This window comes from Pseudomonas nitroreducens NBRC 12694 (assembly GCF_002091755.1).
GTDB classification, from domain to species: domain Bacteria; phylum Pseudomonadota; class Gammaproteobacteria; order Pseudomonadales; family Pseudomonadaceae; genus Pseudomonas; species Pseudomonas nitroreducens.
Window position 1 is genome coordinate 1 of the sequence record NZ_BDAI01000013.1, and the last position, 57671, is coordinate 57671.

The 57671-nt window shown below is 66.1% G+C and carries 40 protein-coding genes (1 of these 40 running past the window's edge); 18 read left to right on the top strand and 22 right to left on the bottom strand.

Features of this window, described 5'->3' with window-relative positions; all coding sequences use genetic code 11:
- Positions 1 to 275: 275 nt before the first annotated feature.
- The 9 genes from PNI01S_RS23820 to PNI01S_RS23860 form a co-directional block, all read right to left on the bottom strand.
- Positions 276 to 899 carry a helix-turn-helix transcriptional regulator gene (locus PNI01S_RS23820; protein ID WP_065086693.1) on the bottom strand — a complete coding sequence of 208 codons (624 nt, stop codon included), beginning with the start codon at positions 897 to 899 and terminating at the stop codon, positions 276 to 278.
- A gap of 78 nt (positions 900 to 977) precedes the next feature.
- A complete protein-coding gene (locus PNI01S_RS23825) occupies positions 978 to 2108 on the bottom strand; it encodes an NAD(P)/FAD-dependent oxidoreductase (RefSeq protein WP_084359439.1) in 1131 nt (376 codons plus the stop codon).
- A 13-nt stretch (positions 2109 to 2121) separates the two neighbouring features.
- Positions 2122 to 3069: an ornithine cyclodeaminase family protein gene (locus PNI01S_RS23830; RefSeq protein WP_084359441.1), complete on the bottom strand. Its 948-nt coding sequence runs from the start codon at positions 3067 to 3069 to the stop codon at positions 2122 to 2124.
- Between the two features lie 129 nt (positions 3070 to 3198).
- Positions 3199 to 5157 carry a methyl-accepting chemotaxis protein gene (locus PNI01S_RS23835; RefSeq protein ID WP_038803579.1) on the bottom strand — a complete coding sequence of 653 codons (1959 nt, stop codon included), beginning with the start codon at positions 5155 to 5157 and terminating at the stop codon, positions 3199 to 3201.
- A 332-nt stretch (positions 5158 to 5489) separates the two neighbouring features.
- Positions 5490 to 7049 (bottom strand): ATP-dependent RNA helicase RhlB, encoded by a 1560-nt coding sequence (gene rhlB / locus PNI01S_RS23840; RefSeq protein ID WP_037007867.1) that lies wholly within the window; start codon positions 7047 to 7049, stop codon positions 5490 to 5492.
- Positions 7050 to 7145: 96 nt separating this feature from the next.
- The gene (locus PNI01S_RS23845; protein WP_084359443.1) at positions 7146 to 8303 is read right to left on the bottom strand and encodes a dipeptidase; all 1158 of its coding nucleotides are present in this window, start codon (positions 8301 to 8303) and stop codon (positions 7146 to 7148) included.
- A gap of 74 nt (positions 8304 to 8377) precedes the next feature.
- Complete coding sequence (locus PNI01S_RS23850) at positions 8378 to 9316, bottom strand: GGDEF domain-containing protein (protein WP_024767150.1); 939 nt, start codon at positions 9314 to 9316, stop codon at positions 8378 to 8380.
- Between the two features lie 151 nt (positions 9317 to 9467).
- A complete protein-coding gene (locus tag PNI01S_RS23855; protein WP_084359445.1) occupies positions 9468 to 11360 on the bottom strand; it encodes an acyl-CoA synthetase in 1893 nt (630 codons plus the stop codon).
- 31 nt (positions 11361 to 11391) lie between these two features.
- Entirely contained in the window at positions 11392 to 12045 is a 654-nt protein-coding gene (locus tag PNI01S_RS23860; protein WP_065084189.1) for an alpha/beta hydrolase, read from the bottom strand.
- 513 nt (positions 12046 to 12558) lie between these two features.
- Between PNI01S_RS23860 and PNI01S_RS23865 the strand changes: the two genes are divergently transcribed.
- The 5 genes from PNI01S_RS23865 to pcsA all read left to right on the top strand — a co-directional run bounded on the left by PNI01S_RS23865 (position 12559) and on the right by pcsA (position 17832).
- Positions 12559 to 13587 (top strand): amino acid ABC transporter substrate-binding protein, encoded by a 1029-nt coding sequence (locus PNI01S_RS23865; RefSeq protein WP_024767153.1) that lies wholly within the window; start codon positions 12559 to 12561, stop codon positions 13585 to 13587.
- A gap of 118 nt (positions 13588 to 13705) precedes the next feature.
- Positions 13706 to 14890: an amino acid ABC transporter permease gene (locus PNI01S_RS23870; protein ID WP_024767154.1), complete on the top strand. Its 1185-nt coding sequence runs from the start codon at positions 13706 to 13708 to the stop codon at positions 14888 to 14890.
- Positions 14891 to 14902: 12 nt separating this feature from the next.
- Positions 14903 to 16000, top strand: coding sequence for an amino acid ABC transporter permease (locus tag PNI01S_RS23875; protein WP_024767155.1), 1098 nt, complete (start codon positions 14903 to 14905; stop codon positions 15998 to 16000).
- 9 nt (positions 16001 to 16009) lie between these two features.
- Positions 16010 to 16786, top strand: coding sequence for an amino acid ABC transporter ATP-binding protein (locus tag PNI01S_RS23880; RefSeq protein ID WP_024767156.1), 777 nt, complete (start codon positions 16010 to 16012; stop codon positions 16784 to 16786).
- 350 nt (positions 16787 to 17136) lie between these two features.
- Positions 17137 to 17832 (top strand): phosphatidylcholine synthase, encoded by a 696-nt coding sequence (gene pcsA, locus PNI01S_RS23885; protein ID WP_089285729.1) that lies wholly within the window; start codon positions 17137 to 17139, stop codon positions 17830 to 17832.
- A 37-nt stretch (positions 17833 to 17869) separates the two neighbouring features.
- Here pcsA and PNI01S_RS23890 read toward each other — a convergent pair whose 3' ends face one another.
- A complete protein-coding gene (locus PNI01S_RS23890) occupies positions 17870 to 18826 on the bottom strand; it encodes a GlxA family transcriptional regulator (RefSeq protein WP_084359447.1) in 957 nt (318 codons plus the stop codon).
- A gap of 124 nt (positions 18827 to 18950) precedes the next feature.
- Here PNI01S_RS23890 and PNI01S_RS23895 point away from each other — a divergent pair, with 124 nt between their 5' ends.
- The 4 genes from PNI01S_RS23895 (at position 18951) to PNI01S_RS23910 (ending at position 21509) form a co-directional block, all read left to right on the top strand.
- Entirely contained in the window at positions 18951 to 19436 is a 486-nt protein-coding gene (locus tag PNI01S_RS23895; RefSeq protein WP_037013044.1) for a nuclear transport factor 2 family protein, read from the top strand.
- A gap of 70 nt (positions 19437 to 19506) precedes the next feature.
- The gene (locus tag PNI01S_RS23900) at positions 19507 to 20208 is read left to right on the top strand and encodes a glutathione S-transferase C-terminal domain-containing protein (protein ID WP_024762862.1); all 702 of its coding nucleotides are present in this window, start codon (positions 19507 to 19509) and stop codon (positions 20206 to 20208) included.
- The gene (locus PNI01S_RS23905; RefSeq protein WP_024762863.1) at positions 20205 to 20510 is read left to right on the top strand and encodes a GIY-YIG nuclease family protein; all 306 of its coding nucleotides are present in this window, start codon (positions 20205 to 20207) and stop codon (positions 20508 to 20510) included. The genes PNI01S_RS23900 and PNI01S_RS23905 overlap by 4 nt, the downstream gene beginning before the upstream one ends.
- Positions 20511 to 20573: 63 nt before the next feature.
- Positions 20574 to 21509, top strand: a complete 936-nt coding sequence (locus PNI01S_RS23910) for a glutathione S-transferase family protein (protein WP_084359449.1) — start codon at positions 20574 to 20576, stop codon at positions 21507 to 21509.
- On the opposite strand, the gene PNI01S_RS23915 is transcribed toward PNI01S_RS23910, so the two are convergent.
- The 3 genes from PNI01S_RS23915 to PNI01S_RS23925 all read right to left on the bottom strand — a co-directional run bounded on the left by PNI01S_RS23915 (position 21490) and on the right by PNI01S_RS23925 (position 25180).
- Positions 21490 to 22416, bottom strand: coding sequence for a DUF4344 domain-containing metallopeptidase (locus PNI01S_RS23915; protein WP_256576711.1), 927 nt, complete (start codon positions 22414 to 22416; stop codon positions 21490 to 21492). The two genes, PNI01S_RS23910 and PNI01S_RS23915, sit on opposite strands and share 20 nt — an antisense overlap.
- A gap of 276 nt (positions 22417 to 22692) precedes the next feature.
- Positions 22693 to 23700, bottom strand: a complete 1008-nt coding sequence (gene yejK / locus PNI01S_RS23920; protein ID WP_084359451.1) for a nucleoid-associated protein YejK — start codon at positions 23698 to 23700, stop codon at positions 22693 to 22695.
- Between the two features lie 115 nt (positions 23701 to 23815).
- Positions 23816 to 25180, bottom strand: a complete 1365-nt coding sequence (locus tag PNI01S_RS23925; RefSeq protein WP_084359453.1) for a TAXI family TRAP transporter solute-binding subunit — start codon at positions 25178 to 25180, stop codon at positions 23816 to 23818.
- Positions 25181 to 25313: 133 nt separating this feature from the next.
- Between PNI01S_RS23925 and sbcD the strand changes: the two genes are divergently transcribed.
- The 4 genes from sbcD to PNI01S_RS23945 all read left to right on the top strand — a co-directional run bounded on the left by sbcD (position 25314) and on the right by PNI01S_RS23945 (position 31291).
- Positions 25314 to 26534, top strand: a complete 1221-nt coding sequence (sbcD, locus tag PNI01S_RS23930; RefSeq protein WP_084359455.1) for an exonuclease subunit SbcD — start codon at positions 25314 to 25316, stop codon at positions 26532 to 26534.
- Complete coding sequence (locus PNI01S_RS23935) at positions 26531 to 29980, top strand: AAA family ATPase (RefSeq protein ID WP_084359457.1); 3450 nt, start codon at positions 26531 to 26533, stop codon at positions 29978 to 29980. Before sbcD ends, PNI01S_RS23935 begins: the two co-directional genes overlap by 4 nt.
- Positions 29980 to 30435, top strand: coding sequence for an aminoglycoside 6'-N-acetyltransferase (aac(6'), locus tag PNI01S_RS23940; RefSeq protein WP_084359459.1), 456 nt, complete (start codon positions 29980 to 29982; stop codon positions 30433 to 30435). Before PNI01S_RS23935 ends, aac(6') begins: the two co-directional genes overlap by 1 nt.
- Before the next feature lie 145 nt (positions 30436 to 30580).
- Positions 30581 to 31291: a Dps family protein gene (locus tag PNI01S_RS23945; RefSeq protein WP_084359461.1), complete on the top strand. Its 711-nt coding sequence runs from the start codon at positions 30581 to 30583 to the stop codon at positions 31289 to 31291.
- 67 nt (positions 31292 to 31358) lie between these two features.
- Here the strand turns inward: PNI01S_RS23945 and PNI01S_RS23950 are convergent, their stop codons facing one another.
- On the bottom strand, positions 31359 to 32165 hold the full coding sequence (locus PNI01S_RS23950) for a PA3715 family protein (RefSeq protein WP_084359463.1): 807 nt from the start codon (positions 32163 to 32165) through the stop codon (positions 31359 to 31361).
- Positions 32166 to 32191: 26 nt separating this feature from the next.
- Positions 32192 to 33427, bottom strand: a complete 1236-nt coding sequence (locus PNI01S_RS23955) for a dienelactone hydrolase family protein (RefSeq protein ID WP_084359466.1) — start codon at positions 33425 to 33427, stop codon at positions 32192 to 32194.
- A gap of 372 nt (positions 33428 to 33799) precedes the next feature.
- On the opposite strand from PNI01S_RS23955, the gene PNI01S_RS23960 reads away from it, so the two are divergent.
- Genes PNI01S_RS23960 through PNI01S_RS23970 form a run of 3 tightly spaced genes read left to right on the top strand, consistent with a single transcriptional unit; the run spans position 33800 to position 45210 of the window.
- On the top strand, positions 33800 to 35557 hold the full coding sequence (locus PNI01S_RS23960; RefSeq protein ID WP_084359468.1) for a ShlB/FhaC/HecB family hemolysin secretion/activation protein: 1758 nt from the start codon (positions 33800 to 33802) through the stop codon (positions 35555 to 35557).
- A gap of 13 nt (positions 35558 to 35570) precedes the next feature.
- Entirely contained in the window at positions 35571 to 44615 is a 9045-nt protein-coding gene (locus PNI01S_RS23965) for a hemagglutinin repeat-containing protein (protein ID WP_084359470.1), read from the top strand.
- 52 nt (positions 44616 to 44667) lie between these two features.
- Positions 44668 to 45210, top strand: a complete 543-nt coding sequence (locus tag PNI01S_RS23970) for a hydrolase (protein WP_024762876.1) — start codon at positions 44668 to 44670, stop codon at positions 45208 to 45210.
- Between the two features lie 6 nt (positions 45211 to 45216).
- Here PNI01S_RS23970 and PNI01S_RS23975 read toward each other — a convergent pair whose 3' ends face one another.
- A complete protein-coding gene (locus PNI01S_RS23975; protein ID WP_024762877.1) occupies positions 45217 to 46107 on the bottom strand; it encodes a LysR family transcriptional regulator in 891 nt (296 codons plus the stop codon).
- Positions 46108 to 46265: 158 nt separating this feature from the next.
- Here PNI01S_RS23975 and PNI01S_RS23980 point away from each other — a divergent pair, with 158 nt between their 5' ends.
- Positions 46266 to 47789: an MFS transporter gene (locus tag PNI01S_RS23980; RefSeq protein WP_084359472.1), complete on the top strand. Its 1524-nt coding sequence runs from the start codon at positions 46266 to 46268 to the stop codon at positions 47787 to 47789.
- A gap of 54 nt (positions 47790 to 47843) precedes the next feature.
- Here PNI01S_RS23980 and rlmF read toward each other — a convergent pair whose 3' ends face one another.
- From rlmF to PNI01S_RS24005, 5 genes are all read right to left on the bottom strand, one after another.
- Positions 47844 to 48833, bottom strand: a complete 990-nt coding sequence (gene rlmF, locus PNI01S_RS23985; protein ID WP_037013071.1) for a 23S rRNA (adenine(1618)-N(6))-methyltransferase RlmF — start codon at positions 48831 to 48833, stop codon at positions 47844 to 47846.
- A gap of 58 nt (positions 48834 to 48891) precedes the next feature.
- Entirely contained in the window at positions 48892 to 49470 is a 579-nt protein-coding gene (locus PNI01S_RS23990; protein WP_024762880.1) for a VTT domain-containing protein, read from the bottom strand.
- A 9-nt stretch (positions 49471 to 49479) separates the two neighbouring features.
- On the bottom strand, positions 49480 to 49776 hold the full coding sequence (locus PNI01S_RS23995; protein WP_024762881.1) for a winged helix-turn-helix domain-containing protein: 297 nt from the start codon (positions 49774 to 49776) through the stop codon (positions 49480 to 49482).
- Positions 49777 to 49821: 45 nt separating this feature from the next.
- Positions 49822 to 51651: an SLC13 family permease gene (locus tag PNI01S_RS24000; RefSeq protein WP_037013073.1), complete on the bottom strand. Its 1830-nt coding sequence runs from the start codon at positions 51649 to 51651 to the stop codon at positions 49822 to 49824.
- 114 nt (positions 51652 to 51765) lie between these two features.
- Entirely contained in the window at positions 51766 to 53421 is a 1656-nt protein-coding gene (locus PNI01S_RS24005) for a thiamine pyrophosphate-binding protein (protein ID WP_084359474.1), read from the bottom strand.
- A gap of 223 nt (positions 53422 to 53644) precedes the next feature.
- Between PNI01S_RS24005 and PNI01S_RS24010 the strand changes: the two genes are divergently transcribed.
- Positions 53645 to 55549, top strand: coding sequence for a M14 family metallopeptidase (locus tag PNI01S_RS24010; RefSeq protein ID WP_024762883.1), 1905 nt, complete (start codon positions 53645 to 53647; stop codon positions 55547 to 55549).
- Positions 55550 to 55611: 62 nt separating this feature from the next.
- Here the strand turns inward: PNI01S_RS24010 and PNI01S_RS24015 are convergent, their stop codons facing one another.
- Positions 55612 to 57671: the 3' portion of a valine--tRNA ligase gene (locus PNI01S_RS24015; RefSeq protein WP_024762884.1), read on the bottom strand. Its footprint extends 790 nt past the window's final position; the window shows 2060 of its 2850 coding nt (coding positions 791–2850); its start codon lies beyond the right edge, outside the window — the gene reads right to left on this strand; it ends in the stop codon at positions 55612 to 55614.

Below are 57671 nucleotides of genomic sequence, written 5' to 3' on the forward strand. Positions count from 1 at the left end.
TTTTCGCTTAGGCGAAAAATTCCCTCGTTGAACCGAAGTTTCAGGGGCACGCCACGACGGGCCATCCCTGGCCCATCGTGGCTCTCGCGACATCCATGTCGCTCAACCCCTGAAACTCCGCTTCAACGAGGCCTTCTGAACGGGGCAGTCCGGAGTGCGCGGATATTTCTCTGGAAGATTTTTAAAAGTCAAAGCCAAAGCTGGATCGGGACGGACTCTCGTTAGGAGCGAGCTTGCTCGCGAACCGGAGCGAAAAACGCGGGTAAGGAGTCGGCTCAAACCTCCTCCTTCAACTCCTTCAGGTGCTTGTACACCGTCGCCCGCCCCATGTTCAGCACATTGGCCACGTAGTTCGCCGCGCTCTTGCCCTTGAACGCGCCCTCCGCGTGAAGGGCCAGGACCAGCTCGCGCTTGTGATCACGGCTGAGGGTGGAGAGGCTCAGCTGGCGCTGCCGTAACCAGGCATGGAGGAAGGTGTTGATGCGCTCCTGCCAGTCATCGCGGAATAGAGCGTCCGGCTGCGGGACAATCTTGTTCGAGGAGAGGAACAGGTCGAGCGCCGCCTTGGCGGTCTCGAACAGGGTGATGTTGAGGTTGATGCACAGCACTGCCAGTGGTTCGCCCCTGGCGTCGCGCAGCACGGTGCTGATGGAGCGGATCTTCTGGCCGTCCCAGTTGAGCTTCTCGTAGGGGCCGATGTTGCGTTCGTCGTGGCCGCCTTCGAGCATGTCTTCCAGCGCCGAATCGTCGCCGATCTCGCGCTTGGAGATGTTGTTCGCCAGGTACGCCACGCGCTGGTTGCGCAGGTCGTGGATGACCACTTCGGCGTGGGGGAAGAACAGCGCGGCGATGGCGTCGGCGATGGCCTTGTAGTTGTCCAGCGGATCAGCGGCGGTCATGGGCAAGGCTCTCGAAGGCGATGAAGCGGGCGCTGGCGAGTGTGCCGCAAGCGCCCGCGGGCTGTCACGGGCGACGGCTCACTTGGCCAGCAGGCGCGCCGGGGAAAGCATCTCGGCATTCAGGCCGTGACGGGTCAGGTGCTCGGGCAGGGCCTCGCAGCGGATCAGTGCGGCGCTGGCTTCGCCCATGGCGGCCGAAGTCTGGATGCCATAGCCACCCTGGCCGGCGACCCAGTACAGGCCGGGCGTGGCCGGGTCGTAGCCGGACACCAGGTCGCCGTCGGCGAAGAACGAGCGCAGACCGGCCCAGGTGTGGCTCGGGCGGCGGATGCTGAGCGTGGTGTGTTCTTCGATCTGGTAGATGCCCATGGCGATGTCCAGCTCTTCGGGCTGCACGTCGTGGGGTTCCACCGGGTCGGCGTTGGCCGGCGAGCCGAGCAGCATGCCGGCGTCGGGCTTGAAGTAGAAGGATTCGTCCAGGCTGACCAGCACCGGCCAGGCGTGGCTGTCCACACCCTCCGGCGGGCTGAACAGGAAGGCGGCGCGGCGCTTGGGCGTCAGGCCCAGAGGGGCGGCGCCGGCCAACTCGGCGATCCTGTCGCACCAGCCGCCGGCGGCGTTGACCAGCACCGGCGCGCGGTAGGTCTGCTGCGCGCAGCGTACTTCCCAGGCGTTGCCAATACGGTTGATTTCCAGGGCTTCGCTGTCCAGTTGCACGCTGCCGCCGTTGCGCCGGATGCCGCGCAGGTAGCCCTGCAGCAGGCCATCGGTGTCGATGTCGGCGGCGCTGGGGTCGAGCATCGCGCCGTGGACTTTTTCCCGGCGCAGCACGGGGACGATGGCGCAGGCTTCATCGGCACTGAGCAGGCGCATCTGCGGCACGCTCGCCTTTGCACTCTCATATTGGCGCTGGAGTTCCTCCGGGTTGCCTTCGAAGTCCACGGTCATCTCGCCGCGCGGGGTGAGGATCGGGTGTTCGACGAAGCCTTCCGGCGGATTGTCGAAGAAGGCACGGCTGGCGGCGGTCAGCGCACGTACCTGCGGCGTGCCGTAGGCGACGGTGTAGAGCGCTGCCGAGCGGCCGGTGGAGTGGTAGCCGGCGTGGGACTCGCGCTCCAGCACGGCGACCTTGCCGTGGCGGGAGAGGAAGTAGCCGGTGGAGGCGCCGGCAATGCCGCCGCCGATGATGAGGAAGTCGACTTCGATCATGTTCGTCTCCGGCTCAGGCGTTCTTCAGTTGCAGATGGTAGAGCGCATTGGCCAGGGCGACGTCTTCCAGACCCAGGCCGATGGAGCGGAAGAAGGCGTGGCGCTGGTAGTCCGGCTTGGCGGCGCGAGCGCTGACCAGCTCCGGCAGGTCGCCGAGGATGTTGCCATCCCAGCCGTGCTCCTCGCGGGCCAGACGCATTTCGCCGGCGGAGGCCGGGGTGGTGGCGCGGTAGTCGCAGTACACGTCCATCTGCGACAGCGACTGCGGCGGGACTTCGTGAGCGCGAGCGACGTTGGTGCTGATGGAGGTGATCAGCGCCGGCTTGGACAGGATCGACGGATCGAGCACCGGGGTGCCGGACGAGGTGCACAGCAGCACCACATCGGCGTCGGCCACGGCGGCTTCGACACTGGTGGCGGGTTCTGCGCGGGAATCGATGGCGCCGAACTGGGCCAGCACGCCGGCGTTCAGGTTCGGCGAGTAGACGCGGATGCTCTGCCAGTCCCGCAGGCCGGCGACGTAGCGCAGGTGTGCACGGGCGACCGGGCCGCTGCCGACGATGGCCAGCCGCTTGGCGTCCGGACGGGCCAGTTCCTGTACCGCCAGGGCAGTGGTGGCGGCGGTGCGCGCGGTGGTCAGGCTGCCGGCGTCGCACAGCAGCAGCGGCTGGCCGCTCTCCATGGACATCAGCAGGCTCCACGCGGTCACCAGCGACTTGGGCTGGCGCACGATGTACGGCGAGGTCTTCACGCCGTAGACCTTCTGCGAGGCCAGCACGCCGAGGTAGTTGATGAAGTCGCCGCCGCCGTTGGGGAACTCCACCAACTGTTGCGCGGGTTGCACGGCGCTGCCGGCGGCCAGTTCGACGAACATGTCGCGCATTGCCTGGAGCACGTCGACCTGTTCCAGCAGGCGTTCGGCGTCGGCCTGGTTGAGGGTGAAAGGCGTGGCGGCGGACATGGCGGGACTCCAGAAGTGGATTTATTTTTCCATTCTGGACTCTATTGTCTTTATCGACAAGCGCGCCTGGTCGGATGGGCACCTTTTAGGAGCGAGCTTGCTCGCTCCTAAAAGGTGAGACGCTCGGGTTTACAGCTTGAACTGCGCCACCAGCTCTTCCTGGCTGCCTGCCACGCGGCGCAGGTGTTCGCCACAGTCGCGGGTATGCGCGGCGGTCTTGCGGTTTTCCACGGTCATGTCGCTCAGCCGGTGCATGTGCTGGTTCACTTCCTGGGTCGTCGCGGCCTGCTGTTCGGCGGCGGCGGCGATCTGGAAGGCCATGGCGTGCACGCCCTGTAGGGACTCGTCCAGTGCGCCGAGGGCTTCGATCACCGCCTGGGTGTCCTGCTCCAGGGTATGGGCCTGCTCGCTGGCGCCGCTCATGCTCGACTGCGCCTGGACGGAGGAGTCGCCGAGGCTGCCGACGATGGCGACGATCTCGTCGGTGGCGCTGCGGGTGCGCTGGGCGAGGCTGCGCACCTCGTCGGCGACCACGGCGAAACCACGGCCCGCCTCGCCGGCGCGGGCGGCTTCGATGGCGGCGTTGAGGGCGAGCAGGTTGGTCTGCTCGGCGATGGAGCGGATCACATCGAGCACCGAGCCGATCTGCTGGCTTTCGCCAGCCAGGGTCTGCACGACGCCGTCGGCCTGGCGCAGGCCGACCAGCAACTGGTCCTGGCGGCCGATCATGTGCTGCAGGGTACCCTGCATGGCGACGAAGGCCTGGCGCGCGGCGGCGCTGCCGTCGGCACTGCGGCTGGCGCTGCCGGCGATTTCCTGCACGGTGGCGGCCATCTGGTCGACGGCGCTGACCACCATTTCCAGCGCTTCCTGCTGCTGGTCGAGGTGGTTGCTGGTGCGTCCGGCGGCGTCGAGGATGTCGCCGCTGGCATCGCCCACGGCCTCGCTGGCCTGGCGCAGGCGCTCGACCACCTGGCGCCAGGCCGTGGTCATTTCGCGCAGGGCCTGCATCAGGCCGCTGCTGGCGCTGGCATCGTCGCTCAGGCGCAACTCGCCGTTGGCCAGGCGCTGGGCCAGCGCCGCCATGCTCGCTGGTTCGCCGCCCAGCGGGCGCATCACGCTGCGGCTGACCAGCCAGGTGCCGGCTGCGACGCCGAGCAGGGTCAGGACGCCGAGCACGAGGATTTGCCACATCAGCTTGCGCACCGGGGCGAAGGCCTGGGCCTGGTCCATTTCCGCCACCAGTGCCCAGTGCACACCGTCGAGGTTCAGCGGGACGAAGGACTTCAGTGCCGGTTCGTTGCTCAGGCCAACCTCGGCGAGCCGGCCCTGTTCGCCGGCCAGGGCTTTGGCGATGGCCTCGCCGGGCAGGCTGGTGGGTGTCTCCTTGTCGCGGCGTACGTGGTGGTCGGCAAAGCGCACCGAGTCCGAGCGCAGGCTGCCGTCGCCGCCTACCAGATAGGTTTCCCCGGCTTCACCCAGGCCCTGGCGGTTCTGCATCACCTCGTTGATCGCCGCCAGCGGCAGCTCGAGCACCAGCAGCAGTTGCAGCTTGCCGTTGTCCTTGATCGGCGCGGCCAGCCATTGCACCGGCTGCTGGTCGTTGGGCGCCTGCTCCAGGTCGCTGATGCTGGCCTTGCCGCTGTCCAGCGCGGTGCGGATGAACGTGCCGAAAGCGGTGTCGCGCCATTGCGGATCACCGATGTTCTGCTGGTAGTCGACGCCGCGGCCGAGGCTGAACACCACCTTGCCGTCACCGGCCACCAGGCGCAGTTCGCGGTAACCGAAGGTCTTGATGAAGTTCTCGAACACCGGGCGGTCGTAGTTGGCTGTGGTGACCAGGGACTCGCTGTCCAGCCCGGCGTAGTTGCTGCCCAGGTTGGTGGCGAGGCTGCTGAGCTGGTCGTTGCGGGCCTTCCAGGCGTCCATCAGCTGTCGCTGCTTGATGCTGGCGACCGCCTCCAGGGCGTTGAGGCTTTGTTCTTCGAGGGCCCGGCTGGCCTGGAGATAGACCACGATGGCCATCACCAGGACGGGGATCAGGCCGACCGAGAGGAAACTCAGAGCAAGTTTGGCGCGCAAGGGCATGGGAGGATTCCGACGAGTTCTTGGAATTGTTCTCGCGTGCTTTGCAAGAAGCGTGCGAATTTTTTTACGTCTGTAAATAAAACTGAGCGGAAATGGCCGGGGCGGGGCTGATTTCGTGACAGGGATGGCGCGGTGCCATTGTTTGCGGGGAATCCCGCACGGTCGTCCCAGCGGGTCCGGCGGGAAAAACCCGAGGCTCTGGCGCGGGGACCGGCATGTGTTTCAGCGGAGGAGAGGGGTGACGTCACCGGACGTAACGTCGATGGAAACAAAAAAGGCGAAGCCAGGTGGCTTCGCCTTGTTTTGGAGCAGAAAGCTGGTGCAGCGGCGGATCAGTGCTTGCGCGGAACCGGCTTGAGCAACTCGGTGGGGGGCATCTCGCAGTTGATCTTGCGGCCCAGCAGTTCCTCGATCGGCGGCAGGGCGAAGGCATCGTCCTCGCCGGCGAAGCTGATGGACGTACCAGTGCTGCCGGCGCGGCCGGTACGGCCGATGCGGTGCACGTAGTCGTCCGGATCCTCGGGCAGGGTGAAGTTGATCACGTGGCTGATGCCGTCGACATGGATGCCGCGGCCGGCGACGTCGGTGGCGACCAGCACGCGGATCTTGCCCTCGCGGAAGCCTTCCAGGACCTTGATGCGCTTGTGCTGCGGCACGTCGCCGGACATCTGGGCGGCGCTGATGCCGTCCTTGGTCAGGCGTTCCTCGATGCGCCGCACTTCGTCCTTGCGGTTGGCGAAGACCATTACGCGGGTCCAGTCGTTCTGCGCGATCAGGTTGTACAGCAGCTTGTACTTGTCGCTGCCGGCAACGGCGTAGACGTGCTGCTCGACGGTATCGCTGGCGACGTTCTCCGGCTCGATCTCGACGATGGCCGGGTCGACGGTCCACTGCTTGGCCAGGTTCATCACGTCGTCGGTGAAGGTGGCGGAGAACAGCAGGGTCTGGCGTTCGCCCTTGTAAGGGGTCTGGCGGATGATCTGGCGGACCTGCGGGATGAAGCCCATGTCGAGCATGCGGTCGGCTTCGTCCAGTACCATCACCTCGACCATGTCCAGGTGCACCTCGCCGCGCTGGTTGAAGTCCAGCAGGCGGCCTGGGGTTGCCACGAGGATGTCGCAGAAGCGCGATTCCAGGGTCTTGAGCTGTTTGTCGAAGTCCATGCCGCCGACGAAACTCATGACGTTCAGGCCGGTGTACTTGGCCAGACCGACGGCATCCTTGGCGATCTGCACCACCAGTTCGCGGGTCGGCGCGATGATCAGCGCACGCGGCTCGCCCATGTAGCGCTCTTTGGGCGGCGGGGTCTGCAACAGCTGGGTGATGATCGAGATGAGGAACGCGGCGGTCTTGCCGGTGCCGGTCTGGGCACGGCCGATGGCGTCCTGGCCGCGCAGGGTGAAGCCCAGTACCTGCGCCTGGATCGGCGTGCAGTAGGGGAAGCCCAGGTCATGGATGGCATGCATCAGACGCGGGTCGAGGTTGAAGTCGTGGAAACGGGTCTTGCCTTCGGCCGGCTCGACGACGAAGTCTTCCAGCTTCCAGTTATCGACCACCGGCGGGCGCGGCTTGCGTTCGCGGCGCGGCTTGTCGGCCCTGGGCTCGCGGGGCTTGTCGGCGCCTTCGGTCTTTGCGGGCTCGGCCTTGGCTGCCTGGTCGCGTTTTTCGCCACGTTCACCTTTGTCGGAACGCTCGGCGCGGGGTTTGTCGCTCTTCGGGCCGCGGGCCGGTTTCTCCGCGGATTCGCCTTCCGGGCGCGGGTTGCGCGGTTTGCGCGGACGTCTTTCACCGCTCTGGGCGGGCTTTTCTGCGGCGGGAGCGGGGGCCGCTGGCGTGGCCACGGGTTGCTCGCCGTCGCCCTTGCTGAAGATTTTCTTGAGTGCTTTAAGCACGGCTGTCTCGTGTTGGTTAAGGAATGAACGGCCGCCAGTGTAATGCAAGATGCCCGCAGGGCGAAGTGCCACGGGCATCCTGCCTATTGACTTGGCCTACGGAAGGCTCTCCAGCAGCAGCCGGCGCACGTTGCCGCCCATGATCGCGGCGATGTCCTGGTTGCTGAAACCGGCCTTCGCCAGACCCTGGGTCAGCTGTGCCAGGCCGGTGGTGTCGAAGGGCGCGTTCACCGCACCGTCGAAATCGGAGCCCAGCGCGATGTGCTCGACGCCCACTTTATCGGCCGCGTAGCGCATCGCCTTGACGATGGCGTCCACGGATGTCTCGCAGACCGCGCCGTCCCAGTAGCCGATGCCGATCACCCCGCCGGTGTTGGCGATGCCGCGCAGGTGCGCGTCGGTCAGGTTGCGCGGGCCGGGGCAGGTGCCCGCGACACCTGTGTGGGAGACGATCACCGGACGCTTGGCGATGGCCAGCACGTCGTCGATCAGCGGACGCGAGGCGTGGGCCAGGTCAATCAGCATTTTCTCTTCTTCCAGGCGCGGGACGACCTGGCGGCCGAACTCGGTCAGCCCGCCTTTCTTCAGGCCATGGGCGGAGCCGCCGACCTCGTTATCGAAGAAGTGAGTCAGGCCCATGATGCGGAAACCCGCGTCGTACATGCGGTCGATGTTCTCCAGCTTGCCTTCCAGCGGGTGCAGTCCTTCGGTGGCGAGCACGCCGGCGAGGCGCTTCGGGTCCTTCTGCCAGGCAGCGAGGTAGCGGGTCAGGTCGTCGCGGCTGCGGATCAGGGTGAGCTTGCCCTGGCTGTCGGCGGCGGCCTTGTCGAGGAGTTCGCCCTGATACAGGGCGCGTTCGAGCAGGCTGTTCCAGGTGCGCGCCGGCCAGCGCTGGGCGATGACCAGCGGGGTGATGTTGTCGCTGTCGGCGCTGTTGCTCTCGTAGTTCAGGCCGCGCGGGGTCTTGGTGACGGTGGAGAACACCTGCAGGCCGACATGGCCTTCGAGCAGGCGCGGTACGTCGGTGTGGCCGTGGTCGTGGCGGTCGAGCAGGTTGCGGTCCCAGAGCAGGGCATCGTCGTGCAGGTCGGCGACGAACAGCGTCTGGTGCAGCGCCTGGGCCTCGGACGAGGCGGGGTAGGGCGGCGGGCTGGCCACGGTGTTCATCTTCCGGTCCATATAGCCCGGCAGGTTGAAGAAGATCCCCAGGCCAACGGCCAGCAGGATGAGCAGGACGATCAGCAGTTTGCGCATGTCAGCTTCCCAGCTTTGTTGTTATTGGTGTTTTCGCTGGGGGAATCTAACAGACGGGCCAGTGCGGTGGGAGATCAGCCGCAGAGGCAGTTGCGGCCCTTCTGCTTGGCCTGGTAGAGGGCGCCGTCGGCGCGCAGGATCAGGCTCGGCAGGTTTTCCTGGATGTCCATCTCGGCCAGACCCAGGGACACGGTGACGCCGGGCAGCACGCCCACCGGCGAATAGAAGGAAGTGACCTGTTCGAGGCTTTGGCGCAGGCGGTTGCCAATGCGCCGGGCTTCGTCGATGGCGATTTCCGGCAGCAGGATGACGAACTCCTCGCCGCCATAGCGGGCCATGCTGTCCTTGGGCCGCAACTGGCTGCGCAGGGTGTGGGCGACCAGGCAGAGGGCATAGTCGCCGGCCAGGTGGCCGTGCTCGTCGTTGTAGTTCTTGAAGTGGTCGACATCGAGCATGAGCATGCACATGGGCTGTTCGTTGAACGCGCAGCGCGTGCTCTCGCGGTCGTAGATGTGCTCCAGCCAGCGGCGGTTGAACAGCCCGGTGAGAGTGTCGATGTTGGCGTTTTGCTCGGTGTCGAGAATGATCCGGTTGCCCTCGCGGACCCGTTCGCAGAGTACCGAGAGCAGGTTCTGCATCACCTGCGGGGAGTGCTCGAACAGGCCGATCAGCGCCTCGCGGTGCAGGCGCAGCACGGTGGTCGGTTCGCTGGCGACGACGTAGGCGGAGGGATGGTCGCTGTCGATGAAGCTGATCTCGCCGGCGCAGTCGCCCGGATGCAGGGTGCTGACCGGCTGGTTGTCGAGCGAACCCAGATACACCGTCAGGTGCCCGGTGAGGACCATATAAAGGAAGTGGTTGCGATTGAAAGGCGACAGCAGAATTTCCCCGCGCTCCAGTTCACAGGCGCGGAAATCCTTGAGCAACTGCTCCAGATTGGCCGCCGCCACGTTCTGGAACAGGCGCAGGTGCTGGAGTTGGCGAATGTCCTCTTTCCACTGCGCGGCTTTCATGACGCAGCGGAAGTCGGATGGCGACTGATGATGTGCACGACTGACTCTCCCTGTAGTCCTCTTCGCACATTGAGCCATCAGTATTAGTCAGATTCGACTACTGGCAATTCGCAGGCAGCCCCGGCCGACCGGCGGTCGGCCGGGTGTTTCATCAGCTTTCCAGCCACTCCACATGCACTGCGTATCCTCCCAGTCGCTCGGCCAGTGCCGCGCGCGAGTCTAGGTCGAGGGCGCCGACGAACAAGCGAGCCTTATGACCCAGGCGGTCATCGGCGACCACCTCGATGCGTGGTGCCGGTGCGAGGTGGCGGGTTTCGTCCTCGAACACGCGACGAATGGCGTCCAGGCGCAGGGCGGGCTTGAAGGTCTTGCCGACCGCAGTGACGGGAATGACGTCCAGCAGCCAGACGTCCTTGGGCACCGCTGCGCGCTCGGGCACGTGCTGGGCGGCGTGTTCCAGCAGTTCCGCCTCGCTCACCTGCGCACCGGGCTTGAGCTGGATGTACACCACCGGCAGCTCGCCTGCCTTCAGGCAGGGTTTGCCGACGGCGGCGGCCATGGCCACGGCGGGATGGCGGTGCAGGGCTTCCTCGATCATCTGCGGGTCGATGTTGTGCCCGCCGCGGATGATCAGGTCCTTGCTGCGGCCGGTGAGCCAGATGTAGCCGTCGGCGTCGATGCGGCCCAGGTCGCCGGTGTTGAACCAGTCGCCGTCGACCCAGATGTCCTTGTTCTTGCTGGCCTGCAGGTAGCCCTTGAAGACGGTCGGCCCACGCAGGCAGATGTTGCCGATCTCGTCCACTTCGGCATCGCGCAGATAGTGGCCGTCGCCGTCGAGGATCACCGACTTCAGTTCGCAGTAGGGCAGGCGCAGGCCGATGGAACCGGGGCGTCGCTCGCCGCCGCGCGGGTTGCAGCTGGTGCCGCAGGTGCCCTCGGTCATGCCGTAGCCTTCGATGATCGCCAGGCCCGTCTTCGCCTCGAACTGACGGATCAGCTCCACCGGCATGGGCGCCGCGCCACAGAGGGCGAAGCGCAGGCTGGAGAGGTCGTGCCCTTCACTGGGCACTTGCAGCAGGGCCGCGTAGATGGTCGGTACGCCGCTGAAGCTGGTGACCTTGTAGCGTTCCACCAGCTTCCAGAAGTCCTGAATCAGCGTCGGGTTGCGGTAGCCCTGCGGGCCGGCCAGCAGGACGTGGCCGCCGCGCATGAAGGGCGCGAGACCGCTGACCATCACGCCATTGACGTGGAACAGCGGCAGGCCGCAGAGCAGTACGTCGTTGCCGTCGTAATCGGAGTTCAGGCCCATGATCTCGGCCATCGCCACTTCGTTGAAGTGGCTGTGCGGCGCGAGCTTGGGGGTACCAGTGGTGCCACCGGTGTGGAAGTAGGAGGCGACCTCGTCGGGGCCGATCACCCGGCCGCTTTCCAGGTGGTCGTCGGGGCACTGAGCGAGCAGCTCGTCGAAGTCCAGCACGCCCTCGGGCAGCTTACCGCGCTGGGCCTTGATCGCCGAGCGCTGCGGCTCCGGCAGCAGGTTGGCGAGGTCGACGGTGACGATGGCGCTGAGTTCGGGCAGGTGGTCGCGCAGCGCTGCCACCTTGTCCCAGAGCTCGGTGCCGGGGAAGGGAGCCAGGGTGACCAGTACACGGGAATCGGCGGCACGCACGAGCTCGGCGATGTGCCCCGGATCGAGCAGCGGGTTGATCGCGTTGACGATACCAGCCGCTTCGCCGCCCCAGATCACGTAATGGGTCTGCGGCAGGTTGGGCAGCAGGAACGACACCGAGGTGCCCGGCCGCACGCCCAGGCGATGGAAGGCGTTGGCCGCCTGGGTGACGCGGGAGAACAGTTCGGCGTAGCTGACCTGGATCGGCTCCTCGGCCGCCGAACCCTGCAGCAGGAAGCTCAGGGCGGTGGACGGGCCGAACTGCTGCGCCGAGCGGCGCAGCAGTTCGTAGGTGTTCGGCGGCAGGTCGCGGTCCTGCAGCGGGACCTGTTCCAGGGCTTGGACATCACGCAGGCTGCTGATCGGGGCGTTCATGCTTCTTCTTGTTCTCCGCAGGGTCAGGGGATCACAGGCGCTCCCGCAGCCAGGCGCCGATATCGCCGAGTTCCTCGTTGCTCACTTCGTGGCTCATCGGGTAGGTGCGCCACTGGGCGGGCACCTCGTTGGCCTGCAGGAAGTCGTAGGCGGCGCGGCCCATGGCCGGCAGCACCACGTCATCGAAAGTGCCATGCAGGCAGAGCGCCGACAGTTGTCTTTTTGTAGCCGGCAGGCTTATGCCTTCGCTGAATGTCGGGCCATAGGTGGAGAGCGCCATGACCCCGCCCAGTTCGCCGTTCCAGCGCAGGTAGCCGGTGTGCAGCACCACGGCCCCGCCCTGGGAAAAGCCGGCGAGGATGATGCGCTTGGCCGCGATGCCCTGCTCGATCTGCCCCTGGATCAGCGCGATCACGCTGTCGGCCGAGGCCTCCAGCTGCGCTTCGTCGATGGCGCGCGCCGGGGCCATGGCGAGGATGTCGTACCAGCTCGGCGCGGGCATGCCGTTGAACACGGTGACCGGGCGGGTCGGCGCCTGGGGCAGGATGACGCGCGTCGAGGTGAAGCTGCGCTGCAGCATCCGTGCTACCGGTTCGAAGTCGTAACGATCGGCGCCCAGGCCGTGCAACCAAATGACGCAGGAGTCGGCGCTTTGGGCGGGTTCGAGGATCAGTGGCTGGGTCATGGAGGCTCCAGGATGGGGCAGGCGCTCTAGGATGGGGCGCCGCGTTCGGAATAGGGTGGAGAGGCGATGCAAGAAGATGTCGCATGGCCATAACTTGTGGGACTTGACTGCACGAAATCGAAGGAAGGTTCCTGGGCTGGTACGCCACTTGCTATCACTGCTTCCAGGCTGTGCGGCCCCACTTCCGGTAACACTCTACCGACCCCATCCGGAAAGCTGTACCGGAAGTGGCGCCGCGAATGCCTTGGGCTGCTTCAGGGCCCGTCGCACCGGCCGCGGTCAACGGCCGGTGCGACGGGCCTTCGCCTTCACACGCAATGATCCCTTGATAACCCGTTCCAGTGCGCACCACCTGCGCGCTCGAAGGTGTGTTCGCGGCTTCCGATAGGTTTTTAGGAGCCGTCTAGACTCACTTTCAGGTCTCCATCCCGTTAGATGTCTTGCTGGTGCCTCACGAGGGTACGGCGGTGGAACCGGGACTCCAAAACACTAAAAAAGCAACGGAGAAGATCGATGAAGATGGTGAAATCCACCCTGGCAGTGCTGACCACCGCCGCCGTATTCGGTGTCAGCGGGCTCGCCCACGCCGGCGCCACCCTGGATGCTGTGAAGAAGAAAGGCTACGTGCAGTGCGGTATCAGTGACGGTCTTCCGGGCTTCTCGTACGCCGACGCCAAGGGCCAGTACAAGGGTATCGACGTCGACGTCTGCCGCGCCGTGGCGGCTGCCGTGTTCGGCGATGCGACCAAGGTCAAGTACAGCCCGCTGACCGCCAAGGAGCGCTTCACTGCGCTGCAGTCCGGCGAGATCGACATCCTCTCGCGCAACACCACCTGGACCAGCTCGCGCGACAGCGCCATGGGCCTGAACTTCGTCGGTGTGACCTACTACGACGGCCAGGGCTTCCTGGTGAACAAGAAGCTGGGCGTGTCCAGCGCCAAGGAGCTCGACGGCGCCACCGTGTGCATTCAGGCAGGTACCACCACCGAGCTGAACCTGTCCGACTACTTCCGCTCCAACAACCTCAAGTACACCCCCATCACCTACGACACTTCCGACGAGAGCGCCAAGTCGCTGGAGTCCGGCCGTTGCGACGTGCTGACCTCCGACCAGTCGCAGCTCTATGCCCAGCGCATCAAGCTGGCCGCGCCGGATGACTATGTGGTGCTGCCCGAAGTGATCTCCAAGGAGCCCCTCGGCCCGGCCGTGCGCCAGGGTGACGAGGAGTGGTTCGACATCGCCCGCTGGACGCTCTTCGCGATGCTCAACGCCGAGGAGCTGGGCATCAACTCGAAGAACGTTGAGGAGCAGGCCAAGAGCACCAAGAACCCGGACGTCGCGCGCCTGCTCGGCGGCGAGGGTGACTATGGCAAGGACCTCAAGCTGCCCAAGGACTGGGCGGTGCAGATCGTCAAGCAAGTGGGTAACTACGGCGAGATCTTCGACCGCAACGTCGGCGACGGCAGCGAGCTGAAGATCAAGCGTGGCCTCAACGCCCAGTGGAACAAGGGTGGTCTGCAGTACGCACCGCCGGTGCGCTGACCTGACCCGTTCCGGCGCCCGGAGTGTGGGCGCCGGACTGTTTCGAACGACGTGAAGCCTTCCGGGCGGCCACGGGCGTAGCCCCGTGGTCGCCCGGCGGCCTTCCGAGAGGGCTTACATGCAGAATTCCGTCAAGGCCCAGCGCCCGCGGGGGGTATCGATCAACGATCCCGTCGTGCGCGGCTGGGCATTCCAGATCATCGCCGTCATCTTCGTCGTGGCGGTCGGCTGGTTTCTCTTCGACAACACCCAGACCAACCTGGCCCATCGCGGCATTCAGTCCGGCTTCGGCTTCCTCGACCACAGCGCCGGCTTCGGCATCTCCCAGCACCTGATCGACTACAGCGAAAGTGACACCTACGGACGGGTGTTCATGGTCGGCCTGCTGAACACCCTGCTGGTCACGGTGGTGGGCATCTTCTTTGCCACCGTCCTGGGCTTCATCCTCGGTGTGGCGCGGCTGTCGCCGAACTGGCTGATCCGCAAGCTGGCGACCCTGTACATCGAGACGTTCCGCAATATCCCGCCGTTGCTGCAGATCTTCTTCTGGTACTTCGCCGTGCTCGGCCCGCTGCCTGGCCCGCGGCAGAGCATCAGCTTCGGCGACCTGTTCTTCGTCAACAACCGCGGCCTGCAGATGCCCGCGCCGATCGCTGCCGACGGCCTCGGCCCGTTCATCGTCGCGGTGATCCTGGCGCTGGTTGGCTGGGTGGTGATCTGGAAGTGGGCCAAGGCCCGTCGCCATGCCACCGGCAAGGCCTTCCCGGTGTTCCTCAGCGGCCTGGCGCTGCTGGTGGTGCTGCCGGGCCTGGTGTCGCTGGTCGCCGGAGCGCCGTTCCACTGGGACGTGCCAGTGCTGCAGGGCTTCAACTTCCGCGGCGGCTGGGTGGTGATCCCGGAGTTGGTGTCCATTGTCCTCGCGCTGTCGGTCTACACCGCCGCCTTCATCGGCGAGACGGTGCGCGCCGGCATCCAGGCGGTCAGCCATGGGCAGACCGAAGCTGCCGGCTCCCTGGGCCTGCGTCCGGGGCAGACCCTGCGCCTGGTGATCATCCCGCAGGCGCTGCGGGTGATCATCCCGCCGCTGACCAGCCAGTACCTGAACCTGGCGAAGAACTCCTCGCTGGCCGCCGCCATCGGCTATCCGGACATGGTTTCGCTGTTCGCCGGCACGGTGCTCAACCAGACCGGCCAGGCCATCGAAACCATGGCCATCACCATGAGCGTATACCTGGCCATCAGCATCAGCATTTCGCTGCTGATGAACTGGTACAACAAGCGCATCGCGCTGGTCGAGCGGTAGAGGGAGCAGACCATGACAACTCATACCTTCAAGCCCGACCTGCCGCCACCGGCGATGAGCGTGGGCGTGCTCGCCTGGCTGCGCGCCAACCTGTTCTCCAGCTGGTTCAACACCCTGCTGACGCTGGTCGGCATTTACTTGGTCTACCTGATCCTGCCGCCGCTGCTGGAGTGGGCGATCATCAAGGCCGACTGGACCGGCAGCACTCGCGCCGACTGCTCCCGCGAGGGCGCCTGCTGGGTGTTCATCGGTTCGCGCTTCGGCCAGTTCATGTACGGCTTCTACCCCGAGGAACTGCGCTGGCGCGTGGACCTCACCGTGCTGTTCGTGGTGTTCGGCGCGGCGCCGCTGTTCCTCAAGCGCTTCGCGTACAAGGTGAAGTACGGCCTGTGTTTCCTGGTGGCGCTGCCGATCGTGGCCTACTGGCTACTGCACGGCGGCTTCCTGGGGCTTGAAACCGTGCCGACCAGCGCCTGGGGCGGGCTGATGCTCACTGTGGTGATCGCCGCGGTCGGTATCTGCGGGGCGATGCCGCTGGGCATCCTGCTGGCGCTGGGGCGGCGTTCGAAGATGCCGGCGATCAAGGTCATCTGCGTCACCACCATCGAGTTCTGGCGTGGTGTGCCGCTGATCACCGTGCTGTTCATGTCCTCGGTGATGCTGCCGCTGTTCCTGCCCGAAGGCATGAACCTCGACAAGTTGCTGCGCGCCATGGTGATGGTGGTGCTGTTCGAGGCTGCCTACATCGCCGAGGTGGTGCGCGGCGGCATGCAGGCCATCCCCAAGGGGCAGTACGAAGCCGCGGCCGCCATGGGCCTGGGCTACTGGCGGACCATGGGCCTGGTGATTCTGCCGCAGGCGCTCAAGCTGGTGATCCCCGGCATCGTCAACACCTTCATCGCGCTGTTCAAGGACACCAGCCTGGTGATCATCATCGGCCTGTTCGACTTCCTCAATAGCATCAAGCGCGCCACCGCGGACCCGGCCTGGCTGGGCATGGCCACCGAAGGCTATGTCTTCGCGGCAGTCGTCTACTGGATTTTCTGTTTCGGCATGTCCCGCTACTCCATGCACCTGGAGCACAAGCTGGACACCGGCCACAAGCGTTAGGAGTTCATCATGTCTGAAGCCACCAACAAGACCGCACAGCCGGCCATCGGCGATCACGTGATGATCACCATGAAGGGCGTGAACAAGTGGTACGGCCAGTTCCACGTGCTCAAGGACATCAACCTGGAGGTCAAGCAGGGCGAGCGCATCGTGCTCTGCGGGCCGTCCGGTTCGGGCAAGTCCACCACCATCCGCTGCATCAACCGCCTGGAGGAACACCAGCAGGGCAGCATCGTGGTCGACGGCACCGAGCTGACCAACGACCTCAAGCAGATCGAGGCGATCCGCAGCGAAGTGGGCATGGTGTTCCAGCACTTCAACCTGTTCCCGCACCTGACCGTGCTGCAGAACTGCATCCTGGCACCCATGTGGGTGCGCAAGATGCCCAAGCGCCAGGCCGAGGAAGTCGCCATGCATTACCTGGAGCGCGTGCGCATCCCGGAGCAGGCGAACAAGTTCCCCGGCCAGCTCTCCGGCGGCCAGCAGCAGCGCGTGGCGATCGCCCGCGCGCTGTGCATGAAGCCGAAGATCATGCTGTTCGACGAACCGACCTCGGCGCTTGACCCGGAAATGGTCAAGGAAGTGCTCGATACCATGATCGGCCTGGCGCAGAGCGGCATGACTATGCTCTGCGTGACCCACGAGATGGGCTTCGCCCGCACCGTGGCGAACCGGGTGATCTTCATGGACAAGGGCGAGATCGTCGAGCAGGCGCCGCCGGATCAGTTCTTCGACAACCCGCAGTCGGATCGGACCAAGCTGTTCCTCAGTCAGATCCTGCACTGATACGGCGTTTTCTGTAGGAGCGAGCTTGCTCGCGAACGAGTTTCCCGGCCGCGACAGTGCTGGGCGGTTCGCGAGCAAGCTCGCTCCTACAACGAATTCGCGCCTTTCCTCGCGTTATCAGGTTAGCCCCGTCACGCTCGTCTCCCACGATGGCAAGCGCACGCCGCAACGGCGTATGCTGCCCACTCCACCGCGCAAACCGGCGGCATCGCGAAAAGCCGGCTGAACTCGGCTCCCCATCGGTGTTCCCATGTGCAGTGGTTTGTCAGGGATGGGCTACCGTTTGAGGTAGCTCCCCTGCATCCGCCGTCCAAAGGAAGAGAGCCGACGTGAACCTGATCCTATCGCCAATGAACCTCAGCAAAGCCAAGGCCTGGAGCGCCCACGCGGTGACCTCCAGCGGTGTCATCCTAGCGCTGCTCGCGCTTCTGGCGCTGGTCGACAACAGGCCGCAAGCCTGCCTGCTGTGGCTGGGCGTGGCGCTGCTGGTGGATGGCCTGGACGGCACCCTGGCGCGCAAGTTCGACGTCAAGGCGGTGCTGCCACACTTCGATGGCTCGACCCTGGACCTGGTGATCGACTACCTCACCTACGTCTTCATCCCCGCGATCTTCATCTACCGCTACGTGCCGCTGCCGGTGCACACCGAGCTGCTGGCGGTGGGGGTGATCCTGGTGTCCTCGCTGTTCTGCTTCTGCAACGTCAACATGAAGAGCAAGGACAACTACTTCGTCGGCTTCCCGGCCGCGTGGAACGTGGTGGCGGTGTACTTCTTCGTGCTCGACCTGCACCCCTGGGTAAGCTTCGTCACCGTGCTGGTGCTGGCTGCGCTGACCCTGACCCGCATGAAGTTCCTGCACCCCTTCCGCGTGCGCCAGTTCATGCCATTGAACATCGCCGTGACCTTCGTCTGGATGCTCAGCAGCGCACTGCTGATCCTCCAGCAGCCGGTCGACCAACCCTGGTTGCTGGGCCTTTGGTTCGCGGCTTCGGCTTACTTCGTTGGTGTCTGCGTCTGGCGTACGGCGGTGGAGTGGTTCCACTGATCGCGGAATCACAATTGCCTTCCACGGCAAACGCCGCTTATGCCTGCCTCCCCAGCAGCCTCTGCCGGAAAGCTCCCGGCGTTTCCCCGCACACCTGCTTGAACAGACGCGCGAAGCTCGCTCGGTCGGCGTAGCCGACATCACTGGCGATGCGTTCCAGCGAGCGCCCCGGATCGCCCAGCGCTTCCTGTGCCGAAGCGATACGCAGGCGCTGCACGTAGTCGTTCGGCGACATCCCTACCTGCTCGCGAAAGCGCCGCAACAGCGTGCGCGTGGAGCAGTGCACGCGCTGCGCCAGGCCGGAGAGGTCGAAGGGTTGCGCGTAGTTGTCCTCCAGCCAGGCCAGCAGCGGCTCCAGCGGTGAGCCGGCCGGCAAGGGATCGGGCAGCAGCGGCGTGAAGCGTCGTTGGCGGCCTCGCCCGTGCTCGAACACCAGGGTCGCCGCCGCGCGCCGCGCCAGGGCGGCGCCGGCTTGGCACTCGATCAGGTACAGGCACAGGTCCAGCCCGGCCTGGGCGCCGCCGGAACAGAACCGACCGTTGTCCTCGGTACACAGGGCGTCGATGTCCAGCCGCACCTGTGGATAACGCTCCCGGAAAGCCGTCTCCAGCGCCCAATGCGTGGTAGCGCGACGACCATCCAGCACGCCGGATTCGGCCAGCAGGAAAGCGCTGCTGCACAGGCTGCCAAGTTGCACGCTGGCAGGGGCGTGACGCAGCCAGGCAAGCAGTGGCTGATTGGCGGCGAAGGTGGCGTCGATATCCGCGCCGGTGGCGGGAATCAGCAGCAGGTCGCAGCCGGCGGCGAGATCGAGCCCGCCCTCCACCGCCACGCGGCCGAAGGACAGGTCCACCGGCTCACCCTCGGCACTGACCCGCAGTACCTCGAAGTGGCGTTCGCCCGCCAGGCGGTTGGCGAGGTGGAAGCTGTCCATGGCCAGGCCAAGGCTGGAACACAGGGTTTGCGGGCAGACGAACAGGGCTATCCTGAACATGGCGTCTCACTGTGCTCGTGTAAGAAACTTGGCGCTATTGATCATAATGTTGTCCATAACGCCAATCGTGTCCAGTCGAGCCCTTGGGGATACTGCGCCCATTGCCCACCGACACGAGCACACCATGGCCCATCCCAATGCCCAGCTGATCGAACGTTTCTACCAGGCCTTCCAGCGCCGCGACGGAGAGGCCATGGCCGCCTGCTACAGCGCCGATGTGCAATTCAGCGACCCGGTCTTCACCGACTTGCACGGCGCCGAGGCCGGGGACATGTGGCGCATGCTCACCGCTCGCGCCCAGGACTTCTCGCTGACCTATGAAGGCGTCGAGGCGGATGGGCAGCGGGGGTCGGCTCGCTGGGTGGCGTCCTACACCTTCACCCAGACCGGTCGGAAAGTGACTAATCACATCCGGGCACATTTCCACTTTCGCGACGGATTGATCTGTCAGCATGTGGACAGCTTCGATCTGTGGAAGTGGTCGCGCCAGGCCCTCGGCGCCAAGGGAGTCTTGCTGGGCTGGGCGCCGCCGGTGCAGGCGGCGATCCGCGCGCAAGCCGCCAAAGGCCTCTCGGCCTACCGCGCACAACGAGCAGCGAAGGCCGGATAGAGGGCTTTCGGGCTCGCCCCTGGCGGCGGGATAGGCTTAAATGACAGGCGACTGAGAACCGGACACCGCCATGATCACTCTTTTCCAGTTCCCGCCCGCCTTCAACGTACCCAACGTCAGCCCCTTCTGTCTGAAGCTGGAGACCTTCCTGCGCCTTGCCGGGCTGGAGTATCAGGTCAAGCCCGTGATGGACCCGCGCAAGGGGCCCAAGGGCAAGCTGCCGTTCATAACGCTGGACGGCAAGGCCATCGCCGATACGGCGATCATCATGCGTACGCTGCAGCAGTACTACGAATTCGACCTGGACGCGGGGCTCGACGCCCGTGGCCGCGGTTGGGCGGTATCGATCACCCGTCTGTGCGACGAGCACCTGGTGCCGCTGCTGGTGTACTTCCGCTGGCTCGACGAACAGGGCTTCCGTCAGGTGAAGGATGTGATGCTGCGCGGCATTCCCGCGCCGCTGCGGCCGGTAGTGGGCACAATGCTGCAGCGCAAGATCCGCGGCGACCTGAAGGGGCGCGGCCTGCTGCGCCATAGCCGCGACGAGCTGCTGGGCTTCGCCCGCGACGACCTCGAAGCCCTCGACGGCATGCTCGGCGACCTGCCGTACTTCGGCGGCGCCCAGCCTTGCAGCGCCGATGCGGCCACCTACGGGGTGCTGGCCAACCTGATCCTCAGCACCCTGGAAACGCCGCTCAACGACATGGCGCGCAGCTATGAACGCCTGGTCGGCTACTGCGACCGCATGCAGGCGCGGGTCTGGGCGTCGTGACCGCGGCCGAACCCAAACCCTGGTTCGTCTACCTGGTGCGCGCCGAGAATGGCGCGCTTTACTGTGGCATCAGCGACGACGCCCAGCGCCGATTCGAGACCCATCGCACCGGCAAGGGCGCGCGCTTTTTCCACTCCAGCCCGGCCCAGGCGCTGGTCTACGTCGAGGCCTGCCCCGGCAAGGGGGACGCCCTGCGCCGTGAGCGCGCGATCAAGGCGCTGACCAAGAAAGCCAAGGAGCGCCTGGTACTGGCCAATCCGTTCGTCATCAACGCCGTGGATGTCGTCCCATCCGAGGGATGAGGTAGGACTCGCGCGAAGCACGGGTTAAGCTGCCGGACCACTTTCCGGCCGCTGGAGCCCACCATGTCCGAGCTGATCCTGCACCACTACCCGACTTCGCCGTTCGCCGAAAAGGCGCGCCTGATGCTGGGCTTCAAGCAGCTGCCCTGGCGCTCGGTAACCATCCCGCCGCTGATGCCCAAGCCGGACCTGATGCCGCTCACCGGCGGCTACCGCAAGACGCCCGTGTTGCAGGTCGGCGCCGATATCTACTGCGACACTGCGCTGATCGCCCGCCGCCTGGACCAGGAAAAGGCCGTGCCCGCCCTGTTCCCGGAAGGCCACGAATTCACCGTTGCAAGCTTCTCGCTGTGGGTCGACTCGGTGGTGTTCCAGCATGCGGTCAGCCTGGTGTTCCAACCCGAATCCATTGCCATGCGCTTCGGCAAGCTGCCGCCGGAGTTCCTCAAGGCCTTCGTCGCCGATCGCAGCCAGCTGTTCAGTGGCGGCACGGCCAGCAAACTGTCGGCCGAGCAAGCCAAGCACCAGTGGCCGACCTTCATGGCGCGAGTCGAGCAGCAACTGGCCCGCGAAGACGGCGATTTCCTGTTCGGCGAACCTTCGGTAGCCGACCTGTCCCTCGCCCATTGCCTGTGGTTCGTCAAGGCCACGCCGGTCACCTCACCGCTGGTGGACGCCTATCCGGCGGTCAGTGCCTGGCTCGCTCGTGTGCTGGGCTTTGGCCATGGTGCGCCGAGTGAAATGAGCAGCGAAGAAGCCATCGCCGTGGCGCGCGACAGCCAGCCAGTTGCACTGCCCCAGGAGGACTTCGTCGATCCCAACGGCTTCACACCCGGCCAGCGCGTGGTGATCGCCGCCACCGACTACGGCTGCGATCCGGTGGAAGGCGAGTTGGTGCACGCCGGGCTGGAAAGCCTGATCCTGCGCCGCGAGGACCCGCGCGCCGGTACGGTGCATGTGCACTTCCCTCGCGTCGGCTTCAGCATCCGCCCGGCCTGAGCCCGGCCGGGCCGGGGCACTGCCGCGTCACCGGGGTGCGCAGGCGTGGCAGGTTCTCGGCCATTTCGCGGAAGTGCTGCAGGCGCTCGTAGCAGAGCGCCATTTCCCCGCTGTTGCTGTTGTACCAGGCATCCGGCGCGCCGCAGCTGACCAGCTGGATCGTCAGCGGACGCGGCGGGCGGAACAGCCGGAACACCTCGTCCACCATGCGTTGCAGATGATCGCCGTCACGTAGCAGGGCGATCAGCGGCAGCGTGCTATCGCGGTCCACCGCCGGCGTGTCGTAGTTCAGACGCAGCGCCGCGCGGTGCTGGATCGACGGATGCCGCCGCGCGTGGCGAATCCAGTCGAACGCCTTGCTGGCCTGCAGGAACTCCTGGTCGCAGTAGACGGCACGTTCGTAGGGCAGCCCGGTCAGGGGCGGCAGCCAGTCCAGGCGCGCCATGTCGCTGCCGTAGAGCAGGCAGGCGATGTTGTAGTAGCGCTGTTCGTCCAGCGGATGGCTGTCCCAGGCCAGCACCTGGTCCGGCGGCGGCTTGGGTGTCTGCCATTCCAGGCGCCAGTAATCGGCGATGTCCAGCAGGCGCGCGTCCACCTCGTCGCGCGGCAGCTTCGCGTAGAGGCGGAACAGCAGGATGAAGCCGAGCTGGTCCGCCGCGTCCTCCTCGCGTCCGAGCACCGGAAGGTCGTACTCGGCGATCAGCATGTGCCCCATCTCGTGCATCACGCTGAATTCGGCGTTGGCCAGCACGAAGCGCGCGACGTTGGGTGTGAGCGGCTGCGGCGTCGGGGCAGCGAAAAGGAGGTTGGCGCAGAGCAGCAACAGCAACGCGAGGTACGAGCAGTGCATCCGGGGATGCCCGGAGAGCGGGGACGCTACGACAGTGAAGGCGTGCAAGGCGGGCATGGCGGCCACCGCGAGCGAGAGGCGCCTGATTTGACTCTAGCAGCCGCACCGCGCGGGCTGCGGGGCGTTTTGTCGGAAGTCCGTGCCGCGCTCGCTTAAGTCCTCTGTCCTGCAGGCTCATGAGCAAGAACTGGGCGCCCCCTCGCTCCTGCAGTTCGCCGGAATACCCGGTGGGCTTTTTTAGAGGAGCGAGCTTGCTCGCGAACCGCCCTGCGCCCAATCGTCACGCACAAAAAAGCCCATCGCGAGATGGGCTTTCTCATGGGGGAAAAACCGTCAGTCCTTGCGGCGCTTGAGCTGGTCCTGCAACTGCGTCGGCAGACCGCGGATGATCAGCATGTCGCGCTCCTCGTCGTACTCCACCTTGCTGCCCAGCAGATGCGCTTCGAAGCTGATCGACAGCCCTTCGGCGCGACCGGTGAAGCGGCGGAACTGGTTGAGGGTGCGCTTGTCCGCCGGAATTTCCGGCGACAGGCCGTAATCCTTGTTGCGGATGTAGTCGTAGAAGGCGCGCGGTGCCTGGTCGTCCATCAGCTCGGAGAGCGCGTCGAGGGCCATCGGCTCGCCGATCTTCGCCTGGCTGGTGGCGTAGTCCACCAGCACGTCGGTCTTCTCGCGGGCCTGCTCTTCGGGCAGGTCTTCGCTTTCCACGAAGTCGCTGAAGGCCTTGAGCAGGGTGCGGGTCTCGCTCGGCCCGTCGACGCCCTCGGTGCAGCCGATGAAGTCGCGGAAGTAGTCCGAGACCTTCTTGCCGCCCTTGCCCTTGATGAACGAGATGTACTGCTTGGACGTCTTGTTGTTGCGCCACTCGGAGATATTGATCCGCGCAGCCATGTGCAACTGGCCCAGGTCCAGATGGCGCGACGGGGTGACTTCCAGCGCCTCGGTGACCGCCACGCCTTCGCTGTGGTGCAGCAGGGCGATGGACAGGTAATCGGTCATGCCCTGCTGGTAATGGCAGAACAGCACGTGGCCGCCGGTGGAGAGGTTGGACTCTTCCATCAGCGTCTTCAGGTGTTCCACCGCCTGCTTGGAGAAGGCGACGAAGTCCTTGCCGTTGTCCAGGTACTCGCCCAGCCAACCACTGAACGGGTAGGCGCCGGACTCGCCCTGGAACAGGCCCCAGGCCTTGTTCGGCTTGGCGTTGTAGCTCTCGTTGAGGTCGGCCATCAGGTTCTCGATGGCCTGGGAGTCGCCCAGCTCGGCATCGCGCGCATGCAGCGTCGCGGGGTTGCCGTCGGGCTTCTTGTCGATCAGGTGGACGATGGCGTGGCGAATCGGCATGGCGGACCCGGATGTTCAGTGCCGGCGGCGCCGCGCGCATCGAAGCGGCGGCGGGGCGGGCGGATTGGAAAACGCCAGAGTTTACCCGACAAGGCGCCGGGATGCGCGACGCCGATCAGTCCGCCGCCGGTGCCAGCCCCTCGTCGCGCTCGCGCCGATTGCGGCGCAGCTGGCGCAGGCGGCGAATCACGTAGTTCAGGTGCAGGTGCAGTTCGTACAGCTCGTTGTAGTAGGACAGCGGCACCTCGACCTTGGCCAGCTCGGCTTCCAGTTGTTCCAGGCGTTCGATTTCGGTGCTCAGCTCGGCGCTGCCGGTACGTTCGTCCAGGCGCCGGTCGATTTCGCGCAGGTAGCGGTACCAACGGTAGATGCGCGCGCGGATGCGCCAGCGGTACAGCGGGCCGATGGACTTGAGCAGCGGAATGAGGATGGCGATGAAGGGGATCAGCAGGATGATGTAGCGATCCGCCAGCGAGGCGATGCGGAATGGCAGGAAGCGCTGCAGCAGCGGCGGGCCACTCTTGTAGTAGCGCTCGGCATCTTCCTGCACGGCCAGGGTGCGCGGCTCGGCGCTGGGGAAGGCGCCGGCCGGGTCCAGCAGGGTGCCGCTCTTCATCACGGCTCGCGCGGCCTCCAGGATCAGCGGAGTGAGCGCCGGGTGGAAGTCGCCATTGACCACCAGGGTGGCAACCGGCGAAAGGGTAGCGAGGTCCTGGTCGGGCACGTTCTGCGCGAGGTTCAGCAGGCCCTCGCTGACATCGACGCGCTTGAGAAAGGGAATCCGCGCCTCGTACGCGTGGGCGCGGCGAAAGCCGGTGAGCGTGAGCTCGGGGCTGGCCGCCAGGCGCTGCACCAGCGGGTTCTCCGCCGGGCCGACGAAGAAGGCCGCGTCCAGCTGGCCGGCCAGCAGTTCGTTGGCCACCGCGTTGCCGCCGCGCGCCTGCCAGCCTGCCGGCAGGGGCTCGGTGGGAATCTCGTTGGCCTTGAGGATGGCCTGGGTCACCGCATCGGTGCCGCTGCCTTCGCCACCGATTGCGACGCGCAGGGCGAGCAGGTCGGCCAGGCGGTCGATCTTCGCCTCGCGGCGCTGGAACAGCCACAGCGGCTCCTGGAACATCGCGCCGAGGGTTTGCAGGTGCTCGCGCTGCTTGGGTTCAAGCTGCTGCTCCTGGCCGCTCTGCACCAGTGCCAGGTCCACACCGCTCTTGCCGTCCAGCAGCTTGCCCAGGTTTTCCCGCGAGCCGGCGGTGCGTACCAGTTGCAGATCGAAGCCCTGCTTGGCCAGCTCCTCCTTCAGTCGCTGGCCGAACACCGCGTAACCGCCGCCCGGCGCACCGGTGGCCAGGGTCGCGCTCATCGGCGGCGGCGGGGCGACGAAGTAGAAGACGGCGGCGACCAGTGCAGCCAGCACCGGCACCAGCCAGAGGTTGGCGCGGACCAGGATGGCGAGGTCCTTGAGCATGTTCAGAAGGCGTTGCATGGGAAGTCCTTGTGACGACGTGCTGTCCTGAAAAGATAGCCAGCCTGTGCGGCGGCGGCCGGCGAATCCGCCCCCGATGGAGCCTTAACCGCTATCATCCCCAGCTTCGAAATACGGCTGCGGACTTCACGGCATGCGCATTCTCCACACCTCCGACTGGCACCTGGGCCAGCATTTCATGGGCAAGAGCCGCGAGGCCGAGCACCAGGCGTTCTGCGCCTGGCTGATCGAACAGGTGCGCGAGCAGGCCGTGGATGCGGTGATCATCGCCGGTGACATATTCGACACCGGCGCGCCGCCCAGTTACGCCCGCGAACAGTACAACCGCTTCATCGTCGAGCTGCGGGATACCGGCGCTCGCCTGGTGGTATTGGGTGGAAACCACGACTCGGTGGCGATGCTGGAGGAGTCCCGCGACCTGCTCGCCTGCCTCGATACGCAGGTGATCGCCGCGGTCGGCACCGACCTCGAGCGCCAGTTGCTGGTGCTGCCGCAACGTGACGGCCAGCCCGGCGCGATTCTCTGCGCTATCCCCTTCATTCGCCCACGCGACGTGCTCACCAGCCAGGCCGGACAGAGTGCGCAGGACAAGCAACTGGCGCTGCAGCAGGCGATCCAGGCGCACTACCGCGAGTTGTTCGAGCGCGCCGAGGCGCAGCGCGACGCCCTCGGCCGGCACCTGCCGATCATCGCCACCGGCCATCTCACCACCGTGGGCGCGAGTGCCAGCGAGTCGGTGCGGGAAATCTACGTCGGTACCCTGGAAGCCTTTCCCACCAGCGCCTTCCCGGCGGCGGACTACATCGCCCTGGGCCACATCCACCGGCCGCAGAAGGTCGGCGGCCTGGAACACATCCGCTACTGCGGCTCGCCCATTGCGCTGAGCTTCGACGAGGCGACACAGGGCAAGGAAGTACTGCTGGTGGACCTGGATGACAGTGGCCTGCGCAGCGTCACCGCGCTGCCGGTGCCGCGCTTCCAGCCGCTGAAATCGGTGTCCGGCAGCCTCGCCGAACTGCCCGCCGAACTGGCCCGCGTCGCCCGCGAAGGCAGTGCGGAGCAACCCGTCTGGCTGGAAGTCATGGTGCACACCGATGACTACCTGACCGACATCCAGCTGCGCGTCGAGAAGCTTTGCGAAGAACTGCCGGTGATCGTCCTGCGCACCCGCCGCGAGCGCGGCACCGCGCAGGCGGCGCTGTTCAGCGAAGCGAAGGAAACCCTCGACGAGCTGAGCCCCGAGGATGTGTTTCGCCAGCGGCTGGACGCCGAGGAACTAGACGCAGCGCTGCGCGAACGACTGACCGGGCTATACCGACAGGTCGTCGCCGACCTGCAGGAGGAACGCTCGTGAGAATCCTCAGCCTGCGCCTGAAGAACCTCAATTCGCTGAAGGGCGAATGGAAGATCGATTTCACTGCCGAACCTTTCGCCGGCAACGGCCTGTTCGCCATCACCGGGCCGACCGGAGCGGGCAAGACCACCTTGCTCGATGCCATCTGCCTGGCGCTGTACCACCGTACGCCACGCATGAGCGTGCTGTCGCAGAGCGGCAATGAGCTGATGACCCGGCATACTGCCGACTGTCTCGCCGAAGTCGAGTTCGAGGTGAAGGGGCAGCCCTATCGCGCCTTCTGGAGCCAGCGTCGCGCCCGCGACAAGGCCGAAGGCGCGTTGCAGGCGCCAAAGGTGGAGCTGGTGCGTATCGACCGCGCCTCCGGCGAAGGGCAGATCCTCACCGACAAGATCAACGACAAGCTCAAGCAGACCGAGACCCTCACCGGCCTTGATTTCGAGCGTTTCACCAAATCCATGCTACTGGCCCAGGGCGGGTTCGCCGCCTTCCTCGAGGCCAACGCCAACCAGCGCGCGGAACTGCTGGAGGAGCTCACCGGCACGGAGATCTACGGCCTGATTTCCCAGCGCGTCTTCGAGCGCACCCGTGAAGTTCGCGGCGCGCTGGACCAACTGCGCGCCCGCGCCGACGGCGTTGAACTGCTCAGCGCCGAGCAGCGCGGCGAGCTGGAGCAGCAAGGGCGCGATGCTGCGGTGCAGGAAGCGGCTTTGCAGGCGCAGCAGTCGGCCCTCCAGGCGCAGCGTCGCTGGTGCGAAGACCTCAGCCGTGCTCAGCAGCAGGTCGAGCAGGCCGGCGCGAAGGAATCCGCTGCCCGCGAGGCGCTGGAGCAGGCACGACCCGATCTGCAGCGCCTGGCGGACAGCGAGCCCGCTGCTCGTCTGCAGCCCTTGCACCAGGCCTGGCGAAGCACCCGGGAGAATGTCGAACAGGGCCGCACGGCGCTGGAGGACAATCTCGCTCAGCAGACGCTCCGGCGAGAAGAGATCGCCCAGGCGCTGTGGGCGGCGAACCAATATGCTCAGCAATCGCAGGATGCATGCGAGGGCGAGCGCAAGGCCCTTGGCGAGCAGCGCCAGGAGCTGCAGGCGCGCCTGGCGCAGTACCCGCAGCGAGCGAAGCTGGGTGAGCTGCTCGGCGGCTGGCGGGCACAGTTCGCCCAGCGTTCGCGTCTGGCCCAGGCCATCGCCGACGTGCAGCGGCAGGCGCAGACGGCCGACCAGGCATTGCAGAGCGCGACGACACAACGGCAGACCCTGCAAGGCAACGTCGCCTTCATGCGGCAGCAGTTCGAGTCGGCGGGCGCGCAGGAGAGCCAGCATCAGCAGCAGCTCTCGGCGTTGCTGGGTGGCGCTACCGAAGGTGAGCTGCGTGAGCGGCAGCAGCAGGGGCAATTGCACAGCCGCGGGCTGGACCGCCTGGAGCAACTGGCCCGGGCCCGCGCCGAGGCCGCCGCGCAACTGGCGCGCTGCCAGCCGGAGCTGGACGCGCTGCACCAGCGCAAGGCCGAGCGCGAAACGGTTATCGTCGAGTTGCGCGAGCGTTATCAGACGACCAAGCAGCAGGTTGCCGACAAGGAAAAGCTCCTGCAGCAGGAACAGCGCATTCACCAGTTGGAGCACCTGCGTGCGCAGTTGCAGCCCGGCGAGGCGTGCCCATTGTGCGGCTCACAGGAGCACCCGGCGGTGGCGGCCTACCAGGCGCTGGATGTGTCCTCGACACAGGCGGCGCTGGAGCAGGCGCGCCAGCAATTGGCCGAGCTGGAAAGCGAGGGCATTGCCCTGCGTGGCGAGCTGGCCGGGCTGGAGGCGCAATTGCAGCAGGGGCAGCGCCAGCTGGACGAAGCGCGGGCCGCGTTGGTGCAGCATCAGCAAGCTTGGCAGCAACTCTGCGCGGAACAAGGGGTAGCGCTGGACGACGACCAGCAGCTCCACGCCGAACGCGAGCGCCACGAGGCTTCGCTGACGGCATTGTTGCAGCAGCTGAAAACCCTGGAAGAGCACCGGCACCAGCTCCAGCAGGCACAACAGCAACGCCAGCGCGCCGAGCGCGATCACGCCGAGGCCGTACAGCAACTGGCGCTGTTCGACCAGCAGCAAACCCATGAACGCCAGCGCCAGGAAGAGCGCGCGCAGCAGCTCGCGGCCCAGCGCGCGGACCTGTTACAGCAGGACCAGGCGTTGGCCGCCGCACTCGGCGAGCTGGGCTACAGCGTGCCGGAAGACGGCGAGCATTGGCTGGCCGAGCGCTCGGCAGAATGGCAGCAATGGCAGCAGGATCAGCAGCGCAGCCAGGAGCTGGCAGCCGCTGAGCGGGATGCCGAACAGGCTGCCCGCACGGCGCAACAGCTCGCCGCGCAATGGCAGCAGCGCTGGCAGGCCGCCGGCTTCGATGCGCGCCTGCCTCTGGTGATTCACGCGGCGCCGCAACAGGCACTGGTGCAGGCCGAGGAGCAACTGGCGGCCGCCCAGCGCCAGGCCGATGCCTTGCGAGGCCGTGAGCAGTCGCTGAGCGAGCGGCAGGAGCAGGAGCAGGCACGTCTCGCCGAACACCTGGCGAGCTGGCAGCAGGCGCTGGCGGCGAGCCCCTTTGCCGACGAGTCGACCTATCTTGCCGCGCTGCTGGACGATGCCCAGCGCAGCGAACTCAGCCAACTGCGCCAGCGCCTGGAAACGGCAATTACCGAAGCCGTCACCCTGCGTGCCGCTGCTGCGCAGGATGTCGAGCGCTTGCAGGCAGAACCCCACGGCGAACTGCCGCTGGAGGAACTCGACCTGCAATTGCAGGCGCTCGCTGCACAGTTGCGCGAGCTGGGTCAGCGCCAGGGCGAAATCCGCGCCCAGTTGCAGGGCGACGACAACCGTCGCGCCAGCCAGCAGAGCCTGTTCGCGGATATCGCCAAGCAGGAGCAAGAGCACGATCTCTGGCAGCGCCTCAACAGCCTGATCGGCGCCTCCGACGGCGCGCGTTACCGGCGCTTCGCCCAGGGCCTGACCCTCGATCACCTGGTGCACCTTGCCAACCGCCAGTTGCAGCGCCTGCATGGACGCTACCAGCTGGCGCGGTGCAGCGATGGCGAGCTGGAGCTGGAGGTGGTGGATACCTGGCAGGGCGACACGGCGCGCGACTGCAAGACGCTGTCCGGGGGCGAGAGCTTCCTGGTCAGCCTCGCGCTGGCGCTGGCGCTGTCCGACCTGGTCAGCCACAAGACCAGCATCGACTCGCTGTTCCTCGACGAAGGTTTCGGCACCCTCGATGGCGAGACCCTGGAAGTCGCGCTGGATGCCCTCGACAGCCTCAACGCCACGGGCAAGACGATTGGCGTGATCAGCCACGTCGAGGCACTGAAGGAGCGCATTCCGGTGCAGCTCAAGGTGCACAAGGGCGTTGGCATGGGCTACAGCCAGCTCGACCAGCAGTTCCGATTCGACCCGGAGAAAGCCTGATGGGCCTCTCCGTGCACCGCTGCGAAGAACGGGATCTGCCCGACTGGATCGAGCTGCGTCTGCAACTCTGGCCGGGCGATCATGCAGACGCGTTCGTTGCGGAGGCGCGGGACATCCTCGCGCAGCCGCAACGCCACGGCGCCTGGCTGGCCCGCGACGAAAAGGGCAGGGCGCTGGGGCTGGCGGAGGCCTCTGTGCGCAGCGATTACGTGAACGGCACGGAAGGCTCGCCGGTGTTGTTTCTGGAGGGCATCTACGTCCGCGAAGACGCCCGTCGGCAAGGCGTGGCGCGGGCTCTGGTGGGCGTGGTGCAGGCTTGGGGCGGCGCGCTCGGCTGCCTGGATTTCGCTTCCGATGCGGCGCTCGACAATACCGACAGCCATGCTCTTCATCGTGCCCTGGGCTTCATCGAAACCGAGCGTGTCGTGTACTTCAGAAAGCCGCTGCGGGGTTGATCCACATCAGGAGGAACGCGAGCGCGGCACTGCGGTCAACTTGCAATCGACGTCAGGCGAGATAGGCTCAAGACCGCGTAAGTCAGCCGCTCCCGCCTGGGTCGGCATCCACAGGTATCGTGATCTTTCGTAGAGGTGATTGGTGATGAAGAAATCCGCATCGGCTCCGAAGAAACCCGCAGCGGCCAAACCCGCCGCGAAGCCGGCTGCGAAAGCGGCCAGCAAACCTGCCGCAAAACCGGCCGCTGCCAAGCCGGCCGCCAAGGCCGCTGCCAGCAAACCCGCTGCTGCGAAGACGGCCGCTGCCAAGCCTGCCGCCGCAAAACCGGCTGCTGCCAAGGCCGTCCCGCGCCGTGCGCCCGCGCTGGCCACGCCGTCTGACCTGAGCAAGAACGCCACCCGCGATCTGTCTGCGGCGCTCAATCGCCTGCTGGCGGATGTCTTCGCGCTCTACCTGAAGACCAAGAACTTCCACTGGCACGTGAGCGGTCCACACTTCCGCGACTACCACCTGCTGCTGGATGACCACGCCACCGAGATCTTCGCGATGACCGACGCGATTGCCGAGCGCAACCGCAAGATCGGCGGCAACACCATCCGCTCCATCGGCCATATCGCGCGCCTCAAGCGCATCCTCGACAACGATGCCGAGTTCGTGCAGCCGCTGGACATGCTGGCCGAGTTGCAGGAGGACAACAAATCGCTGACCTCCTACATGCGCGAGGTCCATGGCCTGTGCGACGAGTACCACGACATCGCCACTGCCAGCCTGATCGAGAACTGGATCGACGAGACCGAGCAGCGCACCTGGTTCCTCTTCGAGACCAGCCGCCGTGGTGATAACACCGGGCACTGATCGGTACGACAAGAAATACCAAGGCCGCCTTCGGGCGGCCTTGGTATTTGTAGGAGCGCGCTTGCTCCTACAGTGCCGGCTGGCTCTGCCAGAAGGTGGAAAATTCCTCGAACGGATAGCGCTCGCCGTCGAAGCTGACGGTCTTGCGCACAACTCTTGGGGCGCCGACATTCTCACCCGCCGACTCGCGCTGCACCTTTGAGGTGACGATCAGGTCGGCATAGCCGTGATGGACTTCCTGGCCCATCGACAGGGTGAGTTGCGAGCGTTCGATGACCGTGCGCCGATCACTGCAAGTCTGGCCCTCCAACGTCGTCCACTGCCGCAGGTAGGTGCGGAAGACTTCCTTGAGCTTGGCGCCCTGCGGCGCGTAGAGGCTGAAGTCGTCGTAGGACCAGGCGTCCGGGCAGCTCGCGCCGCGCGCCACGCTGCCAATGACCAGGCCGAAACCGCGCACATCCGGCGCCAGGCGATAGCGGGCGGTGTCGAGCCACAGGCTGGAGCTGTCGATCTCCACCATGGCGTCCTCGCCGATGCTGTCGTCGACGCGCGTCACCAGCTTGCCGCTGGCCGTGTCGAACTGGCCGACCAGCAGGTTCAGGTTGCGCTCGCCGGGCTCGGTCTTGTCGTCCGCCGTGCTGTAGGCGACTGCGACCACTTCGAGCTTCGGATCATCCGGCCAGGCCTTGCAGGCAGCAGCGACCACCGGCGTTGCCGCAGCGGACTCCGGTGCCTGCCAGCCCTGCTGGCCGAGCAGCCCGGCCAGGGTCTGCAGGGTGGCGTCGTCGCAGGGCTGTGCGGTGCGCTCAGCTGCGCCAACGCTACCGGCAAGTACCAGCAGCGCGGCGCAGGTCCATTTCCCTATGGGGTACATCAGTGGCTCCTTGTGCGGGCGGAGGATCAGCGACCGTCGCTGTCCTTCCACTTGTTCATCAGGGTGTTGGAAACCAGGCTCTCGTCGAGCAGCTTCTTCGCCGTCTCCACGCCGGCCACCGGCAGGCCGGCAGGGTCGAGCAGGCCGATCTGCACCAGCACGCTGGCCTGGTCCCAGTAGATGTGTTCGTGGCACAGCTTGTCGCCGCGGAAGCGGATCACGCCGAGCATGGGGATCTCCACGTACTTGCCGGTGGGCGGCACGCCGGGCAGCATCCAGTCGATCTCGGTGGAGTGGGTGAAGCACATGACGAATTCGTCCACCACCTGCAGCGCGCCGACGGTGCGGGAGATCGGCACCAGTTTCATGTCCGGCGGATTGCCGTGGACGAAGTGGTTGCGGTAGAAGCGCGCCAGTTCGTCCTGGCCGACGCCGCCGGTCATGGTGGGGATATGGTTGACGTAAGGCTGGGCGACCATGGTTGCCATGGTCGCGGGCACGTCGCGGGCCGCGAATTCGTGGTGGATGTGGTCTTCCCAGAGTTTCGACAGGTCGAAGTCCGGGCCGATCTCGCGCTTGAGCGCGCCGATGCTGCGCTCGTGGGCCATCAGCGCGGCGGGCTTGTCGAAGTGCATGCCGTTGGGGCGGGCGAAGGCGTGGTCGACGCCGGGGTAGCTGTAGATCTCCGCCTTCGGCAGTTTGCCCAGCACCTCGCCGATGGCCGCGCGGGCGTTGGCGTCGCAATACACGTCCTGCTCGGCGAAGTGCAGCACCAGGCGACCCCGGATGTTCTGCGCCTCGTCCAGCAGGTGCTCGATGCCCATGCCGTAGTAGCCCACCGAGCAGGCCGCGTCGGTGCGCGCGGCGGTGAGGTAGGCGAGCTTGCCGCCCAGGCAGAAGCCGACGTAGCCGATGCCGCGATCTTCTACTTCCGGCAGCGCGCGCAGGGCGTCCATGGCGGCGGCGATGTCGTCCACGCCCTTGTCCACGTCGAAGCGCTGGAACAGGCCGATGGCCTGGCCGAACTCGGCCTCGCTGTAGCCCAGTTCGAGGTTGGGCTGCAGGCGCCAGAACAGGTCGGGTACCAGGGCGACGTAGCCTTCCTCGGCGTAGCTGTCGGCGATGCTGCGCATGTTGGCGTTGACGCCGAAGATCTCCTGGCCGATCACCACGCCGGGGCCACGCCCGCTGGCCGGTACCGCGAGATAACCGCTGAAGCTGCCGCTGCCGTCACGCGCGGCGATGCTGATGCTCTTGCCCATGGTCCACTCCTGTCTGGCTCGTTGTTGTTCTGTCGGACGGGATTATTCCGGTATTCACCGGCATCGGAAAGACCGGTGCTCCCGCATCAAAGGTGTCTCAAAAATACGACACTTGCCGTATGTGCCGCCGCCACCGCCCTCCCTAAGCTGATCCCACCCAAAGGACGCAGTTCGAAGGATCATGGAGAGACCCAGGGCATGGTCGAGTCGTCGTGCCCGCTGATGGCAGCCGTCGTGGCTGTCTCCCTTTCGATCTCCTGAGCGCCGTTGCCACGGCAGCCTTCTCCTCGTCCCCCAGCTCCCCGTCGTACCGGGCATCTGTCTGCTCGGCGTCTTGCGGTGGGCGTTCCCAAACCGAGGAGAGGTTCGACGATGTCCCTGCCAGGATGTGCATCCATGATCGGTAGCGCGCTGCGCACGATCGGCCGCTGTTCCCTTCTGCTGTTCGCCGCATTGTGGCCCGGCGCTGGCCATGCCGCCGGGCCGGGTGCGGTAATCGAGAACGCGGTGCGCCAGGCCGACCGCCTGCAACGCGACACGATCGAACGCCTGCAGCAGCAACAGCAACAGGACCGCAGTTCCGCCGAGCCACCCACGCACCTGCAGGTTCCGGCCGGCAAGGCGCGGGAGCTGCCCGAAGGCCCCTGCCGGGATATCCGCTCTATCGAGGTACGCGGTGCGAAGCTGATCCGCCCCTCTAGCGTCGACCTGCTGGTGCAGCCCTACCAAGGCAAGTGTCTGGGCGTGCGGGAGATCGAGCAGGTGCTGTCGGCCATTACCGCGGCGTATATCGCCAAGGGCTATGTGGCGGCGCGGGCTTACCTGCCGGCGCAGGATCTTTCCGGCGGTACGCTGACGGTGGACGTGGAGGAGGGCCGGGTCGAGACGATCCGCGTGGAGGACGGCGGCGCCGGCTCCATCTCAGTGCCCAACGTCGCGCCCGGGGTGGTCGGCAAGCCGCTGAACCTGCGCGATCTCGAACAGGCGCTGGACCAGATCAACCGTCTGCCTTCCAACGACGCGGTGATGGACATCGCGCCGGGCAGTGCGCCGGGTGACAGTGTGGTGCTGTTCAGCAACCATCCCATGCGACCGGCACGACTGAACCTCACCTACGACAACTATGGCCAGGATTCCACCGGGCAGAACCAGGCCGGCGCCAACCTGGCATTGGACAACCCGCTGGGCTTCAACGACTTCCTCAGCCTCACCCATCGGCGTGCCGTGCCCTATGACGCTGGCAGCCGCGCGTCGTACCTGAGCAACCTGAGCTACGTGGTGCCTTTCGGCTACGCCACGGTCAGTTTCAATGCCTCCGACACCCATTACGCCAGCCACATCCGTACGGCCGGCGGCACTCGGTTGCGCACCAGCGGCGATTCCAGTTTCTACTCGCTGCGGACCGACTACGTGGCCTGGCGCGGCCAGCAATCACTGTGGAACCTGTCGGCGACGCTGACCCGCAAGGACTTCAAGAACTACCTGGAAGACATCTACCTGGACGTCAGCAGTCGCAAGCTGACCGTGCTGGACCTGGATTCGTCCTTCACCACCCAGTTGCTCGGCGGCTCGTTCACCGTAAACGCTGGGGTTTCCCGTGGCCTGAAACTGTTCGATGCGCTGGATGACCCGTCCGGCCTGCCGGACTACGCGCCCCGTGCGCAGTACACCGCGTTCAAGTACGGCGCCAACTGGTTCCGGCCGTTCCTGATGCTCGGCCAGTCGTGGAGCTTCACCTCGCAGTTCACCGGGCAGAAGGCGCAGGACGTGCTCTACGGCTCCGAGCAGATACTCGTCGGCAGCCTCTATAGCGTGCGCGGCTTCGAGGACCAAAGCCTGTCGGGCGACAACGGCTGGTTCCTGCGCAACCAACTCAACCTGCACCGCAGCTTCGCCCTGCGCCAGGGCCTGGCCGGACAGATCCGGCCCTATGTCGCGCTGGACCACGGCAAGGTGTGGAACCGCGAGCCCGGCCTGCCGCAAGGCAAGCTGACCGGCGCGGCGCTGGGCGTCAGCACCACCCTGGGGGTGTTCAACCTCGATGTCTTCCACGCCTGGCCTCTCGAGAAGCCGGATTTTCTCGATCGCCCCAGCGATTCCACCTACTTCAGCGCCAGCCTGAGTTTCTGAGGAAGCAGCCGTCATGAACCACGTCTATCGAGTGATCTGGAGTTTGTGCCGCAACGCCTTCGTCGTCGCCTCGGAGCACGCCTGCTCCCAGGGTAAGCGCGGCGCGGCCGGTGCGGGGAGCGCAGGGGCGGGCGGGAAGATCGGGGTGTTCGTGCTGGGCAGCCTGTCCGCCGCGCTCTACGCGCAGTCGGCGCTGGCCGGCGGGGTGCAGACTGCCGATGGCAACACTCAGGCCTACCGAGCCGGCAACGGTGTGCAGGTCATCGACATCGCTGCCGGCAATGCCGCCGGTGTCTCGCACAACCGCTACATCCAGTACAACATCGACCCCAGCGGCCAGGTGCTCAACAACAACTCGGCGAAGACGGGCACGGGAGCCCTGCAGTCGCAGCTGGCAGGCCAGGTGATGCCGAACCTCAACCTGAACGATCAGGCGCGGGTCATCCTCAACGAGGTGGTGGCGAATAATCGTTCGAGCCTGCAAGGCTACGCCGAAGTGCTCGGCGGCAAGGCCGACGTGATCATTGCCAACCCATACGGCATCACCTGCGCCGGCTGTGGTTTCATCAACAGTGACCGCGCGACTCTCACCACTGGCCAGCCGGTGCTGGGCGCGGACGGTTCGGTGAGCGGCTTCCAGGTCAACCGTGGCGATATCCTGGTCACCGGCAAGGGCCTGGATGGCCAGCGCCAGGACGTGCTCGACCTGGTGGCGCGCAACGTGCTGATCGATGGCCAGGTGAACGGCAAGGATGTCGGCATCGTCGCCGGCAGCAACCGCTTCAATTATGCCGATCGCACCGTCAACGCCCTGGCGGCGGACGGCGACAAACCGGCCTACGCCATCGACTCCACGGCGCTGGGCGGCATGTACGCCAACCGCATCCGCCTGCTCGCGACCGAAGATGGCGTTGGCGTGCGCATGCGCGGCGAGGCGGCCAGCTCCAGTGACTTCACCCTGAGCGCTTCCGGACGGATCGAGCTGAACGGGCGGGTTGGCGCCGCGCAGAACCTGGCGGTGAAGTACACCGGCAGCCAGGTCGATGGCGGCGCTCTGCAACTCAATGGCAGCAACGCCGAACTCAGCGCCAAGGGCGATATCGGACTCGATGCGGGCGTCGGTGGTGTCAGCCTGAACGCTGGCAAGCTGACCGCCGAGCGCGACCTTGGCGTGAGCGCTGCCAGCCTGCTGGACAGCTCCGCGGGCCAGAGTCGCTTCGCCGCCCGTAACCTGCGCCTGAGTATCAGCGGCAATGCGGCGGTGGACGGTTCCGCCTGGGGGGCTGGCGGCGCATCGACCCTGCGTTTCGGCAGCCTGCAGGTGGGGGCCAGCGGCGCGAGCCTGTATGCCGGCAGCGGTCTTGATCTGCGCGGCCGCGGTGATGTGAACCTGGGCACGGCGACACTGAGCGCCGGGACCCGTGCACAATTGGCATCGGAAACCGGCAGCCTGCGCAGCGCCGGCCAGGTGAAGGCGCAGAGTGGCCTGAGCCTGGAAGCGGCCGGGCAGTTGGAGAACGCCGGGCAACTGCTCAGCGGCGGCGATCTCGATGTACAGGGCGCCGGTTTGAGCAACAGCGGCACCGTGCAGGCGGCGGGTGCGCTGCGGTTGGGTGCTGCCGGGCGCGAGTTGAAGCTGGACAACCAGGCGAGCGGCCAACTGCTGGGCGATACCCTGGCGATCCAGGCCGGCGCACTGACCAATGCCGGCACGCTGCAGGCGACGCACGGCAGCCAGATCAACGCGCGAAGCCTGGACAATCGTGGGCAGATCCTCGGCTCAACGGTGGCTGGCAAGGACACGCAGATTCGCCTGAGTGGCGCGCTGGCCAACCAGGGGACTGTGCAATCGGCCGGCGCGTTGCGCATCGACGCCGATGGGGTGCTCGGCAACCGCGGCAAACTGCTGGCGCTCGATAGCGCGCATGGTGGTAGCAATGGCGCGCTGGACGTGAGCGCACAGCGAATCGACAACAGCGGTGTGCTGGATGGAGGCGGTGACTTGCGAGCTACCGCTCGCTCGGCTGCGGCCGACAGCTTCGTCAACAATGGCACGCTGCAAAGCGCCGGCGACCTGCACCTGGACGTGGGGGGCGCATTGAGCAACGGCGCCGGCGCCCAGGTCATCGCGGATGGCGCGCTGAGCGTGACCTCGGCCCTGGGCGATTTCAGCCTGGGCAACCTGGGGCTGCTGCAAGGACGCACGGGGCTGGCGCTGGGCGAGCTGAATCGCCGCGTTGCCCTGTTCAACAACGGCCAGGTGCTGACCGGCGGGCGTCTCGTGCTCGCGGGCTCAACACTGGAGAACCGTGGCGCGATCCAGGCGGGGAGCGGTACGCAAATCACGGCGGGCAGCCTGCTCAATGCGGCAGCGGGCAAGCTGCTGGCGTCCACCGTGGCGGGCAGCCAGGACAACTTCAACCTGGGCAGCTTCGACAATCAGGGCCAACTGCAATCGGCTGGCAGCCTGAGCATCACCAGCAGCGACGCGCTGAAGAACAGCGGCACGCTGTGGGCCCAGTACGCCTCGGGCAGCCTGCTGTTGCAGGGCGGTGCGCTGAACAACAGCGGCAATATCGAGGGGGCGGGCGCAACGTCGCTGACCAGCGGCGGGCTACTGAGCAACAGTGGGCAGGTGCACAGCGCGGGGGATCTGGCGCTGAACGCACAGGGTGATGTGAGCAATACCGGCAGGTTGTTGGGGGACCGCAACCTCAGCCTCGATACCGCCACGGCGGCCAATCTCACCAACACCGGGCGTATCCAGGCGGCCGGCAACCTGCGCATCGGCGACAACGCCGCACGGTTTGCCGCACTGAACAACAGCCTTTCCGGCGTATTGCTGGCCGGCAATGTGCTGAACCTGTACGGCGGCTCATTGGACAACCAGGGCAAGGCCAGCGCGGCGGGCACGATCACCGCGCAGTTGGACTCGCTGACCAACGGCGCCGCGAACAACCACAGCGCGGCCATTGTTTCCGGCGGCCCCACCGGTGACAGTCAGTTCAGTATTGGCAATCAGCTGGACAATTACGGTGCCATTCACGCCAACGCCAACCTCAATCTGAACGCCAGCAGTATCAGCAACTACAACACGGGTGGGCTGTCGTCCCTGGGCGAGCTTGATGTGAGAGCTTCCAGCGGTGCGATCGACAACTACGGGGCGCTGTATGCCGGGCAGTGGTTGTGGTTGAACGCCACCGAGAACGGCGTATACAACCGCGTCGGCGCGACTATCGACAGTAGTGGCGGGGTGACCAGCAACAGCTACGACTTCGTCAACAACAGCTCGGTGGTGGCGCTGGGTGATATCGCCATCAGCGTTATCCGTAGCTTCACGAACGAAACCACGCTGGCCAGCGGGCAATCCATCAGCAAGGCGCTGGGTGGCGCAGAGGAGATTCGTAACCGCAACTCCTGGCAGATTGCCAACGAGGGCAGTCTCGACAAGGGGATAAATGCCTGGGTCTACGAAGAAGACTTCACCCGGCGTGAGTATCTGGTGGGCATCACCGAGAGCGCGCTGCGGGCATTGCCCAAGGCGGGCATCATTGCCACCGGTTCCGGATCCCGGCTGAGCGTCAACTACGGTGGTTCCGGCCTCAACAAGATCGCTGTGCTCTCGGCGAGCAACGTCTCGATTGGCGGCACGGGTACGTTTATCAACGAGGACTTGACCCTCTATTCATTCGACTACACCCGTCGCTGGATTCGGGTTGACGATGAGAAGTCGTCGGCGGATGACCACTTCGTCACCTGGGCCAGGATCAACCCCAATCGCGATGGCTGGGACGGTGACCCGGATGACGATGACAACGACATGTGGGATTGGAACCCCGGTTGGGGGTGGGCTCGCAGCGAGGAGATGTCCGGTGGCAGCTTCCCTGCGGAGCTGGAACGCTGGGCCCAGCAGGCATCCATCGCCGGGGCCGTGCGCAAAGGAACTCCGACCAACCTGGGTGGCTTCGGTGCCGGGATCTTTGCGAGCGATTTTCGCTTCACCTCGGGCACATTGAACAACGCCGGTTCTCCCTATGCTGGCGACCCTACCAGGGTTGCCCAGAGCGGTCTGATCTCTGGTTCCGTCAAGACTCGCAGCAGCGCGGGGGAGGGCAGTACAGTGGCCAGCGGTGTCAGTTCGCTGGGCGCCATCGATGCAGCCGGGCGCGTGGGTATCGTCGCCGGAGGCCCGTTGTCCTTCGCCTCCCTGGACCTGCGCCTGCCCAGCAATCCCAACGGCTACTTTGTGATCAGCCGCGAGCCAGGCGCGGGCTTCCTGATCGAAACCAACCCGCTATTCGCCGTTGGCTCCGCTTACCTGGGCTCGGATTACCTGGCGCGACTTTACGGATACGACACCGACACCCTGCAGAAACGCCTGGGCGATGCCGACTACGAGGCCTACCTGATCCGCCAGCAGCTGATCCAGCAGATCGGCAGCAACGTGATCCACGGCTACGCCAACGAAGCTGAGCAGATGAAGCAGATGATGGATCAGGCCTATGCCCAGAGCGGAGCGCTGGGTCTGGAATTCGGCAAACCGCTGACAACCGAGCAGGCCGCTTCGCTGACCCAGGACATCGTCTGGATGGAGGAAGTCCAGGTGGGTGGCCAGAAGGTGCTGGCGCCGCGTGTCTATCTTGCCGCGAACACCATCGCGTCGGTCGCCACGGGGGCCGTGATTGCCGCCAATGACATCACTATCGGTGGCTCCGGTCTGAACAACACCGGCGGCACCATTGCTGGCAGCAACCGCCTGACGGTAAATACCAGCGGCGATATCAGCAACACCAGCGGCACCCTGCGCGGCGGCGACGTAAGCCTGGCGTCCAGTCAGGGCAGCATTCGCAATCAGACTCTGGCCGAGCAGAATGGCGATAGCCATACCGCATCGACGAGCATTGGCAACACGGCAAGCATCGAGTCGACCGGCAACCTGGCGATGAATGCCGGCAAGGACCTCACCGTTACCGGCGGCAACGTGGCCGCCCAGGGCAATGCGACACTCACCGCCGGCGAGAATGTCACCTTCGACACCATCGTCAGCCATACCACCACCACCACTGGCTACGTCGCGCCGGAGCACAGCGGCGGCAACGCCTGGGGATCGCAGACCACTACCGGCGATCAACACATCGGCTCTACGCTGAGCAGCGGCGGCAACCTGGCGATCAGCAGCGGCGGGGATACCACCATTGCCGGCTCGACGGTCGGCGCGGGCGGTGATCTGGCCGTGAAGACCGGCGGTGACTTCAGCCTCGAGGCACGCCAGGATACGCGTTCCACCCAGACCAGCAGTCACGTATCCGGACTGGGTGTCGGCGGTGGGCTCGCGGGCAGCGAAACTATTACCACTGACGACTTCAAAGGCACCAACGCCGGCTCCGGCATCACCGTCGGCGGCAATGCCAGCGTGGACTCCAAGGGCAGCATGGCCCTGCAGGGTTCGTCGATGAAGGTCGCAGGTGATGCCGACATCGATGCCAGCAAGGGCATCAATGTACTCGATGGGCTGGACGAGGAGCGCCACAGCAAGACGACCGAGACTACGACCTTCCTCAAGGTGGGCGGCGCCGGCAACGCTTCGTCCAGCTCAGGCAGCGGCGCTCACGCTGGAGCCGAAGGTCGCAAGGCGTCGGCTGGTGCCGAGGCGACGGCCGACGCGCAGGCCTCCGGCAACGGCGACCTGAAGTTCTCCGAGCGCACCACCACCACCAGCAACTCCGGCTCGCGGACCAGCGTCGGTTCGACGCTGCAGGTAGGCGGCGACCTGCGTGCCAACACCGACGGTACGCTCAAGGTGCAAGGCTCGACGGTGCAGTCCGGTGGCGACATGACCCTGAATGCCGGAAACACCGAAGTGCTTGCTGGCCGTAACGAAACCTGGAGCAACACCAGCACCTCCCGCGAGTCAACCGGCATCTTCAGCGACGGCAGCGCGCAGGCGGGCGCCCAGGCCAGCGCCGAAGCCCAGGCCGGCGTACCCGCTGGCGCCAAGACCGGCGCACAGGCCGCAGCGTCGGCCAGCGCCGAGGGTACGGCAACCATCGGTGTGCGTACCGAGCACGACAGCAGTTCGGATTATTCCCTGCGCAACAGCGGCTCGACGCTCAAGGCCGGCGGCGACCTGAACCTGAGCAGCCAGGGCAACGCCACCTTCGTCGGGGCGAATGTGGTGTCCGGCGGCGATATCAACATCGCTGCGAAGAACATCGACAACCGCGCTGCACAGGACATCGACGAACATTCCAGCGACCATTCCTCGCAAACGGCTGGCGTCTACTTTGGTGGTGATGCCAGCGCCCAGGCCTCCGCTGGCGCCCATGGCAAGGTGGGTAGCACCGGCGCCGGCGCCAAGGCCGAAGCCAGCGTTGGCGGTGAAGCCAACGGCAGCGCCGGGCTGCGTTACCAGCGCGAAGACAGCAGCGAAACCAGCGGTTCGGTGAGGCAGGTGACCTCCAGCTTCAAGGCCGGCGGCACGCTCACCCGCACCGCCACGGGCACCCTTACCGATCAGGGAACCCAGCTGGAGGCAGGCGGTGACATCCACCAATCGGCGCGGGAAATCCGTGATGTGGCGGTGAGCGACAGCCAGTACAGCAGCAACGACGGCAGCCACCACGAGGCGCGGGTTGGTGTCGGTGCGAGCGCCGGAGCAGAAGCCGCCGCCGGTGCCAATCACAAGGGCGAAACTCAAGCCGGTGCGGGTGCCAGCGCAGGGGTGGGTATACGCGCCAGCTATGACGGTGGCAGCGAAAGCGCCGAACAGCGCGATACCCAGGCGGTGACGACTCGCTACAAGGCCGGCGGCAACATCAACTCCAGCTCCAGCGGCACCACCCGACTGATTGGTGCGCAGATGCAGGCCGGGGGCGACGTCAACCTGCAGGCCGGCACGCTGGACTACCAGGCTGCCCGTGACACCAGCAGCAGCGAGAGCCATTCGCAGAGCACCAATGCCGAGCTCAAGGTGGATGTGGTGGGCAAGGCCGGCGGCGAGATGACCGCCGGGCACAGCCAGTCGCAGTCCAGCTCAAGCAGCAGCACGGCGCAGGTCGGTGGTATCAGCGCGGGAGGCAACCTAAACATCCGCACCCGGGGCGATACCACCCTGGAGGGCACCCAACTGGCGGCCGGCAACGGCGCAAGCATCGATGCCGGCGGCAACGTCAACTTCAAGGCGGCCCACGACACCGCCGAGAGCCAGTCCAGCTCCACCAGCGTCGAGGTCGGCGGCAGCACGGAGCGGGCGGGCAGTTCGTCGGTCAACGGTGGCTTCACCCACGATGAGTCCAACGACCGGAGCGATATGGCACGCGGCGGCAGCGTCCAGGCCGGTAATGGCGGAATCAGTATCCGCAGCGGCGGCGACAGCAATTTCGAGGGCGCTCGCCTGAGCACCGGCGGGGATACCGAAATCGCTGCGGGCGGCAACGTTCGTCTGGGTGCCACCAGCGGCACCGAGACCGGCGAGGGCAAGCGCCTGGAGGTGTCCGGAGGCCTGGAAACCAACGCGGCCGGCAGCAAGAAGAAGGGCAGCCTGGGCGCCGGCGAGTCGACTACCGACCGCGCGGCGTCCAGCGGTACTCTGATCCAGTCGGGCGGCAGCACGCGAGTCGCCGGCGGCACCGTGGTGGACCAGCAGGCGAGCATAGAGTCCGGCCAGGGCACGCAGATCAGCGGGACGCTGGTGAAGGTCGGTGCCGACAGCCATGACAACAGCGACGAGCGTCAGCTCAACCTGAAGATGAACCAGGACCCGAAGGACAAACCGGCCACGGGCGCTTCGGCTCAACCCCAGGCTGCCGCACGACTTCAGGCCCCCGGTGGCACCACCACCGCTGACGCGGCGATGCTCAAGTCGCTGGCCCAGAGCGCGCCCGCGCAGGTTGCCGGCGCTGGGACGGACGCGGCGAGGGTGACGCCGGTGGACATCAACGCGCTGCTTGAGCAAGCCCCGTCGCAATTGATTGAGGACCTCGTGAAGGCCAAGCAGCAGATCGAGGCGGAGAATGCTGCCTTCATCGCGCAGAAGCAGCAAATGACCGGTACAGGAGAGTCTGAGGCCGCTAGTCCCGCCAAGCTCGCGGCGCTGGAACAGCACATGAACGACTTGATTGGGCAGTTGGAGGGGCCTGCCAAGGGCAAGCTGGATACCGCACAGCTGAATACGCTCATCGAGCAGGCAAAGCAGAAACAGAGTGGCACGCCGGACCTGACCCAAAGTCGCCCGCTGGAGCAGCCGGGCGATGCGGGCGCGCGCGAACAGGCGCAGCAGGCGAAGGAGGCTGCCTTGAAAGCACAGGCCAGTGCTGCCGCTGATGCGAAGAGCGAGCAACTGAAGAAACTTCAGGCGCAGAAGGACGCGGCGCTCAAGGCAGCACAGCAGACCGCCGGCAAGCCCGCCGAGAGTGAGGCTTCCGCATCGCCAGCTGCACCCGCCAGCGGGGCGCAGACCGGTCCGGGAACGGTGGCGGGACTGCCAGCCCGCACCAGCACTGCGGTCAGTGACGCCCAGCAGCAGTACCAGGACACCATGAATGAGGCCAACGGCCTCGTCCAGCAGATCAAAGACGGGGCGAACCCTCAGCAGACCCAGGCTGTCGAGCAGATACAGCAGCTCATCGCTCGCTTGTCGAGCTCCGCCAGTCAGCCGGACAACGCGGCGCAATTCGCGCAGATACAGGCGCAGATTGATTCGCTGATCAAGAGCCTGGGCGCCGCTTCGGCCAACGACGGTGCGGGCATGCGAGATGTGGGGGGCACAGGGGCGACCGCAGGGAAGACACTCTCCCCCGCTGCGCTGGATCAACTGCCACTGTTACTGCAGACATTGGGGGCTCAGCTTAATGCCGAACGTGTCGCTCGGGCACAATCGAAGCAGGAATCGACGGAGCAAACCATGCAGCAGGGCATGAGTGCGGCTGCAGCCGTTCAGGAAAAAATGGCACAGCAGATGCAACGGGCCATCGGGGCTGGCGCTGCGCAGGTTGCCGCAGGCGCCGCAGCGGCCACCAAGGCGGCGGGCAGCGCGAAGCCGGCAGTACTCAAGCCTTGAGTTGACACCCGCGCGCGCCTGGTCGACAAAGGGATTTTCGAGAGGATTGCCCATGTTGATTCAGGCGCGTACGTCGACCCTGCTGATCATCGACATCCAGGAACGCCTGTTCCCGGCCATCCACGCCAACGCATCGGTGCTGGAACACAGCGCCTGGTTGCTGGCCATCGCGCGGCGGCTGGGCGTGCCGGTGCTGGCCACCGAGCAGTATCCGAAAGGGCTCGGGCCGACGCTGCCGGCGCTGCGCGACGAGCTGGACGAGGGCGAGCTGCTGGAGAAGGTCGCCTTCTCCGCCGTTAACGATCCCGGCCTGTTGCAGATGCCCGGTGGCGATCGCCGGCAGTTCGTGGTGTGCGGCACCGAGGCGCATGTCTGTGTGCTGCAGACGGTCCTCGGCCTGTTGGCCGAAGATCGCGAAGTGTTCGTGGTGGAGGAGGCGCTCGGTTCACGTCGTCTGCAGGACAAGGCGCTGGCGCTGGAGCGCATGCGTCAGGCCGGCGCGGTGGTCGTCTCTCGGGAGATGGTCGCCTTCGAGTGGCTGGAGCGTGCTGGGACAGAGGTCTTCCGCGAGATCAGCAGGCAGTTCATCCGCTGACCTGCTTCATCGGCTGGCGAACAGGCGGTCGCCAAGGAAGTCGAGGAACACCCGCAACTTGAGCGGCATGCGCCGGCCTGCCGGCCACAGCGCGTGGAAGCTGCCCTGGTGCGCGGTGTGCTCGGCGAGCACCTGCACCAGCCTGCCGTCGTTCAGCGCACCGCGCACGGCGAAGTCGGGCAGGCAGGCGATGCCCATGCCCTGGCAGGCGACGTTGATCAGCATGTCGGCGGTATTGCAGATCAGGCCGCCCTCCAGGCGCGGCTCCGACTCACCCGGCGCAAGGTTCAGTGGCCAGCGTTGCACCAGCCCGCTGCTGGGGTAGCGGTAGTGCAGGCACAGGTGCTGGTTCAGGTCGGCCGGCCGGCGAGGCGTACCGTATTGGCGCAGATAGGCCGGCGCGGCTACCAGCAGCAGGCTGAAATCGCCCAGCTTGCGCGCCTTGAGCCGTGAGTCGCGCAGTTCGCCGCCGCGTACTACCAGGTCGAAACCTTCCTCGATGACGTCGACCAGGCGGTCGGTGAAGTCGATGTCCAGCTGGATGCGCGGATAGCAGCGCAGGAACTCCGGTAGCACCTGGGGCAGCAGGCCGGCCACCAGCGGCATGCTGATCTTCAGCCGGCCGCGGGCCTGCTGGGTGGACAGCGCCAGTTCCTGCTCTGCCGCCTCCAGCTCGTCGAGGATGCGTCGGCAGCGTTCGAGGAACAGCTGCCCCTCGTTGCTCAGGCTGAGGCTGCGCGTACTGCGATGGAACAGGCGCACGCCCAGGCGATCCTCCAGGCGCGCAATGCTCTTGCCCACTGCCGAGGCGGAGAGGCCGAGCAGTCGCGCGGCCTGGGCGAAGCTCAGGGTGTCGGCGACCTGGAGGAAGACCCGGAGCCCGTTGAGGCTGTCCATGTGAATGTATCCGTGTAGGCGGGCGGCCATTGTGCCGCTTGGCAGGGTATGAATTGCGGACATTGGTGTCCGTTATGTTCGGAATCCTAGCCTGTTTTTCCGTAATGCCGGGTTGTTTAGGGTGCAGCGGGTCTTCTTCGGATCATCACGGACCCACCATGAATCCCTCCCACGACACTCGACAAGACGGCAATGACGTTTCGCGCTGGTTGCTGTTGCTCGCCGCCAGCCTGACGGCGGTGCTGATTCCCCTGTGCTTCACCGGCCCGGCCGTAGTGTTGCCGGCCATTGCCCATGAACTGGGCGGTTCGGCGGTGGCGCTGAACTGGATCGTCAACGGCTACGTGCTCGCCTACGGAGCGGCGATGATGGCGGCGGGCAGCCTGGCCGACGTCTATGGCCGCAAGCGCATCTGGCTGGTCGGCCTGGCGCTGTTCTGCGCGACTACCCTGGCAATTCCCCTGGCACCTTCGGTGGTGGCCATCGATGGGTTGCGCCTGCTGCAGGGCGCCGGTGGTTCGGCAGCTTTTGCCGCCGCCATGGCGGCGCTCGCGCAGGAGTTCGACGGCCCGATCCGCACGCGGGTATTCAGCCTGCTGGGGACGACCTTCGGCGTTGGCCTGGCCTTCGGCCCATTGCTGGCCGGCTGGCTCACCGATGGGCCGGGCTGGCGCTGGGTGTTTCTGGTGCCGGCAGTCTGTGCGCTGGCTTCGGTGCCGGTAGTCGTGTACTTCTGCCGCGAGACCCGCGACCCACAGGCGCGTGGCCTGGACTGGCCCGGTGCGCTGAGCTTCACCGCCGCGCTCAGCCTGTTCACCTACGGTCTGTTGCTGGCCCCGGAACAGGGTTGGAGCAGCGTTGCGGTCATCGTCACGCTGGTGGCGAGTGCCGTGCTCCTGGCGGCGTTCATCGCCATCGAGCGTCGTGTCCAGCGGCCGCTGCTGGACCTCTCGCTGTTCAACCACTGGCGTTTCGTCGGCGTGCAACTGTTGGGTGCGTCGCCGGCCTTTGCCTACGTGGTGCTGATCGTGCTGTTGCCGGGACGCTTCATCGGCGTTGAGGGGCAGGGCGCGCTGCAGGCCGGCTGGACCATGCTGGCACTGTCGGCGCCGCTGTTGGTGGTGCCCTTTGTCGCAGCGCTTCTGGCAAAGCACTTCAGCGCTGGCAGCCTGTCGGCAATCGGCCTGCTGATCGTCGCGGGCGGGTTGCTCTGGCTGGCGCGCAACCTGGCGGAAGGCGTCGCGCCGGATGCGCCGCTGCTGATGATCGGCATCGGTATCGGCCTGCCCTGGGGGTTGATGGACGGGTTGGCGGTGAGTGTCGTGGAGCGCGAGCGCGCTGGCATGGCGACCGGCATCTTCAACACGGTGCGGGTGTCCGCCGATGCAGTGGCGATCGCGGTGGTCGGTGCCTTGCTGGCAACCTTGATCGCCGCGCAGTTGGAGCCGCTGGGAATGGCCCCGGCGGAGCGCCTGATGAGCGCCAACCAGTTGGCCATCGGCAACCTGGCGGCGGTGGTCGAGCAACTGCCGCAAGTGCCGGTGGAGCAACTGCGCGGCGATTACACCGCAGTGTTCAGCCGCGTGCTGGAGTTGCTCGCCGGGATCACGTTCATTGTGGCGGGGCTGGTGTTCGTGCTGCTGGGGCGCGAGAGCATACCGGCCATCGCGGCCGAGGCCTGACGGACCATGCCGTGCGCTGGCTGACGGCGCATAACGCGTGCCGCGTTATGCGCCCTACGGCGAAGTTCGACGGTGCTCCGGCTCCAGGAAGGTCCAGGCGACGAAGCGGCTCTGCTTCTGGCCCTGGGCCATGTCCACGGTGCGAATCGTGATGGCCCCGGCCTTCTTCAAGGCGCGGCGGAAGTCGTCGAGGTTGCCGGCCTTGGACACCAGCGAGCTGAACCAACGCACCTGCTGGCCGACTGTCGCGCTTTCCGTCGCCAGCTTGCGCAGGAAGGCGATTTCGCCGCCTTCGCACCACAGCTCGTTGCTCTGCCCGCCGAAGTTCAGCTTGGGCAGTTGGCGCGATGGGTCGAGCTTGCCGAGGTTCTTCCATTTGCGCCGGCTGCCGCTGCTGGCCTCTTCCGGTGAGGAGTGGAAGGGCGGGTTGCAGAGGGTCGCGGCAAAGCGCTCATCGGCGGCCAGCAGCCCCTGGAAAATGTGCTTCGGATCGTGCTGCTGGCGCAGTTCGATGGCCTCGCCCAGGCCGGGATTGCCATTGACGATGGCGCGGGCCGAGGCCAATGCGGCCGGCTCGATGTCCGAGCCGAGGAAGCTCCAGCCGTAGTCGCGGTGGCCGATCAGCGGGTAGATGCAGTTGGCGCCGACGCCGATATCCAGCATGCGCACGTTCGGCCCGCGCGGCACATTGCCCGCGTTGTCCTCGGCGAGCAGGTCGGCGAGGTAGTGCACATAGTCCGCGCGGCCGGGAATCGGCGGGCAGAGGAAGCCGGCGGGAATATCCCACTGGCCGATGCCGTACTGCGCCTTGAGCAGCGCGCGGTTGAACACGCGCACGGCCTCGGGGTTGGCGAAGTCGATGCTCGGCTTGCCGTAGGGGTTGGTGATGACGAAACGGCCCAGTTCCGGGCAATCCTCGATCAGCGCCGGGAAGTCGTAGTGCCCCTGGTGGCGGTTGCGCGGGTGCAGCAGGTTCGGCCGCTTCGCGGCAGGGTCGCGCAGGGGCTCGGGTTTGGCGGCAGGGCGTTTCGGCGGTTTCGGCATGGCGGGCGTGGGGCTGGAAAGCGGAGGGCGATTTTCCCACAGATGCGCTTGCCGCGCCTCAGCCGATCAGCAGGCTGCCCAGGCGGTCGAACAGCAGGCAGCACAGCAGCAGCGGAATCGGCAGGCCGAGCGCCGTACCGAGCATGTAGGGCCCGAAGCCGATGCCGGAGAGGGCCAGGCTGTAGTTCAGCGTCGGCGAGGTGATGAAGGCGTGGCGCAGGAGAAACACGCTGGTCGCCGGGCGCTGGTCGAGGTGGCTGAAGATGGCGCGGGTCATCTTGTTGTTCAGCAGCCGCAGGCCATTGCCGCCCACGGCGCGCACGATGAGGAAGGTGAATCCGCAGGAAAACAGCGCGGCGGCGTAGGTAGTCAACCCGCCCCAGAGCTTGCCCATGGCCAGCACGGCGGCGGCGAGGAACAGCAGGCCGGGGATGTGCAACAGGTTGCCCAGGGCGAACAGGCCGACGAACAGCAACAGGCCGCGCAGGCGGTTGTCAGCCAGTTCGTCGCGCAGGTAATCGAGGCTGAATTCCTCGTGCAGGCCGCTGGCGCGGTAGAGCAGGACCAGCACCACGGCGAAGGCCAGCAGCAGGATCAGTCGGCGAAAGCGCCAGAGGGCGGGCGGGACGGCAAGCATGATGGCGGCTCAGGGGTACTGCAGGATGTCCTTGATCTTCGGCAGGTGCGCGGCAATCCAGCGCGGATCGATGGCGCCCCAGTCGCGGATGCGGTAGTGGCCGGCGTTATTGCGCTCGCCGTCGTGCTGCTCGAAGGCGCAGTCGATGTCCAGGTCTGCCAGCGCGGCCAGGGTGTCCTGTGCGGTGCGCCGGGGCATGCCGGTGGCTTCCATCAGCGCCGGGACGCTGGTGGCGGTGCCGCTGTCGATCAGCCAGGCGACGTACAGGCGGCGGTAGAAACTGCTCTTGGTCTTGCTCACTTCCATCGTGACGTTTCCTTGGTGATCTTGTGACGATCTTGCAGTGGCCGGCTACAGCGGCAGCAGCCAGGGTACCAGCACAACGCTGACGATCATCACCAGAATCGTGAAGGGTACGCCAACCTTGACGAAATCTCCGAAGCGATAGCGGCCTGGGCCGAGCACCAGCGTATTGACCGGCGAAGAGATCGGCGTCATGAAGGCGGCCGACGCGGCCAGCGCGACGATCATCGCGAATGACTCGGGCGAGGCGCCCAGCGCCTTGGCCGTGGCGATGGCGACCGGGGCCATGAGCACGGCGGTGGCGGTGTTGGAGATGAACAGGCCGATCATCGCGGTAAGCGCGAACAGGCTGGCGAGGATCGCATAGGGGCCTGCGCCGCCCAGCGCACCCACCAGCCCATTGACCGCGAGGGTGATGCCGCCGGTCTTCTGCAGCGCCAGGGCGAAGGGCAGCATGCCGACGATCAGCAGCAGGCTCTGCCAGTGAATGGCGCGGTAGGCGCTGTCCATGTCGATGCAGCGGAAGGCGCCCATCAGCAGGCAGGCGATCAGCGCGGCCATGACGTTGGGCACCAGGCCGCTGACCATCAGGATCACCATCACCGCCAGGCTGAACAGCGCGTGGGGCGCCTGGCTGGCGGCGGGGGCCGCCTCGTCGACTTCGGCCGGCAGGCTGAGCACCAGGAAGTCGCGGCTGCGCGCCTGCAACTGGCGGATTTCCTTCCAGTCGCCGATCACCAGCAGGGTGTCGCCGACCTTCAGCTTGGCCTCCAGCAGTCCCTCCACCAGTGCCTCGCGGTTGCGCCGCAGGCCGACCACGTTGAGGCCGAACTGGCTGCGGAACTCCAGGTCGCGCACGCTCCTGCCCAGCAACCCGGACTCCGGCGGCAGGGTGACTTCGGCCATACCCACCTCGTGGGCACGCTCGGTGAAATAGTCGCCCTGCAGGCTCAGCGGCTCCAGGCCGTATTCGTGGTACATGCCGAGCAGGTCATTGCGTTCGCCGGAGATATCGACCAGCAACACGTCACCGGCGTGCAGCACGATGTTGGCGCTGGGCGTCAGGATCTTCAGGCGGAAGTGCACCATGCGCTCGATGGCTACCACGTTGGTCCCGGCGCGGGCGCGCAGCTCCACGTCGGCCAGGCTCATGCCCACCAGTTGCGAGTCGGCGCGGATGCGCAGGCGGCGTTCGCGGCCGGCCAGTTGGTAGTCGCGGATCAGGTCGCTGAGGGTACGGCGCTTGACGCTCTGCTTGTCGTCGCCGCCGTCATCGCCCAGCCAGCGCCGCGCCACCAGCATGTAGCCGACGCCGAGCACCAGCACGACCAGGCCGAACGGGGTAAAGCTGAAGAAGCTGAAACCTTTCGAACCTTCACGCACCAGTTCGCTGTGCACCACGACGTTGGGTGCGGTGGCGACCAGCGTGAGCATGCCGCTGATCAGCCCGGCGAAGCTCAGCGGCATCATCAGCCGGCGCGGCGACACGTGCAGGCGCGCGGCGATGCTCAGCACCACGGGAATGAAGATGGCGACCACGCCGGTCGAACTCATCACCGACCCGAGGCCGGCAACGGCGAGCATCAGCAGTACCAGCAGGCGCGTCTCGCTGGAGCCGGCGCGGCGGGTCAGCCATTCGCCGATGCGGTAGGCCACGCCGGTGCGCACCAGGCCTTCGCCGATGACGAACAGCGCGGCGATCAGGATGACGTTGGGATCGGCGAAGCCGGCCAGCGACTCCTGCACGCTGAGCACACCGGACAACGGCAGGGCGACCATCACCAGCAGGGCGACCACGTCCATCCGCGGGCGGTTGGCGACGAACAGCCCGACCGCGGTGGCGAGGAGGGCGAGGACCCAGATCAGTTGCAGACTCATGCGCTTCCCTAGCTTTATTTCGGCGCGCCATTGTGCCCGTTGTGGCAGGCACGTTGCGTTGATCCGATGCAGCTTAGCGAAGCGTGACGCCCCGCGCGCGGGGCGTTCGCCGGGTCATGGCAGGCGCGAAACCGGGGTGATCTGCTGCGGATCGGTGCGCAACTCGAGCAGCGCCGGCTTGCCGCTGGCCTGGGCACGCTCGAAGGCGGCGGCGAAGTCCTCGGTACGTTCGACCCGCTCGCCGTGGGCGCCGAAAGCGCGGGCGAGGGCGACGAAGTCCGGGTTGCGCAGCTGCGTGGCACTGATGCGGCCGGGGTATTCGCGTTCCTGGTGCATGCGGATGGTGCCGAGCATGCCGTTGTTGACCACGATGACGGTCAGCGCGGCGCCGTACTGCACGGCGGTGGCCAGCTCCTGCGGGTACATCATGAAGCAGCCGTCACCGGCGAAGCACACCACGCTGCGCTGCGGGTCGCGCAGCTTGGCAGCGATGGCGGCGGGGAAGCCGTAGCCCATGGCGCCGTTGGTGGGGGCGAGCTGGCTGCGTGGCGTGCGATAGCGGTAGAAACGATGCACCCAGACGGCGTAATTGCCGGCGCCGTTGCTGATCACCGCATCGTCCGGGAGCGCTTCGTTGAGGTAATTGATGACTTGCGTGAGGTCCACGCCTTGCGGTGGTTCGGCGTGCTCGGGTGGGGTGACGTAGCTGAGATAGTCGGCGCGGGCCGCGGCGGTCCACTCCGCCCAGGGTGTTTCGCTCAGGGGAGCGAGCCCGGCCAGGGCAGTGGCGATCTCCGGCATGCCGGCCTCGACCATCTGGTCGACCTGGTAGACGCGGCCCAGCTCGCTGGCATCGGCGTACACGTGGATCATGCTCTGCTGAGGGCGCGGGCTCTGGATCAGGGTGTAGCCGACGCTGGGCGTTTCGCTCAGGCGCGAGCCGAGCACCAGCAGCAGGTCTGCTTCCTGCACCCGCGCGGTGAGCCTGGGCGAGGCGCCGAAGCCGAGCTGGCCGGCGTACTGCTCGTCGCGGTTGTCGATCAGGTCCTGGCGGCGGAACGAGGCCACCAGCGGCAGGCGGTTGGCGCGGGCGAAGGCGCGTACCTGCTCGCAGGCCTCGGTGGTCCAGCCAGTGCCACCGACGATCAGCAGCGGGCGCCGGGCCTGGCTCAGCCGTTCACGCAGCTCGGCCAGCGCGCTGGACGTCGGCGCGGCGCGGGTGATGGGCGACGGCGCCACATCGGCGACCTGTGCCGAGCCGAACAGCACCTCCTCCGGCAGCCCGATCACCACCGGACCGGGCCGCCCTGACTGGGCGACGCGGAAGGCGCGGGTGACGATCTCGGGAATGCGGCGGATGTCGTCGACTTCGGTGGCCCATTTGGCCAGACCGCCGAACATCTGCCGGTAGTCCACTTCCTGGAAGGCCTCGCGGCCCTTGAAGGCGCTTTCCACCTGGCCGATGAACAGAATCATCGGCGTCGAGTCCTGCATCGCCGTATGCACGCCGTTGGCCGCATGGGTCGCGCCCGGCCCGCGGGTGACGAAGCAGATACCGGGTTGGCCGGTGAGCTTGCCGTAGGCATCGGCCATGTTCGAGGCGGCGCCTTCGTGGCGGGTGACGATGGTCTGGATACCGGACGCGTCGTGCAGCGCGTCGAGCACCGGCAGGTAGCTTTCGCCGGGGATGCAGTAGACGGTATCCACCGTGTGAAGCTGCAGGGCATCGACGAGGATCTGGCCGCCGTTGCGGGCCGGGAGGTCGGACATGGGGATCGGATTCCTGGAGGGCGGGGGTGGGCTGATCTTCGAACAACTGCCAGGACGAACCAAGCGAGCATTCTTCGCAAGGTTATTCCTCCGAGGAATGAATGCACTGGCCGGGAGCCGGCGCGACGACGAACCGCGCTGGCGTTTTCCCTGAGTTGTCTATGGTTGATGCACGGGCGCACCTGCGTCCGCAGGACGTTTTGCTGCAGAAGGAGAACCTCCCATGCCCCACCTCTCGACGCGAGCCCTGCTCGCCGGCCTGTTCGCCAGCTCCAGCCTGCCCCTCTTCGCCGCCCTGCCTTCGGCGCCGGGGTATGTCGATGACAGCGGCTACAGCGCCGCGGCCAAGACCCGCATCCTGCCGGCGATGTTCGAGCAGAAGCTCACCAGTACGAAGTACATCGCCAAGGCCGACAATCCGTTGATCACCCTGGCCGAGTCCAGCGGCTTCAAGGAAACCTCCGACTATCACCAGACCCGCGCCTGGCTGCAGAAGCTGGCGGATGCTTCCGGCGGTGCCATCACTCTGAGCGATCTGCCGGAGAACAGCGCCACCGGCGAGCCGATGCTGCTGGTCACGGCCAGCCGCGAGGCAGACAAGTCGGCGGAGGGGCTGAACAAGTCCGGCAAACCGACCCTCTTCGTCGAGGCGGAAATCCATCCCGGCGAGGCCAACGGCAAGGACGCGATGTTCATGCTGCTGCGCGACATGACCACCGGCGACAAGCCACTGGCGGGGCTGCTGGACAAGGTCAACATCCTCTTCATCCCCACCGTGAACATCGACGGCGACCTGCGCCGCAGCCCCTACGGGCGGATCAACCAGAACGGCCCGGAAGTCACCGGCTGGCGCGTCAACGGCCTGAACTACAACCTCAACCGCGACTTCACCAAGCTCGACAGCGCGGAAATCCGCAACGTCGCCTCAGTGTTCAACCAGTACGACCTGAGCTTCTTCGTCGATACCCATTCCACCGACGGCGCCATGTACCCCTACGACAGCTCCTATTGCCACAACGGCAACGGCTGGTCGCCGGCCTCCAGCGAGTGGATGGACAAGGTCATGCGGCCGCCGGTCTACAAGGAGCTGGAAGGCGACGGCCATGTGGTCCACGAGTGCATCAGCTTCAACGACAACCAGGATCCGACCAAGGGTTACTACCCCTATCGCACCGACCTGGCGCGGTTCTCCAACCAGTACGGCGACATCCGCAACGTGCCATCGATCCTCATCGAGCAGCACGCGCTGCATCCCTACGAAACCCAGGTGCTGGGCAACTACGTGATGCTCAAGGCGATGTTCCAGGTGATCGGCGATAACGCCGATTCGCTCAAGCAGGCCATCACCAAGGACCGCGAGCGCCTGGCCGCGCAGAAGGACGTGATCCTCACCTGGAAGCCCGGAAAAGAGCAGCACACGCCGTTCACCGTCGGCGACTACCGCTACGAGGAATCGCCGATCACCGGCAAGAAGACCATCGTCTGGAGCAACAAGCCCAAGCAACTCGATGTGCCGATCAGCGATAACTCGGTGCCGGACCTGGTGGTGAAACGACCGAAGCAGTTCGTCGTGCCGGTGCAGTGGGGCGAGGTGATTGCGCGCCTGAAGTCCCACGGCATCCAGATGAAGACCCTGGACAAGGCCACGCCCATCGAGGTGACCCTGAACCGCATGGACGACATCAAGCTGGCCGGCGGCTTCGAGCCGGACCGTGCCGCCACCAACGAGATTCCCGGCTACGAGGGACATCTGCTGGTGAGCGGCACCGGCAAACCGTTCCAACGCCTGCAGACCTACCCGGCGGGCTCCGTGGTGATCGACACCGACCAGCCGCTGGGCGTGCTGGCGATCAACCTGCTGACGGCGGAGAGCCCGGATTCGTTCTGGTCCTGGGGCTTCTTCAACTCGACGCTGGTGGTCGCCGAGGAGCCGGAGGAGTACGTGATGGAACCGATGGCGCGCAAGATGCTCGCCGAGGACCCGAAGCTCAAGGCCGAGTTCGAGAAGAAGCTCAAGGACGACAAGGCCTTCGCCAAGGACGCCCAGGCGCGCCTGCAGTGGTTTTACCAGCGCACGCCGTTCTATGACGTGAATGCCTACGTGTATCCGGTGGGGACGGTGTACTGAAGCCAGATCCGCAGAAATGACAACGGCGCCCGAGGGCGCCGTTGTTCTTACCTTTCCAGAACTTACAGGCTGGCGATCTTCTCGCGCTGCTGGATCAGGTTGGTCACCGCCTGTTCCGCTTCAGCCAGTTTGGCGCGTTCTTTCTCGATCACTTCCGGCGGTGCCTTGGCGACGAAGCCTTCGTTGGACAGCTTGCCGCCGACGCGTTTGACTTCGCCTTCCAGGCGCTGGATTTCCTTGTCCAGGCGCGCCATTTCCGCGGCCTTGTCGATCAGCCCGGCCATCGGTACCAGCACCTGCAGGTCGCCGACCAGCGCGGTGGCGGACATCGGCGGTTCTTCGCCTTCGTCCAGCACGCGGATGGTCTCGAGCTTGGCCAGCTTCATCAGCAGCGGCTCGTTGTCGGCCAGGCGGCGGTGGTCTTCGGGCGAGGCGTTGTTCAGCACCAGGTCGATGCGCTTGGCCATGGAGATGTTCATCTCGCCACGGATCTGGCGAATGCCCAGCATCAGGGCCTTGACCCACTCGATGTCGCCTTCGGCGGCGGCGTCGATCTTCGCCTCGTCGGCGACCGGCCAGGGTTGCAGCATCAGCGTTTCACCATCCTTGCCGGCGGACGCCTTGATGCGCTGCCAGATTTCCTCGGTGATGAACGGCATGAACGGGTGCGCCAGGCGCAGTGCGGTTTCCAGCACGCGCGCCAGGGTGCGACGGGTGCCGCGCTGGCGTTCGATCGGCGCGTTCTCGTCCCACAGCACCGGCTTGACCAGTTCCAGGTACCAGGCGCAGTACTCGTCCCAGATGAACTCGTAGAGGGCCTGGGTGGCCAGGTCGAAGCGGAAGGCATCGAGCTGACGGGCGACTTCGATCTCGGTGCGCTGCAGGGCGGAGATGATCCAGCGGTCCACCGAGGACAGCTCGACTGGCTCGCCATTCACGCCGGTGTCCTTGCCATCGGTGTTCTCGATGACGAAGTTGGCAGCGTTCCACAGCTTGTTGCAGAAGTTGCGATAACCCTCGACGCGGCCCATGTCGAACTTGATGTCACGACCGGTGGACGCCAATGAGCAGAAGGTGAAGCGCAGGGCGTCGGTGCCGTAGCTGGCGATGCCTTCGGGGAACTCGGCGCGGGTCTGCTTGGCGATCTTCTCGGCGAGCTTGGGCTGCATCATGCCGCTGGTGCGCTTTTCCAGCAGTTCGTCCAAGGTAATGCCATCGACTATGTCCAGCGGGTCGAGCACGTTGCCCTTGGACTTGGACATCTTCTGGCCCTGGCCATCGCGCACCAGGCCGTGGACGTAGACGGTCTTGAACGGGATCTGCGCGCTGCCATCGCCATTCTTGATCAGGTGCATGGTCAGCATGATCATGCGCGCCACCCAGAAGAAGATGATGTCGAAGCCGGTCACCAGCACGTCGGTGGGGTGGAAGGTCTTCAGGTATTCGGTCTGTTCCGGCCAGCCGAGGGTGGAGAAGGTCCACAGGCCCGAGCTGAACCAGGTGTCCAGTACGTCTTCGTCCTGGCGCAGGTTGGCGTCGCCCAGGTTGTGCTTGGCGCGGACTTCGGCTTCGTTGCGGCCGACGTAGACGTTGCCGGCGTCGTCGTACCAGGCCGGGATGCGGTGGCCCCACCACAGCTGCCGGCTGATGCACCAGTCCTGGATGTCGCGCATCCAGCTGAAGTACATGTTCTCGTACTGCTTGGGCACGAACTGGATGCGGCCGTCTTCCACGGCGGCGATGGCGGGTTCGGCCAGCGGCTTGGTGGAGACGTACCACTGGTCGGTCAGCCACGGCTCGATAACGGTGCCGGAGCGGTCGCCCTTGGGCACTTTCAGCGCGTGGTCGTCGATCTTCTCGAGCAGGCCGGCGGCTTCGAAGTCGGCGACGATCTGCTTGCGTGCGACGAAGCGGTCGAGGCCGGCGTAGGCGGCGGGCAGGTTGGCGTCGAACTCGGCGTTGACGCTGCCGTCGAGCTGGAACACCTGGGCGGTGCCGAGCACGGCGGCGTTCTTGTCGAAGATGTTGATCAGCGGCAGGTTGTGGCGCTTGCCGACTTCATAGTCGTTGAAGTCGTGGGCCGGGGTGATCTTCACGCAGCCGGTGCCGAACTCGCGGTCGA

Bases quoted from the DNA above. Each gene is read 5' to 3' on its own strand.
- PNI01S_RS24005 (WP_084359474.1), bottom strand. From the start codon at position 53,421: ATGTCCGACCTCCCGGCCCGCAACGGCGGCCAGATCCTCGTCGATGCC.
- PNI01S_RS23980 (WP_084359472.1), top strand. From the start codon at position 46,266: ATGAATCCCTCCCACGACACTCGACAAGACGGCAATGACGTTTCGCGC.
- PNI01S_RS23915 (WP_256576711.1), bottom strand. From the start codon at position 22,416: ATGCCCGCCTTGCACGCCTTCACTGTCGTAGCGTCCCCGCTCTCCGGG.
- PNI01S_RS23990 (WP_024762880.1), bottom strand. From the start codon at position 49,470: ATGCTTGCCGTCCCGCCCGCCCTCTGGCGCTTTCGCCGACTGATCCTG.
- PNI01S_RS24010 (WP_024762883.1), top strand. From the start codon at position 53,645: ATGCCCCACCTCTCGACGCGAGCCCTGCTCGCCGGCCTGTTCGCCAGC.
- PNI01S_RS23995 (WP_024762881.1), bottom strand. From the start codon at position 49,776: ATGGAAGTGAGCAAGACCAAGAGCAGTTTCTACCGCCGCCTGTACGTC.
- PNI01S_RS24000 (WP_037013073.1), bottom strand. From the start codon at position 51,651: ATGAGTCTGCAACTGATCTGGGTCCTCGCCCTCCTCGCCACCGCGGTC.
- PNI01S_RS23970 (WP_024762876.1), top strand. From the start codon at position 44,668: ATGTTGATTCAGGCGCGTACGTCGACCCTGCTGATCATCGACATCCAG.
- yejK (WP_084359451.1), bottom strand. From the start codon at position 23,700: ATGCCGATTCGCCACGCCATCGTCCACCTGATCGACAAGAAGCCCGAC.
- rlmF (WP_037013071.1), bottom strand. From the start codon at position 48,833: ATGCCGAAACCGCCGAAACGCCCTGCCGCCAAACCCGAGCCCCTGCGC.
- PNI01S_RS23910 (WP_084359449.1), top strand. From the start codon at position 20,574: ATGTCCGAGCTGATCCTGCACCACTACCCGACTTCGCCGTTCGCCGAA.
- PNI01S_RS23900 (WP_024762862.1), top strand. From the start codon at position 19,507: ATGATCACTCTTTTCCAGTTCCCGCCCGCCTTCAACGTACCCAACGTC.
- PNI01S_RS23895 (WP_037013044.1), top strand. From the start codon at position 18,951: ATGGCCCATCCCAATGCCCAGCTGATCGAACGTTTCTACCAGGCCTTC.
- PNI01S_RS23880 (WP_024767156.1), top strand. From the start codon at position 16,010: ATGTCTGAAGCCACCAACAAGACCGCACAGCCGGCCATCGGCGATCAC.
- pcsA (WP_089285729.1), top strand. From the start codon at position 17,137: ATGAACCTCAGCAAAGCCAAGGCCTGGAGCGCCCACGCGGTGACCTCC.
- PNI01S_RS23865 (WP_024767153.1), top strand. From the start codon at position 12,559: ATGAAGATGGTGAAATCCACCCTGGCAGTGCTGACCACCGCCGCCGTA.
- PNI01S_RS23925 (WP_084359453.1), bottom strand. From the start codon at position 25,180: ATGCAACGCCTTCTGAACATGCTCAAGGACCTCGCCATCCTGGTCCGC.
- PNI01S_RS23965 (WP_084359470.1), top strand. From the start codon at position 35,571: ATGAACCACGTCTATCGAGTGATCTGGAGTTTGTGCCGCAACGCCTTC.
- PNI01S_RS23975 (WP_024762877.1), bottom strand. From the start codon at position 46,107: ATGGACAGCCTCAACGGGCTCCGGGTCTTCCTCCAGGTCGCCGACACC.
- PNI01S_RS23955 (WP_084359466.1), bottom strand. From the start codon at position 33,427: ATGGGCAAGAGCATCAGCATCGCCGCGCGTGACGGCAGCGGCAGCTTC.
- PNI01S_RS23945 (WP_084359461.1), top strand. From the start codon at position 30,581: ATGAAGAAATCCGCATCGGCTCCGAAGAAACCCGCAGCGGCCAAACCC.
- PNI01S_RS23870 (WP_024767154.1), top strand. From the start codon at position 13,706: ATGCAGAATTCCGTCAAGGCCCAGCGCCCGCGGGGGGTATCGATCAAC.
- PNI01S_RS23855 (WP_084359445.1), bottom strand. From the start codon at position 11,360: ATGAACGCCCCGATCAGCAGCCTGCGTGATGTCCAAGCCCTGGAACAG.
- sbcD (WP_084359455.1), top strand. From the start codon at position 25,314: ATGCGCATTCTCCACACCTCCGACTGGCACCTGGGCCAGCATTTCATG.
- PNI01S_RS23845 (WP_084359443.1), bottom strand. From the start codon at position 8,303: ATGCGCAAACTGCTGATCGTCCTGCTCATCCTGCTGGCCGTTGGCCTG.
- PNI01S_RS23875 (WP_024767155.1), top strand. From the start codon at position 14,903: ATGACAACTCATACCTTCAAGCCCGACCTGCCGCCACCGGCGATGAGC.
- PNI01S_RS23860 (WP_065084189.1), bottom strand. From the start codon at position 12,045: ATGACCCAGCCACTGATCCTCGAACCCGCCCAAAGCGCCGACTCCTGC.
- PNI01S_RS23890 (WP_084359447.1), bottom strand. From the start codon at position 18,826: ATGTTCAGGATAGCCCTGTTCGTCTGCCCGCAAACCCTGTGTTCCAGC.
- PNI01S_RS23950 (WP_084359463.1), bottom strand. From the start codon at position 32,165: ATGTACCCCATAGGGAAATGGACCTGCGCCGCGCTGCTGGTACTTGCC.
- PNI01S_RS23825 (WP_084359439.1), bottom strand. From the start codon at position 2,108: ATGATCGAAGTCGACTTCCTCATCATCGGCGGCGGCATTGCCGGCGCC.
- PNI01S_RS23835 (WP_038803579.1), bottom strand. From the start codon at position 5,157: ATGCCCTTGCGCGCCAAACTTGCTCTGAGTTTCCTCTCGGTCGGCCTG.
- PNI01S_RS23830 (WP_084359441.1), bottom strand. From the start codon at position 3,069: ATGTCCGCCGCCACGCCTTTCACCCTCAACCAGGCCGACGCCGAACGC.
- PNI01S_RS23820 (WP_065086693.1), bottom strand. From the start codon at position 899: ATGACCGCCGCTGATCCGCTGGACAACTACAAGGCCATCGCCGACGCC.
- PNI01S_RS23960 (WP_084359468.1), top strand. From the start codon at position 33,800: ATGTCCCTGCCAGGATGTGCATCCATGATCGGTAGCGCGCTGCGCACG.
- PNI01S_RS23850 (WP_024767150.1), bottom strand. From the start codon at position 9,316: ATGAAAGCCGCGCAGTGGAAAGAGGACATTCGCCAACTCCAGCACCTG.